The organism is Curtobacterium sp. RM9 (assembly GCF_054956955.1).
In genome coordinates, this window is record NZ_CM143271.1 from 1246820 (window position 1) to 1302987 (window position 56168).

Annotated in this window: 52 protein-coding genes and 1 pseudogene (2 of these 53 running past the window's edge); 19 read left to right on the forward strand and 34 right to left on the reverse strand. The window is 72.0% G+C overall.

Annotation, left to right across the window (positions count from 1 at the left end; genetic code table 11):
* On the reverse strand, positions 1-1510 hold the start of the coding sequence (locus ACY3FI_RS05880) for a DEAD/DEAH box helicase (RefSeq protein WP_462549847.1). Its footprint begins 1802 nt before the window's first position; the window shows 1510 of its 3312 coding nt (coding positions 1-1510); its start codon is at positions 1508-1510; its stop codon lies beyond the left edge, outside the window.
* A complete protein-coding gene (locus ACY3FI_RS05885) occupies positions 1503-2315 on the reverse strand; it encodes a DNA methyltransferase family protein (RefSeq protein WP_462549848.1) in 813 nt (270 codons plus the stop codon). Before ACY3FI_RS05885 ends, ACY3FI_RS05880 begins: the two co-directional genes overlap by 8 nt.
* An 821-nt stretch (positions 2316-3136) precedes the next feature.
* Between ACY3FI_RS05885 and ACY3FI_RS05890 the strand changes: the two genes are divergently transcribed.
* Complete coding sequence (locus tag ACY3FI_RS05890) at positions 3137-6637, forward strand: TM0106 family RecB-like putative nuclease (protein WP_462549849.1); 3501 nt, start codon at positions 3137-3139, stop codon at positions 6635-6637.
* A 22-nt stretch (positions 6638-6659) separates the two neighbouring features.
* On the opposite strand, the gene ACY3FI_RS05895 is transcribed toward ACY3FI_RS05890, so the two are convergent.
* Entirely contained in the window at positions 6660-7394 is a 735-nt protein-coding gene (locus ACY3FI_RS05895) for a hypothetical protein (RefSeq protein WP_462549850.1), read from the reverse strand.
* 284 nt (positions 7395-7678) lie between these two features.
* On the opposite strand from ACY3FI_RS05895, the gene ACY3FI_RS05900 reads away from it, so the two are divergent.
* Positions 7679-8053: a PH domain-containing protein gene (locus tag ACY3FI_RS05900; RefSeq protein WP_462549851.1), complete on the forward strand. Its 375-nt coding sequence runs from the start codon at positions 7679-7681 to the stop codon at positions 8051-8053.
* 38 nt (positions 8054-8091) lie between these two features.
* Here the strand turns inward: ACY3FI_RS05900 and ACY3FI_RS05905 are convergent, their stop codons facing one another.
* The 3 genes from ACY3FI_RS05905 to ACY3FI_RS05915 all read right to left on the reverse strand — a co-directional run bounded on the left by ACY3FI_RS05905 (position 8092) and on the right by ACY3FI_RS05915 (position 10095).
* A complete protein-coding gene (locus ACY3FI_RS05905; RefSeq protein ID WP_462549852.1) occupies positions 8092-8514 on the reverse strand; it encodes an SseB family protein in 423 nt (140 codons plus the stop codon).
* Between the two features lie 46 nt (positions 8515-8560).
* Positions 8561-9211 (reverse strand): GOLPH3/VPS74 family protein, encoded by a 651-nt coding sequence (locus ACY3FI_RS05910; RefSeq protein ID WP_462549853.1) that lies wholly within the window; start codon positions 9209-9211, stop codon positions 8561-8563.
* 62 nt (positions 9212-9273) lie between these two features.
* Positions 9274-10095: an HNH endonuclease family protein gene (locus tag ACY3FI_RS05915; RefSeq protein WP_462549854.1), complete on the reverse strand. Its 822-nt coding sequence runs from the start codon at positions 10093-10095 to the stop codon at positions 9274-9276.
* A gap of 125 nt (positions 10096-10220) precedes the next feature.
* On the opposite strand from ACY3FI_RS05915, the gene ACY3FI_RS05920 reads away from it, so the two are divergent.
* Positions 10221-11000 (forward strand): aldo/keto reductase, encoded by a 780-nt coding sequence (locus ACY3FI_RS05920; RefSeq protein WP_462549855.1) that lies wholly within the window; start codon positions 10221-10223, stop codon positions 10998-11000.
* Between the two features lie 42 nt (positions 11001-11042).
* Here ACY3FI_RS05920 and ACY3FI_RS05925 read toward each other — a convergent pair whose 3' ends face one another.
* Entirely contained in the window at positions 11043-14501 is a 3459-nt protein-coding gene (locus ACY3FI_RS05925) for a DEAD/DEAH box helicase (RefSeq protein WP_462549856.1), read from the reverse strand.
* A 112-nt stretch (positions 14502-14613) separates the two neighbouring features.
* Here ACY3FI_RS05925 and ACY3FI_RS05930 point away from each other — a divergent pair, with 112 nt between their 5' ends.
* Positions 14614-15063 (forward strand): BLUF domain-containing protein, encoded by a 450-nt coding sequence (locus ACY3FI_RS05930; RefSeq protein WP_462549857.1) that lies wholly within the window; start codon positions 14614-14616, stop codon positions 15061-15063.
* Between the two features lie 15 nt (positions 15064-15078).
* Here the strand turns inward: ACY3FI_RS05930 and ACY3FI_RS05935 are convergent, their stop codons facing one another.
* Positions 15079-15351 carry a hypothetical protein gene (locus ACY3FI_RS05935; RefSeq protein ID WP_462549858.1) on the reverse strand — a complete coding sequence of 91 codons (273 nt, stop codon included), beginning with the start codon at positions 15349-15351 and terminating at the stop codon, positions 15079-15081.
* 54 nt (positions 15352-15405) lie between these two features.
* Entirely contained in the window at positions 15406-16815 is a 1410-nt protein-coding gene (locus ACY3FI_RS05940) for an amino acid permease (RefSeq protein ID WP_462549859.1), read from the reverse strand.
* A gap of 164 nt (positions 16816-16979) precedes the next feature.
* On the opposite strand from ACY3FI_RS05940, the pseudogene ACY3FI_RS05945 reads away from it, so the two are divergent.
* Positions 16980-17351 (forward strand): annotated as a pseudogene (locus ACY3FI_RS05945) (DUF427 domain-containing protein); the annotation flags it as partial.
* A 126-nt stretch (positions 17352-17477) separates the two neighbouring features.
* Here the strand turns inward: ACY3FI_RS05945 and ACY3FI_RS05950 are convergent.
* Positions 17478-17810, reverse strand: a complete 333-nt coding sequence (locus ACY3FI_RS05950; protein ID WP_462550402.1) for a hypothetical protein — start codon at positions 17808-17810, stop codon at positions 17478-17480.
* An 81-nt stretch (positions 17811-17891) separates the two neighbouring features.
* Here ACY3FI_RS05950 and ACY3FI_RS05955 point away from each other — a divergent pair, with 81 nt between their 5' ends.
* Together ACY3FI_RS05955 and ACY3FI_RS05960 are read left to right on the forward strand one after the other, a co-directional pair.
* Complete coding sequence (locus ACY3FI_RS05955; RefSeq protein WP_462550316.1) at positions 17892-18272, forward strand: DoxX family protein; 381 nt, start codon at positions 17892-17894, stop codon at positions 18270-18272.
* A gap of 121 nt (positions 18273-18393) precedes the next feature.
* Complete coding sequence (locus ACY3FI_RS05960; protein ID WP_462549860.1) at positions 18394-18858, forward strand: hypothetical protein; 465 nt, start codon at positions 18394-18396, stop codon at positions 18856-18858.
* A 4-nt stretch (positions 18859-18862) separates the two neighbouring features.
* On the opposite strand, the gene ACY3FI_RS05965 is transcribed toward ACY3FI_RS05960, so the two are convergent.
* Both ACY3FI_RS05965 and ACY3FI_RS05970 read right to left on the reverse strand, forming a co-directional pair.
* Entirely contained in the window at positions 18863-19480 is a 618-nt protein-coding gene (locus tag ACY3FI_RS05965) for a hypothetical protein (protein ID WP_462549861.1), read from the reverse strand.
* A 105-nt stretch (positions 19481-19585) separates the two neighbouring features.
* Positions 19586-21049 (reverse strand): APC family permease, encoded by a 1464-nt coding sequence (locus ACY3FI_RS05970; protein ID WP_462549862.1) that lies wholly within the window; start codon positions 21047-21049, stop codon positions 19586-19588.
* A gap of 124 nt (positions 21050-21173) precedes the next feature.
* On the opposite strand from ACY3FI_RS05970, the gene ACY3FI_RS05975 reads away from it, so the two are divergent.
* Complete coding sequence (locus tag ACY3FI_RS05975) at positions 21174-21602, forward strand: DUF6892 domain-containing protein (protein WP_462549863.1); 429 nt, start codon at positions 21174-21176, stop codon at positions 21600-21602.
* 43 nt (positions 21603-21645) lie between these two features.
* On the opposite strand, the gene ACY3FI_RS05980 is transcribed toward ACY3FI_RS05975, so the two are convergent.
* From ACY3FI_RS05980 to ACY3FI_RS05990, 3 genes are read right to left on the reverse strand one after another with little or no spacing between them, the layout of a single operon-like run.
* Positions 21646-22299 carry a uracil-DNA glycosylase gene (locus tag ACY3FI_RS05980; RefSeq protein WP_462549864.1) on the reverse strand — a complete coding sequence of 218 codons (654 nt, stop codon included), beginning with the start codon at positions 22297-22299 and terminating at the stop codon, positions 21646-21648.
* Between the two features lie 2 nt (positions 22300-22301).
* On the reverse strand, positions 22302-23504 hold the full coding sequence (locus ACY3FI_RS05985; RefSeq protein ID WP_462549865.1) for a glycosyltransferase: 1203 nt from the start codon (positions 23502-23504) through the stop codon (positions 22302-22304).
* A 9-nt stretch (positions 23505-23513) separates the two neighbouring features.
* Positions 23514-24350 carry a DUF429 domain-containing protein gene (locus ACY3FI_RS05990; RefSeq protein ID WP_462549866.1) on the reverse strand — a complete coding sequence of 279 codons (837 nt, stop codon included), beginning with the start codon at positions 24348-24350 and terminating at the stop codon, positions 23514-23516.
* A gap of 32 nt (positions 24351-24382) precedes the next feature.
* On the opposite strand from ACY3FI_RS05990, the gene ligD reads away from it, so the two are divergent.
* Positions 24383-25408, forward strand: coding sequence for a non-homologous end-joining DNA ligase (gene ligD / locus ACY3FI_RS05995; RefSeq protein ID WP_462549867.1), 1026 nt, complete (start codon positions 24383-24385; stop codon positions 25406-25408).
* Positions 25409-25431: 23 nt separating this feature from the next.
* Here the strand turns inward: ligD and ACY3FI_RS06000 are convergent, their stop codons facing one another.
* On the reverse strand, positions 25432-25641 hold the full coding sequence (locus tag ACY3FI_RS06000; protein WP_462549868.1) for a hypothetical protein: 210 nt from the start codon (positions 25639-25641) through the stop codon (positions 25432-25434).
* A 60-nt stretch (positions 25642-25701) separates the two neighbouring features.
* On the reverse strand, positions 25702-26745 hold the full coding sequence (locus ACY3FI_RS06005; RefSeq protein ID WP_462549869.1) for an ATP-dependent DNA ligase: 1044 nt from the start codon (positions 26743-26745) through the stop codon (positions 25702-25704).
* 92 nt (positions 26746-26837) lie between these two features.
* Here ACY3FI_RS06005 and ACY3FI_RS06010 point away from each other — a divergent pair, with 92 nt between their 5' ends.
* On the forward strand, positions 26838-27881 hold the full coding sequence (locus ACY3FI_RS06010; RefSeq protein WP_462549870.1) for an MBL fold metallo-hydrolase: 1044 nt from the start codon (positions 26838-26840) through the stop codon (positions 27879-27881).
* 53 nt (positions 27882-27934) lie between these two features.
* On the opposite strand, the gene ACY3FI_RS06015 is transcribed toward ACY3FI_RS06010, so the two are convergent.
* The 5 genes from ACY3FI_RS06015 to ACY3FI_RS06035 all read right to left on the reverse strand — a co-directional run bounded on the left by ACY3FI_RS06015 (position 27935) and on the right by ACY3FI_RS06035 (position 34827).
* The gene (locus ACY3FI_RS06015) at positions 27935-28567 is read right to left on the reverse strand and encodes an FMN-dependent NADH-azoreductase (protein ID WP_462549871.1); all 633 of its coding nucleotides are present in this window, start codon (positions 28565-28567) and stop codon (positions 27935-27937) included.
* Positions 28568-28704: 137 nt separating this feature from the next.
* Complete coding sequence (locus ACY3FI_RS06020) at positions 28705-30450, reverse strand: hypothetical protein (RefSeq protein ID WP_462549872.1); 1746 nt, start codon at positions 30448-30450, stop codon at positions 28705-28707.
* Positions 30451-30682: 232 nt separating this feature from the next.
* Positions 30683-31621 (reverse strand): hypothetical protein, encoded by a 939-nt coding sequence (locus ACY3FI_RS06025; RefSeq protein ID WP_462549873.1) that lies wholly within the window; start codon positions 31619-31621, stop codon positions 30683-30685.
* Between the two features lie 232 nt (positions 31622-31853).
* Positions 31854-33824 carry a hypothetical protein gene (locus ACY3FI_RS06030; protein ID WP_462549874.1) on the reverse strand — a complete coding sequence of 657 codons (1971 nt, stop codon included), beginning with the start codon at positions 33822-33824 and terminating at the stop codon, positions 31854-31856.
* 103 nt (positions 33825-33927) lie between these two features.
* Positions 33928-34827 (reverse strand): LysR family transcriptional regulator, encoded by a 900-nt coding sequence (locus ACY3FI_RS06035; protein ID WP_462549875.1) that lies wholly within the window; start codon positions 34825-34827, stop codon positions 33928-33930.
* Between the two features lie 82 nt (positions 34828-34909).
* Between ACY3FI_RS06035 and ACY3FI_RS06040 the strand changes: the two genes are divergently transcribed.
* The 3 genes from ACY3FI_RS06040 (at position 34910) to ACY3FI_RS06045 (ending at position 39564) form a co-directional block, all read left to right on the forward strand.
* Positions 34910-38377: a proline dehydrogenase family protein gene (locus ACY3FI_RS06040; protein ID WP_462549876.1), complete on the forward strand. Its 3468-nt coding sequence runs from the start codon at positions 34910-34912 to the stop codon at positions 38375-38377.
* A 494-nt stretch (positions 38378-38871) separates the two neighbouring features.
* Positions 38872-39027 (forward strand): DUF8730 family Cys-rich protein, encoded by a 156-nt coding sequence (locus tag ACY3FI_RS17010; protein ID WP_502306214.1) that lies wholly within the window; start codon positions 38872-38874, stop codon positions 39025-39027.
* Positions 39028-39129: 102 nt separating this feature from the next.
* On the forward strand, positions 39130-39564 hold the full coding sequence (locus tag ACY3FI_RS06045) for a VOC family protein (protein WP_462549877.1): 435 nt from the start codon (positions 39130-39132) through the stop codon (positions 39562-39564).
* 6 nt (positions 39565-39570) lie between these two features.
* Here ACY3FI_RS06045 and ACY3FI_RS06050 read toward each other — a convergent pair whose 3' ends face one another.
* Together ACY3FI_RS06050 and ACY3FI_RS06055 are read right to left on the reverse strand one after the other, a co-directional pair.
* Positions 39571-40002, reverse strand: a complete 432-nt coding sequence (locus ACY3FI_RS06050; protein ID WP_462549878.1) for an acyl-CoA thioesterase — start codon at positions 40000-40002, stop codon at positions 39571-39573.
* Positions 40003-40018: 16 nt separating this feature from the next.
* Positions 40019-40507, reverse strand: a complete 489-nt coding sequence (locus ACY3FI_RS06055; protein WP_462549879.1) for a QsdR family transcriptional regulator — start codon at positions 40505-40507, stop codon at positions 40019-40021.
* 121 nt (positions 40508-40628) lie between these two features.
* On the opposite strand from ACY3FI_RS06055, the gene ACY3FI_RS06060 reads away from it, so the two are divergent.
* Positions 40629-41822 (forward strand): acyl-CoA dehydrogenase family protein, encoded by a 1194-nt coding sequence (locus tag ACY3FI_RS06060; protein ID WP_462549880.1) that lies wholly within the window; start codon positions 40629-40631, stop codon positions 41820-41822.
* Between the two features lie 44 nt (positions 41823-41866).
* Here the strand turns inward: ACY3FI_RS06060 and ACY3FI_RS06065 are convergent, their stop codons facing one another.
* From ACY3FI_RS06065 to ACY3FI_RS06090, 6 genes are all read right to left on the reverse strand, one after another.
* Positions 41867-42739 carry a patatin-like phospholipase family protein gene (locus ACY3FI_RS06065; protein ID WP_462549881.1) on the reverse strand — a complete coding sequence of 291 codons (873 nt, stop codon included), beginning with the start codon at positions 42737-42739 and terminating at the stop codon, positions 41867-41869.
* 80 nt (positions 42740-42819) lie between these two features.
* The gene (locus tag ACY3FI_RS06070; protein ID WP_289458698.1) at positions 42820-44088 is read right to left on the reverse strand and encodes a sugar ABC transporter permease; all 1269 of its coding nucleotides are present in this window, start codon (positions 44086-44088) and stop codon (positions 42820-42822) included.
* Entirely contained in the window at positions 44085-44849 is a 765-nt protein-coding gene (locus tag ACY3FI_RS06075; protein ID WP_462550318.1) for an ATP-binding cassette domain-containing protein, read from the reverse strand. Before ACY3FI_RS06075 ends, ACY3FI_RS06070 begins: the two co-directional genes overlap by 4 nt.
* A gap of 179 nt (positions 44850-45028) precedes the next feature.
* Complete coding sequence (locus ACY3FI_RS06080) at positions 45029-46144, reverse strand: sugar ABC transporter substrate-binding protein (RefSeq protein ID WP_462549883.1); 1116 nt, start codon at positions 46142-46144, stop codon at positions 45029-45031.
* A 149-nt stretch (positions 46145-46293) separates the two neighbouring features.
* Positions 46294-47466 (reverse strand): ROK family transcriptional regulator, encoded by a 1173-nt coding sequence (locus tag ACY3FI_RS06085; RefSeq protein WP_462549884.1) that lies wholly within the window; start codon positions 47464-47466, stop codon positions 46294-46296.
* 157 nt (positions 47467-47623) lie between these two features.
* Positions 47624-48379, reverse strand: a complete 756-nt coding sequence (locus ACY3FI_RS06090) for a trypsin-like serine protease (RefSeq protein ID WP_462549886.1) — start codon at positions 48377-48379, stop codon at positions 47624-47626.
* A 213-nt stretch (positions 48380-48592) separates the two neighbouring features.
* Between ACY3FI_RS06090 and ACY3FI_RS06095 the strand changes: the two genes are divergently transcribed.
* On the forward strand, positions 48593-49450 hold the full coding sequence (locus tag ACY3FI_RS06095) for a GAF domain-containing protein (protein ID WP_462549887.1): 858 nt from the start codon (positions 48593-48595) through the stop codon (positions 49448-49450).
* Positions 49447-49641, forward strand: a complete 195-nt coding sequence (locus tag ACY3FI_RS06100) for a hypothetical protein (RefSeq protein ID WP_462549888.1) — start codon at positions 49447-49449, stop codon at positions 49639-49641. Before ACY3FI_RS06095 ends, ACY3FI_RS06100 begins: the two co-directional genes overlap by 4 nt.
* Positions 49642-49824: 183 nt before the next feature.
* Here ACY3FI_RS06100 and ACY3FI_RS06105 read toward each other — a convergent pair whose 3' ends face one another.
* Both ACY3FI_RS06105 and ACY3FI_RS06110 read right to left on the reverse strand, forming a co-directional pair.
* Complete coding sequence (locus tag ACY3FI_RS06105; protein ID WP_462549889.1) at positions 49825-50853, reverse strand: NADPH:quinone reductase; 1029 nt, start codon at positions 50851-50853, stop codon at positions 49825-49827.
* Positions 50854-50899: 46 nt separating this feature from the next.
* A complete protein-coding gene (locus ACY3FI_RS06110; RefSeq protein ID WP_462549891.1) occupies positions 50900-51262 on the reverse strand; it encodes a winged helix-turn-helix transcriptional regulator in 363 nt (120 codons plus the stop codon).
* Positions 51263-51366: 104 nt separating this feature from the next.
* On the opposite strand from ACY3FI_RS06110, the gene ACY3FI_RS06115 reads away from it, so the two are divergent.
* On the forward strand, positions 51367-52014 hold the full coding sequence (locus tag ACY3FI_RS06115) for an NAD(P)-dependent oxidoreductase (protein WP_462549892.1): 648 nt from the start codon (positions 51367-51369) through the stop codon (positions 52012-52014).
* A gap of 92 nt (positions 52015-52106) precedes the next feature.
* Here the strand turns inward: ACY3FI_RS06115 and ACY3FI_RS06120 are convergent, their stop codons facing one another.
* Entirely contained in the window at positions 52107-53432 is a 1326-nt protein-coding gene (locus tag ACY3FI_RS06120) for an MFS transporter (protein ID WP_462549893.1), read from the reverse strand.
* A 173-nt stretch (positions 53433-53605) separates the two neighbouring features.
* On the opposite strand from ACY3FI_RS06120, the gene ACY3FI_RS06125 reads away from it, so the two are divergent.
* On the forward strand, positions 53606-54463 hold the full coding sequence (locus ACY3FI_RS06125) for a LysR substrate-binding domain-containing protein (protein ID WP_462549894.1): 858 nt from the start codon (positions 53606-53608) through the stop codon (positions 54461-54463).
* A 61-nt stretch (positions 54464-54524) separates the two neighbouring features.
* Here the strand turns inward: ACY3FI_RS06125 and ACY3FI_RS06130 are convergent, their stop codons facing one another.
* Complete coding sequence (locus tag ACY3FI_RS06130; protein WP_462549895.1) at positions 54525-55763, reverse strand: hypothetical protein; 1239 nt, start codon at positions 55761-55763, stop codon at positions 54525-54527.
* A 96-nt stretch (positions 55764-55859) separates the two neighbouring features.
* Here ACY3FI_RS06130 and ACY3FI_RS06135 point away from each other — a divergent pair, with 96 nt between their 5' ends.
* Positions 55860-56168, forward strand: the 5' end (the start) of a protein-coding gene (locus ACY3FI_RS06135) for an aldo/keto reductase (RefSeq protein ID WP_462549896.1). The gene runs 660 nt beyond the window's last position; only the first 309 of its 969 coding nucleotides appear in the window; the start codon lies at positions 55860-55862; its stop codon lies beyond the right edge, outside the window.

The window sequence follows — 56168 nt, forward strand, 5'->3', positions numbered from 1 at the left end:
CTTTTTCGGCTTCGGAGATGGCCTCGCGGACCCTCGTCAACGATGCCCTGGTGGCTGCCAAGTCGCTGTCATCCTCAGCGCCGCGCCCATCGCCGGCGGCCAGGACGACCTCGTAGTCCTTGAACACCGGGTGCTTCTTCAGCAGACGCTGCAGCGCCTTCGCCGACGCCACTCGGTCGAGCAGCCAGAACGAGTGCCGGATTTCGTCACGCAGCTGGGGCGTTGAGAACGGGTACTTTTCATTTGCAGACAGCCGGTTGAGGAACACTTGCACGTCGGCCTCGTGCTCGAAGAATCCGTTGTCCTTCGTGCGGAAGAACTCGCCCAGGTCGAAGGCGTAGTCAATGTTCGCCTCATCCTCGGCGATCGCAACGCCCTCAGCGAGCCGTTCGCTAATCATCCGCGAGACCTGATAGGTGAGCATGTTGAGCGTAGGCAGCGCCTCGTAGGGATTCTCTTGGTTTGGGTCGTCCCATTTGGCGCGTGCAGTCTGCTCGTCCTCGTAGGTCCAGTTGAAGATCTGGTCCTCCTCGAACCTTCCCGAGGCCAGAGCCTTGAACGGCGTGCCCGACAGGTGCAGCGTCCACTTACGCGTGACCTGGTCGAAGGCAACGTCTGTCTTCGTTGTGTCAACGCCTTCATGAGCCTCATCTATAACGAGCAGGTCCCAATCGAACTGCGCAATGTGCTTGAGCTTGTCAAAGCTCCCGCCGAAGTACTTCGAGCCCTTCAGGTCCTGCAGCGACAGAAACTCAACGATGCGGGGGTCCTGGTCGAGGTGCTCGCGTGCGTGGGAGCGCCATTGCTCCCGCGTCATCGTCGGACGGCCGTTGAGCGACGGGGACTCCGACACGAAGCGATAGGTCGTCTGGTGACCGACGAAGCGCAGGAAATCGTCGAGCCATGAGTTTGCAACAGCCGGGCGATTCGTCACGATAAGCACCCGGCGCGCGTCGAGCTCACGCATGAGGTCGTACGTCGTGAGGGTCTTGCCAAAGCGTGGTTTGGCGTTCCAAAGCACCTCGGCCTTCCCGGCGCCGAACGCCTCAAGCGCTTTAGCGACAGCGTCTTTCTGCTCGGGACGGAGCTCGTAGTCCTGCGCCACAACGCCCCGAACATCCATCTCGAAGTTGCCCGAAGCGAAGTCGAGGAAGTATTCGCGCGAGCTCCTCGGAGCATCGCTGAAATGGTGCCACTCGGTGCGCTTCGGTCGGCCTTCGGTCGCCGGAACGCCGTCGCGCTCGACGCCTTGCTGCTTGAGGAACGCGTGGAAGTCGTGATCGGTGAACCTCCCGCCGTCGGGCGTCATGTAGGTCGCCTTGAATACCCACTCGATCTTCTTGCTGATCGACAGCTGCGAGGCCTGCTGCGCGATACGCGCCTGAGCGCCGCCCTCTTGCTGCGTGTAGCCGATCTTCTCCCAGCCGTTGTACTTGGGTAGGTCATTCGTGCTCCACGAGTAAACCTGCGGCGTGATCTCCCGGAACGTACTAATCGGCGGGTTAGGCATCAGAATTCGCTTTCTTGTGAACGTGGCGTACCGGGCACGGCTCGTAGGAGGCATACACCCTGAAGTCGAAAGTACCTTCCTCGCGAAGCGAATTGAAGGAGAACGGCTCTCTCTTCACCATCGAGGGGTCGTCCGCCTGGCGAGTCCACCATGAGAACTCAATCTCGTCGCCGGTTGGCGTACGACCCGTCAGGGTGTTGCCACGCAGGATGTTTGTTTCGACGAGGAAGGCGGCAGCGCGGTAGAGGTCAGTGCGCGGCGAGCAGAGAGTGCCGCTCGAGGCGTGGAACATCACGAACTCGGCCAGCAGCGCGGCCTGCGCATCCCGGTGGTTGTCTTCGAGTAGCTCGATCGCGTAGATCGACGCGAGCGCGAATAGCGATTCCCTTTGCCAGGCCGACACGTCAAGATGCTCTTCGATCGCGGCGAGCTTGCGCTGCAGGATCGCGACGATGAAGTTGCCGTCGCCGGCGGCTGGCTCGAGGAAGGTGCTGTCGACGAAGGCCTCGCCGCGCTCGAGATCGTCGCTGACGAGATCGAGCATTTGGTTGACCATGGAGCGGGGCGTGAACACCTCGCCGTACCTCTTAACGCGGTGCCGCGACTTCACGAGGAGGCGATCAACGTAGGGCTTGCTCATGGCGATCTTCCGTTGGTAGCAAACGACCGACGAGGGAGTGTCGTCGTCCGAGGACAGAATATCGCGCGCAGGTGCCGTGGTCGTGCCAAAGCAGCTGTCAGTGCTGCGCAGCTCGTATGTCGACGTCGCCACCTGCGGAGCTGTCGCCGATGCGGCCGGGGACATGGAACCTTCTAACCAGGAGTGTCGGAAGTCGCGCTTGCATGCGCGAACTGGTGGCGAACATCGCTAGCTTCATCAGAGCAAGGATCTAGGGGCGCTGGCGGGACGGCGCTGCTTACGCGCGATCCGATGTTGCTCAGCGTCGGAAATCATCCGCCCGAAACTGGGCTGAACCCGGATACGTTAGCGTCTCGAACGGCCGTCCGACCTAGACGTACATTGGGACGTGCACAAGACCGGCCTCGATGATGCGATGCCCGTCGACCGGAGTCAACCTGGTCGTCTGGAAGTCGGTGGCTTCGTTCCCGTTGTGCATTGCGTTCCCCGTCCCGCCCGGCGCCGGCGTTCCCCAGGCGCTCCGCCGTCCATCTTCGTGACGCGACGGGCGCAGCTCGACCACCAGTTCGGGGGGGGGGCACCTGTTCCGCTCGACCGCCTCGAAAAAGCGCGGGATGCCGCTACAGCAGGAACGTTGGCTCGGCGCCAGATCACAGGTGGATGCGAACCTTTCTCCGCGGGCCCCTGGACTCATCCTCGCGCCGCAGAATCTTCTCAACCGGGAATCCTAAGTGCGAGCGGACGCATCCTGAGCGGGGGGCGTTGACCCGGACCCGCGCGAAGACAGCGAACCAGCAGTCATTGCGGCCGAGGTGTGGCAGTTGCGAACTCGCCAACCCAGCGTGGAGCAGCCGGATCTGCGCTCGCTCGCGGGCTTCCCGGCGCACGTGTCGCCTGGCGGCCGCGTGGGGCCCGCTTCGTCCTGACTAAAGGTGTCGGCGCCGCGCCCTAAGCTCGCTAGCGCACCAGACGAGACGGGGGAGCGCATGCAGATCGGCGTCGACGGCCAGATCGTGCTCAGCCCCAGCGACCTCAGCACGTGGGCGACCTGCGAGTGGGCGTTCCTCCGCCGCCTCGACGCCAAGCTCGGCCGCGGCGGCCCCCTTCCCGACGAGCACGACGACATGCTCGAGCGCACCGCACGCCTGGGGGACCAGCACGAGCTCGACTACCTCGACATCCTCAAACAGACCCGCGACGTCGTCGAGTTCGACCGCCCCGCACCGCCGGACTACGCCCGAGCAGCCGCCGAGGCACGAACAGCCTTCGAGACCGGCGCCGACGTCCTCTACCAACCGACCTTCCACGAGCCCCCGACGCCCGAGCATCCGGGCTTCATCGGCTTCGCGGACTTCATCATCCGCAACGACCGCGGCGAGTACGAGGTCTACGACACCAAGCTCGCACGGCACGCCAAGATCAGCGCCCTCCTCCAGCTCGCCGCCTACGCCGACCGGATGCAGGCGCACGGCATCCCCACCGGCGAGCAGGTCCACCTCGTCCTCGGCGACCGCACGACCACCACGCACGACCTCGCCGACATCGCTCCGGTGTACCGCACGCAGCGCGCCGAACTCGAGCGGGTCATCGCCGAGCGCCTCGCTGACACCGACGAACTGCACTGGGGCGACCCCCGCTACTCCAGCTGCGGCCGCTGCGCCATCTGCCAGACCCAGGTGCAGCAGCACCGCGACCTGGTCCTCGTCGCCGGCATGCGCCTCGACCAGCGCACGAAGCTGATCCGGCAGGGAGTGCGGACGATCGACGACCTCGCGGACCGCACCGCGGCCGTGCCAGGCCTGTCGCGGAACACGCAAGAGAGGCTGGTCCGTCAGGCGCGCCTCCAGACCGAGACGGAAGCCGAACAGGCCAGGCAAAAAGGACGCGCAACCAAGCCACGCTTCGAGGTCCTCGACCCCCGCGCCCTCGACGCGATCCCCGCACCCGACGCCGGCGACGTCTTCTTCGACTTCGAGGGCGACCCCCTGCACACCGAGGACGGCATCCACTGGGGTCTCGACTACCTCTTCGGCCTGGTCGACGACCGCGCCGACTTCACTGCGTTCTGGGCGCACACGATCCGCGACGAGCGGCAGGCGCTGGTGGACTTCCTCGCGTTCATCCAGGAGCGGCGCGAGCAGCACCCGGGCATGCACATCTACCACTACGCGGCGTACGAGCGGACGCACCTGCTGTCCCTCGCGGCTCGGCACGGCGTGGGGGAGGACGCGGTCGACGACCTGCTCCGCGCGGGCGTCCTCGTCGACCTCTACCCGATCGTCCGCAAGGCCCTGGTCGTCGGCAGCCACAGCTACTCGATCAAGAAGCTCGAGCCGCTGTACATGGGCGAGGATCTGCGCCTGAGCGACGTGACGAACGCTGCCGACAGCATCACCGCGTACGTCGAGGCGATCGAGGAGCTCCGGAACGGCGACCCCGCGACCGGCCAGCGGATGCTCGACGAGGTCGCCGACTACAACGCCTACGACTGCCGCTCGACGCTGCGGCTGCGCGACTGGCTGCTGTCACTGCGCGACGAAGCCAGCGCGGACGCGGACCCGGCGGCGGCCAGCGAGCAGGCGGAGCTCCTCCCGCCGATCCCCGTCGAGCGCGAACCGAACCCGGTGTACGTCGCGCTGGCCGCGCACCTCGACGGCGTCGACGCGCTCGACCGCACGCCGGATCAGACCGCGCTGGCCCTCGCCGCCGCCGCGATCGACTACCACCGCCGCGAGGCGAAGACCTTCTGGCAGGACCACTTCGACCGCCTCCGCAACCCGGTCGACGACTGGGCGGACACCCGCGACGTCCTCGTGGTCGAGCGTGCGTCCGTCGAGCGCGACTGGGACACGCTGCCGCGTGCCCGCTCGCAGTCGCGCGAGATCCGGTTGTCGGGGACGCTCGCGCCCGGCTCGAAGCTCCGCACTGGAGGCGCGCCCCACCTCGTCTACGACGACCCGCTCCCGCCATCGGTCACCGCTCCGGCCCCGGGTTCGAAGGGCGCGTCGGCTCGCGCGGTCGTGCTCGACGCTTTCGACACCGGCGACGGCTACGAGGTGCTCATCAAGGAGAGCCTGCCGGTCGGCGGCGGCGAGCCGCACGCCGACTTGCCGGTGGCGCTCGCGCCGGCGGCGCCGCCGCGTGCGAAGCCGCAGCCCGAGGCGATCGCGTGGTGGGGGCAGGAGGTCCTCGACGCGCTACCGGAGATGCTCCCGGACCCGGCCCTCGACCTGCTGCGGCGGGTCCCGCCGCGCGGGCCGATCGTGCCGGTGCAGCAGGACGACACCGTGTCGGCGGTGGTGGCGACCCTGCTCGGACTCGACCGTTCGTACCTGGCGATCCAGGGGCCTCCCGGCACCGGCAAGACGTACGTCGGGTCGAACGTGGTGGCGCGCCTGGTCCGCGAGTACGGGTGGCGGGTCGGAGTCGTGGGGCAGTCGCACGCGACAAGCGAGAACTTCCTGTCCTCGGTGGTGAAGGCGGGCGTCCCTGCCGACCGCGTGGTGAAGGTGCCGAAGTCCGGCGCGACGGAGGACGAGCTCGAGGCCGCCGACTGGACGCCGGTGAAGAACAACGCCGCGGTCGCCGCGTTCCTGGCGTCGTGCGCCGAGACCGGCACCGGGGGAGTCGTCGGCGGGACGGCGTGGACGTTCGCGAACGAGACGACGATCGAGCGGCGGTCCCTGGACCTACTCGTGGTCGACGAGGCCGGGCAGTTCTCGCTGGCGCCGACGATCGCGTCGTCGGTAGCGGCCACGCGGCTGTTGCTGCTCGGCGACCCGCAGCAGCTCCCGCAGGTGTCGCAGGGGTCGCACCCGGAGCCGGTGGACGTCTCCGCGCTCGGGTGGCTGACGGACGGGGAGCACGTGCTGCCGGCCGAGTACGGGTACTTCCTCGCGCGGACACGGCGGATGGAGCCTGCGCTGACCACCTCGGTGTCGACGCTCTCCTACGACGGGCAGCTGACGTCGATGGTGTCCGGCCGGCACCTCGGCGGCATCGAGGCCGGCGTGCACGCGGTGCCCGTGGCGCACGCGGGCAACACGACGTCCTCGGTGGAAGAGGCTGCTCGTGTGGTCGCGCTCGCGCAGGACGTCGTCGGTCGGCGGTGGGTAGACGGGGACCTCGAACGGACGCTGACCGACGAGGACGTCATCGTCGTCGCGCCCTACAACGCGCAGGGGGCGGTGATCCGCGAGGCGCTCGACCGTGCCGGACTCCGCGGGACGCAGGTCGGCACGGTCGACCTGTTCCAAGGGCGCGAGGCCGTCGTGTCGATCGTCTCGCTCGCGGCGTCGAGCGCTGCCGACATCCCGCGCGGGCTCGACTTCCTGCTCATGCCGAACCGGTTGAACGTGGCGCTGTCGCGGGCGAAGTGGGCGGCGTACCTCGTGTACTCGCCGGCGCTCACCACGGGGCTGCCGCCGTCGATCGCGGGGTTGTCGTTGTTGTCGCGGTTCATCGAGCTGGTGGAGCCCACGGACTGACCCCCGGCGAGCCGATCGTCGGTCAGCCGGCCTCGACCCTTCCGACCGTCGAGCTGTACGTCGCGACGGCGCCGAAGCGTGCGCCGATTAGGGTCACTGACCACGACGTGCGGTCGGGAGCGACGGAGTACAGCAGGCGGGTGCCGTCAGGGACCGCCGCGAGGCCCGTCCCGTCCGCGAGCAGGACCCGCGTCGGAGCCGAGCCGCCGACGCCCAAGGACATCGGGTACGTCCCGACAGTGAACTGCTGGCGCATGACGAACGCCAGTGTGCCGGCGCTCTGGACGAGGGCCGAGCGTTCGGCGTCGACGCTGGCCGGGACATCGGCGGCCACGGGTTCGGGTGCCGTCGCCGCAGCCGCGTCCTGCGCTGGCGCCGACCCGGGTGCGGCCGCCACTGGTGCTGCGGCCGTCGATGCTTCGGGCGATGCCTGACGAGTGGTGCTGTCCGGCAGGCTCAGGGCTGGCCTGTCGAACGGCAGCGACAGCGGCGGGAGCTGCACGCGGGCCGGGATCAGGGCCACTGCGACCACCGCGTAGACCATCAGCGCGGTGCCCACGCTGCCGAGGATGGCGGCGCCCCGACCGAGCGCTCGGACGGTGGGCGAGCCCCACCGCGCAGCACGGACGGCGCGCACGCCGAGCACCAGGGCGGTGATCCCGATCGTGGTGACGACGAAGCCGGTCTGGACGCCTGCGTGCTGCGGCTCCAGCAGTGCGATCCCGACGCTCGCAGCACCGAGAGCCAGCGCGAGCACGGCGCTGGCCCACGGGCGAGACCGGGTCCGACCGCGACTCCGGGGTGCAGCAGCGACGAGGGTGGTGGGGTCCCAGAGTGCTGGACCCCGCCGGGGCACAGCTGGCCTCGACGTGTCCTCCCCAGGGCTCCAGTCGCGTGGTCCCGGTCCTCCCAGTGGCATCGTCGCCCTCCCGTGGTCGTCGCCGACCACGATTCTGGCGGCCGTCGCTGACGTGAGCGATCCCCAGAACTGGGTCCTCGTCTTGGTCGTGTTCAGCCCGATCCGACCGCTACGCTCGCGCCGTGATCGACTTCGCCAACGGCACCCTGTTCAAGCTCGCCCACTGCGACCCGGCCGAGGTCGCGCCGCAGATCTCTGCTTTGCTCCTCGACGGTGAGCAGATCCTCGTCGCAGCCAAGACCATCCGCGACTTCGTCGTGTTCACGGACAAGCGCATCATCGCCGTCAACGTGCAGGGCATCACAGGGAAGAAGCGCGACTTCAGCTCGCTGCCCTACGGGAAGATCCAGGCGTGGTCCGTCGAGACCGCAGGCACATTCGACCTCGACGCTGAGCTCGAGCTGTGGTTCAGCGGCCTCGGCAAGGTGCGCTTCGAGTTCAAGGGGCAGTTCGACATCACCTACCTGGGGAAGCTCATCGCGCACCACGTGCTCTGACGGCGAAGCGGGGGCGGGCGGCGGCGGCCAGCGGGCGTTCAGCCCTCGTCGTCCTCCACGGGCACACCAGAACGCATCGCCGCCCGCATCCCCGCCAACACGTCCGCGTGCAGGAAGTTCGCCGCCTCAGCGCTCGTCGGGTCCACCACGATCCCGAACTCCTCCGGCAGCGCCCCGACCAGCTCCGCCATGGGCACCGGCCGCGCCTGCGCATCGGGCATGCCCGACGCGAGCTCAGCAGGGTCGGTGAACACCGGCACGAACGGCAGGTCGCGGATCATCACGTGCGCCACGCTCCCGCCCTCCGGCGTTCCTTCACGCTTCCACGGCACCCAGGCCGCGCTGCCGAGGAACCCCTCGGCCGACGAGGCCATCCGGCGGCGGAGTGCACCGGCTGCGTCGGGGGCTGGTCTGCCGGCGGCGGGCCCGAAGGCCGACCCGGTGCTGTCGTCGGTGCTCATGCGGTCCCCTCGGAGAAACGGTCGGACCACGATCGTCGCACGACCGTCACGTCGTCGACGCGATCGCGCCCGTCGCCGCGCCGGTCGCCGCGCCGCCCTGCCGCGTCTGCAACACGGAGCGCACCGCCGGACCGACCCAGTCGCCCCCGGTGATCTGCGCGACGACGTGCCGGTCGAACCGGCCGAAGAGCGGTCGCAGGGTGCCGGTGCCCTGCAGGAGCCCGATGAGCGCCGCGGTGAACGGCGTCGCGGCCGAGCGCCTCTCGAGGACGTCGAGCACGGCGCCACGCAGCAGCTTCCGCGAGGCACCGTCCCGTTCCGGGTACGCCGTCGCGGGGAAGATTCCGAGCACCCGCCGCTCCCGCCGGTCGAGGACACCCTGCTGCACGAGGCCGGCGAGGATCTCGTCCCGGAGGGGCCCGCGTCCGAGTCGTAAGACCCAGGTGGTCACGTACCGGTGCTTCGGCGACGTCGTGATCTCCTCGAACACCCGGTTCAGCGTCGGCACGGTCGTGAGCGGCGCCTTGATCGGGACCACGCGGTGCCGGTCGTGCTCGACGAGGCCGCGCAGCGCGAGGTCGGCGATGACGGCGCCGCCAAGTCCGACCGTGAGCGTCTGGGCGACCGATCCGAGCTTGCCGTCCGGGTGCAGGAGCAGCACCGTGAGCGCTTCCGGGAGGGTGAGGTGCGCGATCATGACCGCATGCTCCCCCACAGCGCGGAACAGCGGCGCGAGAGGCGGGTGAGGTCAGTACCCGCTCAGCATCGCTCCAGCACCCGCGCCATCGCGTCGCGCTCGGCCGGCGCCACCCACAGCCGGTACGTCGTCTTCACCGCCACTTGGTGCTCGACGTAGGTGCAGCGGAACGCGGTGTTCGCGGGCAGCCAGGTGGCCGCGTCGCCGCTCCGCTTCTGCGCGTTGGACCGCCCGTCGACGGCGAACAGGTTCGCCGGGTCGTTCGCCAGCGCCTCGCGTTCGTCCTGCGTGAGCTGCTGCGCGCCGGTCCGCCAGGCGTTCTCGAGGGCGACGACGTGGTCGATCTGCACGAGCGTCGAGGTGGTGTTGCCGCGCACGAAGTCGATGGTCGCGCCGGTGTACGGCGACACGAGCGTACCTCGGAGGACCTTGCACGGACCCTGCCGCTGGATCGCGGTGAGGTCACGCGCGAGGACGTCGTTGCGGGTGTCGCACCCGTTGTGGTCGACGTCGAGCCACGCGGTGCCGAAGTCGCCGACGCGGTCGTACCCGGTCGCGGGCGCCTTGCCCTTGACGGGCAGCGCCGCGAGCTGCGCCCGCGCGGTGGCTACGGCCGTGTCTGGACCGATCGGTACGGCCGGACTGGAGGCGCGGCCCGGTTCCGCCGCGTCGGTCGCCGACCCGGTCGCCGGACTGGAGGCGCGGCTCGGCTCGGTCGGGTCCGTCGCAGTTCCGGACGGGCCGGCCGTCGACCCCGCCGACGCAGCGTCGGCATCCGCGCCGGAGAGCCCCGACTCGTACAGGGCGTACCCGCCGATGAGGAGCGCCAGGGTGACGACGAGGGACGTGAGCGTGGTGCGGGTGCGGCGTCGACGGGACGTCATGCGTGCGGAACTCCTGGTGGTGCGTGCTGCGGTGATGCGTCTGCGTGCAGCGGTGGTGCGGACCCGGACGGGCCGGAGACGATCATCCCGTGAGGCACCGACGAACCCGGGCGTAGACACGGGGCATGACCGATCATGCGAACCCCTCCGTGTCCGTCACCGGCGGGTCGATGCCGCTCCTCGGCTTCGGCACCTGGCAGATCCCCGACGCCGATGCCCCCGCCGCCGTGGGCAGCGCCCTCGAGGCCGGCTACCGCCACATCGACACCGCGACGGGCTACTCGAACCAGCGCGGCGTCGGGAAGGCCATCGCCGACTCCGGGCTCGACCGCGCCGACCTGTTCGTCACCACGAAGCTGCCGCCGGACAACGCCGGCCGTGTGCGCGAGACGATCGAGGAGAGCCTCGACCAGCTCGGCCTCGACCACCTCGACCTCTGGCTCGTGCACTGGCCGCCGAACGGTGAGGCCCGCCCCGACGTCTGGGAGCAGGTCGTTCAGGCGCAGTCCGACGGGTTGACGAAGGCCGTCGGCGTGAGCAACTACTCGCTCGACCAGATCGACGAGCTCGTCAAGGCGACCGGAACCACTCCGGCCGTGAACCAGATCAAGTGGAGCCCCGTGGAGTACGACCGGGCGATCGCGCAGGGGCTGTCCGAACGCGGGGTGGTCCTCGAGGGCTACAGCCCGTTCAAGGCGAGCAACCTGCAGGACCCGACGCTCGTCGAGATCGCCGACGCCCACGACGCCGACACCGCGCAGGTGATCGTCGCGTGGCACGTGGCGCACGAGTTCGTGGTGATCCCGAAGTCGTCCAATCCGGACCGCATCCGGTCGAACGCCGAGGGCGCGCACCTCGAACTCACCGACGACGAGGTCGCGAAGATCGACGCCCTCGGTCACTGACCGATCGGCAGCGGGGAACCACCGACCGACCGGCCGGCGACGTCACTCCAGCAGGGAGCGGATGTCGTCGGCCGTCAGGTCGTCGGCGAACAGCGCGTCGTCGTCGATCATCGTCGCGAACAGCTCGGCCTTCCGCGCCGCGAGCGCGAGGACCTTCTCCTCGATGGTGTCCTCGGCGATGAACCGCTGCACGGTGACCGACCGGGTCTGTCCGATGCGGTGCGTCCGGTCGACGGCCTGCGCCTCGGCGGCGGGGTTCCACCACGGGTCGAGCACGAACACCGTGTCCGCTTCGGTCAGGGTGAGTCCGAACCCGCCGGCCTTCAGCGAGATGAGGAACGCGGGGGCGGTGCCCTCCCGGAAGCGTTTGATGACGTCGGGCCTGCGCCGGGTGGACCCGTCGAGGTACTCGTAGCCGACCCCGCGGGCGTCGAGCGCGTCGGAGACCATGCGGAGGAACGAGGTGAACTGGCTGAACACCAGGGCACGGCGGCCCTCGGCGGCGAGCTGTTCGAGTTCGTCGAGCAGCAGGTCGAGCTTCGCGGACGGCACGGCGCCGCCCGTCGACGAAACGGGCGGCACGGCACCGCCCACCGACGCCCCGTCCGACTCACCGGACGCGCCCATGCCCACCAACGCCGGCGACAGCGCGAGCATCCGCAGCAGCGTGAGCGACCGGAACACGATCATCCGGTTCCGCGCCAGGTCGTCGATCAGGTCGAGCACCTTGAGACGCTCCCGGTTCAGCGTCCGCTCGTAGATCGTCCGGTGCGCCGGGTCGAGCGTCACCCGCACGACCTGCTCCTGCTTCGGCGGCAGGTCGGCGGCGACGCTCTCCTTCGTCCGCCGCAGCATGAGCGGCCGGATCCGCCGTCGCAGCCGCTCGGTGAGTTCCTGCCGTGCGGCGCCGCGGAGGTCCGGCGACCCGAGGGGCTTCACGTAGTCGTCGCCGAACCGCGACCACGAGGAGAGGAGCCCCGGCGCGACGATGTGGAACAGCGCCCAGAGGTCGGTGAGTCCGTTCTCGAGCGGCGTCCCCGTCAAGGCGAACTTCACCGGTGCCCGGAGTTCCGCGGCGACGCGGTGCGTCTGCGACTGCGGGTTCTTCACGAACTGCGCCTCGTCGAGCACGAGCACCGACCACGGCAGGTCGAGGTACGCCCGTTCGTCGAGCCGGAGCAGCGCGTACGACGTCACGACGACGTCCGACGACGCGGCCGCCCGAGCCACCCGATCCGGGTCCTTCAACGAGGTCGCGGTCACGGGCGTCACGCGCAGCGACGGGGTGAAGCGTTCGGCCTCGAGCGCCCAGTTGCCGACGACGGAGGTCGGTGCGACGACGAGCACCGGCGGGGCGTCGGGTGCAGCCCGGCGTGCGGCGGCGATCGTCGCGAGGACCTGCAGCGTCTTGCCGAGCCCCATGTCGTCGGCGAGCACCCCGCCGATCCCGTGGCCGAGCAGGAACGACAGCCACGCGTAGCCCGCGTGCTGGTACGGCCGGAGGTCGGCGTGCACGGTGTCCGGCACGGGGGTGTCCCCGGGCGGCGTTGCTCCGAGCAGCCCCGCCGCGATCGCCTGCCACCGCTCGTCGTGCGACGTCTCGTCGGCGAGCTGGTCGAACTCCGACCACAGCCCGGCCTGGAACGGCGTCACCGTCAGCGGCTGGTCCGGCTCCCACTCGTCGAGCTCGCGGGCCTCCTCGATGAGCTCCTTGAGCCGGTCGAACACGGGATCGGCGAGCGAGAGGTACGACCCGTCGATGAGCTTCATCCGCCGGTCACGCTTGGCGAGGGCACGCAGCAGCGGGGTGAACGGCAGCTCACGGCCGTTGACGCTGACGATGATCCCGAGGTCGAACCAGTCGTGCTTCTCGGACGGCATCGTCGTGACGCGGATGTGCGGTCGCCCGGTCAGGCGCTCGTGCTCGGTCCGCTCGCCCTGCACCACGGTCCGCACCCCGAGCGCGGGCAGCTCGGGCAGGAGTTCGGTCGCGAAGACAGCGGCGTCCGCCCCGTCGAGGGTGCCGTCCTCGAACCAGGCGAGGTCGCCGCCGGGTCCGCCGCCGGTTCCGTCGTCTCCGCCTGGAGGCGCGGTGCCGGTCGCGTCGGTGGCCTGCGCTGACGGAGTGGTCCCCGCCACTGCCGCGCTCGCCTCCTGCGACCCGCTCGCCTCCGGCGCGGGGTCGTCCGCCGCCCGGAGCCCGGACAGGTCAGGGAGCGGGCCGTGCAGCGCGACCGGGTCCTTCCGCCCGTCGACGTGCCAGCGCCACTGCAGGTGCACGCGGTCGTCCGGGCGGGGAGCCCGGGCCGGCTCGAACGTCGCGGTGAGGACGAGCTCCGGCGGGGTCCGCTCGGGCAGCTCGACCGACCCGTCGGAGCTGACGAGCCCGAGCGACCCGCGGAGCTTCGGTGACCAGTCCGCGAGGAACTCGTCGACCTCCGCCGCAGGCACCGTGATGTGCGCGTGCTCGGTGAGCATCCGGCGCTGGTCGGCGGGCACGGGTGTCGCCGTCGGGGCGATCGTGACGCTGAACTCGGGGCTCTCGCGGAACGCGTACACGCCGTGGTCGCCGACGAGCCGCGCCGCGCCCTCGGCGATCGGCCGGCCGTCGACGACGACGCTCGCGCCGAGGACGAGCGCGCCGTCGTGACGGACGGCGTCGAGGAGCACCCGCGCTTCGGCCCCGAGAGTCGCACCGCCCTCGCGCTTGCCGGTCACGAACGCGATGCCGAGCCCGGGTGCCTGGCGCAGCAGCGGCCAGAGCAGGGGACTGCCGAAGTCGTCGAGGTGGATCCAGTCGCTCTCGCCCGGGAGCCCGGCGAGCTGCCCCGCGCGGTGCAGCGCCTGGAACTGCAGGAACCAGGCGTGCTGCTCGGGGGAGAGGCCGAGCCGGTTCATCGAGTACGGCAGCGTGCCCCAGGTGAGCTGCCCGCGCACCCAGTTGCCCGCGCCGCTCCGGGTCACCGGGCGGACGCCGAGCCGCACGCTCCGCGAGGCGGCGGGCAGCGCCCGACCTGCCGCTCGCGCGCGCGACGCGAGCCGGGCCGGCACCGCGTCCCGCAACTCGAACTGCAGGCCCATCGGGGTGCCCGAGGAGCCGACCGCCTGCTCGTCGTCGCCGGCGAGGCGGGCGAGGTCGTGCCTCCAGTCCGAGCGTGGCGGGGGAGGGGTCTCGGTGCGGGGACCGGCCGCGGCGGACAGGGCCCGCGCGTTGATGGTGAGGAGCGCGGCGGCGACGTGCTTGCACTCGCCGCCGAGCGGGCAGGAGCAGGTGCTGCGGACCGGGCGGACGAACTCGCCGCGCGCTGCCGTCGTCTCGACGCGGAGTTCGTACGGTTCCTCCGCCGACCCGGAGACGGTCGCGGTGACCGTGCCGTCGTCGTCGTGCCAGGTGGCGTCGTCGACCAGGCCGGCGCGCACGAGGTCGCGTGCGCGGCCGAAGGTCTGCGGCCCGACGAAGCGGATGACGTCGACGGCGTCGATCATCGGGGCGGCGGGCACGGGTCAATCGTGCCAGGCCGGACCGACAGCCGCGGTCGCGACCCGTTCTGGGGGAGTCGCTTGCAGGTGTCGAGGTGCAGGATCGATGTCGGTCGCCGAGGAGGAGTCAGGAATGCTGCAGTCACTGGTGTACATGAGCTCGGCGAACGAGCGCTTCGACGAGGACGACCTCGCCGCGGTGCTCGACCACGCCCGCGAGCGCAACACCGCCGACGGGCTCACCGGCATGCTCGTGTTCCGCAACGGGCGCTTCATGCAGCTGCTCGAGGGGCCGTACGACGCGGTGCTGTCGACGTACCAGCGGATCCTCGCGGACGACCGGCACGGCGACGTGCAGCTCCTCGCGGAGGAGTCGATCCACACCCGTCGGTTCCCGGAGTGGACGATGGCCTACGACCGCGGGCTCGACGAAACCGAACCGCCCGCGGGGTTCAGCGCGTTCCTGGAGAGCGGGGACAAGAGCGCGGACGCGAGCCTGTCGCGGGAGTTGCTGCGGTGGTTCCGGAACCACCCGCTGGCGGACCCTTCGGCGGCGCGGGGGAAGCACCGGCGCGAGGACTGAAGCCCGCCGCGCCGGTCAGCGCGCGAGGAGCTTGCGGAGCAGTTCACGGTTCTTCTCGTGTTCGCGGACGTTGGCGCTGACGACCAGCCAGAGCAGCAGGAACAGCACCGTCGCGGCCAGGCAGGCGGCGGCGACACCGAAGAGGATCGCAGAGCGGGCGACCAGCTCGAGGTCGCTGGCGTCAGCACCTTGGCCCTGCAGCCACACGCCGCCGCCGAACAGCGCCGCTGTCGAGACGAGCAGGATGATCCAGATGCCGAGCAGGGCGGTGCGCCAACCGTTGTTCACGCTGCGACCCTACTGAGTGCCTGTCATTTCTCGGGCTCGGCGCTCCGGTCGACCTCACCGCTCCTTGGGGGCGAGCTTGCTGTGCTTGCGCGAGTAGCCGAAGTACACGCCGAGGCCGATCGCGAACCAGACCGCGAAGCGCACCCACGTCTCCCACTGCAGGAACGTCACGAGCCACAGCGACGCGATGACGCCGATGGCCGGGATGACGGGCATGAAGGGGAGCTTGAACTGTCGGTCGAGATCCGGCTGCCGGTAGCGGAGGACGATCACCGCGGTGCAGACCACCACGAACGCGAGCAGGATGCCGATGTTCGTCAGCTCGGCGACGACGCCGATCGGCAGCACGCCCGCGAGGACCGCCGACGCGATGCCGAGGATCCAGGTCACGCGCGTGGGCACGTGGCGCTTCGGGTCGGTCTTCGCGAACCACTTCGGCATCAGGCCGTCGCGGCTCATCGAGAACCAGACGCGGCTCGCACCGAGCATGAACGTGACGAGCACGGTCACGATGCCGACGATGGCGCCGATCGCGATGACGTTCGCGATCCCGCCGAGCCCCACCGACGCGAACGCGGACGAGAAGCCGGAGGCCGGGTCGATGTCGGTGTACTTCTGCATGCCGGTCAGGACCAACGTCGCGAGCACGTAGAGCACCATCGAGATACCGAGCGACAGCAGGATCGCCTTCGGCATGTGCTTGCGGGCGTCGGTGGACTCCTCGGCCGCGGTGGACATGGCGTCGTAGCCGAACACGGCGAAGAACACCGTCGCGGCGCCGGTCATCACGCCGCCGAACCCGAACGGGAAGTACGGCGAGTAGTTGGCGCTGTTGATGTGGAAGACGCCGAGCACGACGATGAGCACGACGAGTGCGACCTTGATGCCGACGGCGACGAACTCGAAGCGGGCGGCGCTGCGGATGCCACGCGTGAGGACGAACGCGGTGAGCAGACAGAGGACGATCGCGAACACGTCGATCACGTGCCCGTCGCCGGTACCGGGGGCGCCGAGCATCCAGGCGGGCAGGTCGACGCCGAACTGGCCGACGAGGAACCCGACGTAGCCCGAGATGCCGATCGCGACCACCGCCACGATCGCGGTGTACTCGAGCAGCAGGTCCCAGCCGATGAACCAGCCGACGACCTCGCCGAGCACCGCGTACCCGTACGTGTAGGCGCTGCCGGCCTTCGGGATGAGGCCGGCGAACTCCGCGTAGCTCAGGGCTGCGGCGGCGCTCGCGACCCCGGCGACCAGGAAGCTGATGAGGACCGCGGGGCCGGCGACGCCGTTGGCGACCGTGCCGGCGAGGGTGAAGATGCCGGCGCCGATGATGCCGCCGATGCCGATGGCCGTGAGCTGCCACAGACCGAGGTGCCGTTTCAGGCCGCTCTCGGTACCGGGCTCGTCGTCGATCGTGTCGATCGGCTTCCGTCGGAAGAGGCTCTGTGTCGTCGTCGTCACCCGCCCACTCTGCACCTCCGTGCGGCGTCCTGTCAGCCCTGGTGCACGCACGCGCAGACGGGGCGGACCCGCGCCCGGCGGTGGAGCGGCACCGCGGCGGGCCGTCGGCGGCGGGGCGGACGGGCACCGAGCCTCCAGGCAGGCGGACGGCGTAGACGGGACCCATGCGACGACCGAACCGGATCGAACCCGGCCCTGGACAGGAGTCCGTCTGGGACTATCCCCGACCGCCCGCCGTCGAGTCCGTCTCCGAGCGGGTGGTGGTGCGTCTCGGCGGCCGGGTCGTGGCGGACACCACCGACGCCGTCCGCGTGCTGGAGACCTCGCACCCGCCGGTGTACTACCTGCCGATGGCGGGGATGGACCTCCGGCCGGCGCAGGGATCGAGCATGTGCGAGTTCAAGGGGCTCGCGCGGTACTTCGACGTCGTCGGCGGGGACGTGGTCGCGCCACGCGCCGCGTGGAACTACCCGACGCCGGAGCCCGGGTACGAGCTGCTGCGGGACCGCGTGGCGATCTACCCCTCGATGATGGACTCGTGCGAGGTCGGCGGCGAGGTCGTACAGGCGCAGGAGGGGGACTTCTACGGCGGCTGGATCACGTCGGACGTCGTCGGTCCGTTCAAGGGCGGCGCCGGCACCCTCGGTGGTGAGCGCTGCAGCTCATCGGTTCGCGTAGGGGGACCAGAACGGCGGCGGGAACGCCCCGCCGGTCACGAGGACGAGCAGCTGCCACACCGTCATCACGATCCCGAGCGTCCCGAGCACGATGCCGATCCACGCCCAGACCTTGACGGCCCGTCGTCGTCTCGCGATCCGGATCGCCCGCCACCCGCTGAGCACGGCGATCAGCCCGAACGCCACGCCGAGCAGCACGTGTCGCCCCATCGACGCGGCCGGCACGATGATGCCCATCCAGAACGCCACCGGTCCGATGAGGACGGCGACGGTGGCAGGGGCGGCGGGCGGCTCGTGGTCCCGAGTCTTGCTCACCATGACCTGAATCTAGCGGAGCGCGAACCGGGGTGGTGCACCCTCGGCGTCACAGCCGCGTCGCCGGGCGGGCACGATGGAGGCATGCGTTCCCTCCTCCGCCTCCTGCTCGGTGCCGCCCTCGTGTTCGCCGGGGCGAGCCACCTCACCTTCGCCCGCGACGAGTTCCGCGCCCAGGTGCCGGACTTCGTCCCCCTCGACGAGGACACGACCGTGCTGGCCTCCGGCGTCGCCGAGATCGGACTCGGCAGCGCGCTGCTCCTGGCACCGCGCCGTGCCCGCCGGACGGTCGGCGTCGTGGCTGCGCTGTTCTTCGTCGCGGTGTTCCCGGGGAACCTCTCGCAGTGGGTCAACCGTCGCAGTGCGTTCGGCCTCGACAGCGACGAGAAGCGCTTCGGTCGTCTCTTCGGGCAGCCGCTCCTCATCGCCGCGTCGCTGTGGTCGACGCGCGGGCAGCGGGGCTGACGGACGGGTACGCGGCTGGTGTCGCGGCGGCTTGCCCTGCACAGGGCGTTCCACGGCCGTAGCTGTCCCCAGGTCGCGGTCGCTCGCTCCGGCCGGGGAGGTGTGACGCGACGCTGGGGGCATGCCTGACAACGACATGCTCCAGCGTCTCACCTGCACCGCCGTCCGCACCGATGACGACGTCGTCGACCTCGTCTCCGCCCTGATCGAACGACCGGTCACCAGGCAGTGCTGGGTGCTCTTCCTCGACGACCGGGCGGGGCCGATCCCGTTCGTCATGCCGATCGCCGACCTGCCATGGCAGCCCGACGAGCACGTCGACGACTTCGCGGCCCTCGTGGCGGACGTCCGTCCGCAGGTCGGCGCGACCGAGGTCGTGCTCGCGTGGGAGCGGCCGGGCCAGACCCGGCTGTTCCCGGTCGACTGGGAGTGGGTCGACGCGTGCGACTGCGCCTTCTCGGAGCACGGGGTCCGGCTCCGCGGGCAGGTGGTCGTGCACGCGGGCGGGGCGGCGATGGTGCACCTCGACGACGACGAGGGTGACGACGACGAGGGTGACGACGACTCGCTCCCCGCGGCGTCGTGAGCGGTCAGCTCTGCGGCGCCGCGTCCGGGACGGTCTCGCCCGTGAGCCCTTCGACGACGGCCTTCGCCTCCGGCCAGAACTTCGCGTAGTGGTCGGGGTCGGCGTTGATCTGCACGGCGTGCGCCATCTGCGTCGGTGTCATGGTCTTCCAGCCTGGCACCTTGACGAGCTTCGTGTAGAACATCGTCGCCGCGGTGTACGGGTCCATCCGCTGCGCGTAGGTGCCCCACGCGCCGTTGTCGCGCTGCTGGAACAGCCCGCGGCTGTCCGGCCCGGCGGCGTCCCCGTGGTCGAGGTTCACCAGACTCGACTCTCCGATCGCGGTCATCACGCCGACGGCCTGCGTGTGCGGGCCGATGCCGAGGGCCTTCGCGGCCTGGATCACGGCAGCGGCATTGACGAGCCGGTCCTGGCAGAACCCGGCGACCGGGCCCGACGGCACGACGATGCCACCAACGCTCCTCGCCGCGACGGTCGGGCATGCGGGCGGTGCGGCGACGGACTGCTTCGCGGCGCCGCTCAACGAGTTCACCGCGATGACGATCACCACGACGACGCCGATGCCGATCGCGACGACACCGGCACCGAACACCGACGCGAGGGTGATGCCGACGCGGCGCATGGCGGGTCCTCTCGGGCGGGGCGGGTCAGGCGGAGCACGACGAGGGTACGTGCACCGGCTGGGAACCGCACCCCGCCCGATCGGGGGGAGCGCTGCCGCGTGGGGTCAGTCGTCCCGGCGCTCGTGCTGCTCTTCGCGGGGACGCTGGACGGCGGTGGGCTCCGTGACCAGACCGGTCGGCGCCTTCTCGGTCTGCTTCCGGCCGTGCGTGAACCACGTCACGATCCAGAGCAGCACGCCGAGCGCCAGCAGTGCCCCGGCGATCTGGTACTGCTGCGGGTCGCGCCCGGACGAGAACGGCAGCACGAGCCAGAGGCACGTCACGACGCCGATCACGGGGATGACCACGCCCGCGCGGAAGTGCCGGTGGCCGACCCGGTCGCGTCGGAGGACGAGCACCGAGGCGTTCACGACCGCGAACACGGACAGGAGCAGCAACGACGTGGTGCCGCCGAGGACCACGACGATGGGGGAGTCCGGGTCGAGCGACACCCAGCCGATCAGCGCGAGGGAGATGAGCGTCGTGAAGACGATCGCGGTGGACGGGGTGCGGCGCGTCGGCGACACCCGCGACAGGAAGCCCGGCAGGACGCCCTGCTTGCTCATGCCGTACAGCAACCGCGACGCCATCATCATGTTGATCAGCGCGGTGTTGGCGACGGCGAACATCGAGATGAACGGCAGCAGGTCGGCGATCGGGAAGTCCGGCGCGGCCGTCTGCACCACCGTCACGAGCGGCGTCTCGTTGCCGGCGAGCTCGCCGATCGGCACGACCGCCACGGCGCAGATCGACACGAGCACGTAGATGACCGCCGTGATGCCGAGCCCGGTCAGCATCACCTTCGGGAAGATGCGCGAGGGGTTCTTCGTCTCCTCGGCCATGTTCACCGAGTCCTCGAACCCGACCATCGCGAAGAACGCCAGCGAGGTCGCGGTGGACACGGACAGCAGCAGGGACTTGTCCTCGGGGGTGTCGAACAGCACCACGCGCGAGAAGTCCGCGTTGCCGCCGGCGATCGCCCAGAAGCCGATGAGGATCACCATCACCAGACCGGACAGCTCGACGAGCGTCAGCACGACGTTGGTCTTGACGCTCTCGCTCACACCGCGGAAGTTGACCGCCATCACGGCGAGCATGAAGCCCATCGCGATGAGCATCACGACGCCGTTCGGCAGCTCGAGCCCGAAGCCGGCGCCGAGGTTCGCCGCGAACGCGCGAGAGGCCGTCGACGCCGAGGTGATCCCCGAGCACATCACGATGAACGTGACGATGAAGGTGACGAAGTGGATGCCGAACGCCTTGTGCACGTAGAGCGCGGCACCGGCCGTCTGCGGGTACTTCGTCACGAGTTCCAGGTACGAGAACGCCGTCAGCAGGGCGACGGCGAACGCGATGAGGAACGGGAGCCAGGCGGCACCGCCGACCTCGGCGGCGACCTGTCCGGTCAGGGCGTAGACGCCGGTGCCGAGGATGTCGCCGACGATGAAGAGCAGCAGCAGCTTGGGTCCGAGGACCCGGCGGAGCTCGGTCTGCTCCTGCGGAGGGCGCTCGGTGTTCGTGGTGGCCATGCGCCAGCCTCTTCCGGGGGACACGACGCTGTCCACTTTCACAGGAAGCTCTCCGGAGACCGCAACGCGCCCGTGTCCTGCTCGTCACGAGCGTGTCCGGGTACCGCCCGCTACGCTCCGAGCCATGTACGACGAGTCCACCACCACCGAAGAGCCCGTCGAGTTCGCCGACTTCAACGCGAAGCTGCTCGTGCTCGACGTCCTCTGCTACGACCTCGACGTCCTCGAGCCGTACGACGCCGACGACGAGGACGAGACCGGCGAGGACGTCGACGCCGAGGGGCAGGACGACCGCGCCCGCGAGTACTACGACGACCTCGACCTCCTGCCGTCGCAGCTCGCCCTCGTGACCGAGCTGACCGTGGACACCGACCTCGAGGTGCTGCAGGACGTGCACCCCGGGTGGGAGGGATCGGACGACCGGTACGACCCGCAGAACTGGGACGACGTGCTCGACCTCCCGGCGCTCCGCATCGTGTACGCCGCGGCCCCGTTGCCGGCGCACGTGGTCGAACGGCTCAGCGCGAAGGGCGTCGAGGTGCACTCCGCCTGACGCGGGCCGGGGCACCCCGCACGGCCCGGTGCGGCCCCGCGCGTCAGCGCCCGTTCAGCGCGCGCATCTCCTCGGTGAACTTGCGTGCGCCGCCCTGCGCGGGGTGGCGCACGGCGACGGCCCCGATGCCGGCGAGCGCGAGCGCCCCCTGCGCCTTCCGCCCCACCGCGACGACGCGCACGCCGGCAGCACCGCCGAGCGCCTCCAGCAACGCGAGCGCGACCGGCGCCCCGGCCCGCACCTCGGCGGGCCGCGGTGTCCGGTTCGTCAGCCGGTCACCCGCGACGAACGGGTGGTGCGGGAAGATCGCCCACGTCAGCGGCAGCGGCCCGACCCACTCCGCCAGGGCGGCCTGCACGACCCGCGACGACGCCTCCCACGGCGCGGTCGGTTCCGGCGGCTCGAGCACGTCGAACCCGAGTGACCCGAGCTCCCGCATGCTCGTGAACGGGACGCCCGTGTTCGTCATGCCGCGCCAGCCCGGGGCCTCCGCGACGAGCAGCGTGTCCGCCGTCGGTCCGACGTGGTCGAGGTACCGCGCCATGTTCGTCCGTCGCAGCGCGCCCTCGGCGCTCGACCCGTCGAAGAGCGCCTCGGCGTCCGCCGCCACGGGCACGGCGTCGAGCGCCTCCCAGAACCGCGTGAAGCGCGCGGACGCCGCGGCACCGGGCGACGCAGCGAGCGGACCGGCAGCCACCGTCAGCCCCGCCCGAGCACCCGGCGGTACACGTCCTCCAGCCCGCCGGCCGACCGCTCCCAGCTCAGCCGCTCGGCATGCTCCCGGCCCGCAGCAGCGAGCCCGGCGGCGTACGACTCGTCGGTCAGGATCCGCTCGATCTCCGCCGCCCAGACGCCCGGGTCGCGGGACTCCAGCACCACGCCGGTCTCGCCGTCGACCACTGCCTCGCGCAGCCCACCGGCCGCGGCAGCCACGACGGGCACCCCGGACGCCGAGCCCTCCAGCGCGACGAGGCCGTACGTCTCGGAGTGCGACGGCACGAGCACGGCTGCCGCGCCGCGGAACAGGAACGCCAGGTCGGCACGCGACTGCGGGCCGATGAAGGTGACGCGGTCGGCGACGCCCCGCGACTCGGCGAGCCGTCGCAGCTCGGCCACGTAGTCGCCCGCCTCGCTCGAGGCGTCGCCCGCGATGACGAGGGTGGGGCGCGCCTCCAGGTCGATGCCCGCGATCGCCTCGATCGCCAGGTCGAGTCCCTTCAACGGCTGCACCCGCGCGGCGGCGACGACGTAGGGGGTGGCGGCACGACGCGCGCCGACGGCGGCCGGGCGGAAGACGGACCCGTCGACGCCGGGCGGGACGATCCAGATACGGGCGGCCGCGCCGCCGAGGCGGGTGCGGACGGTGTCGGCCTCGGCCTCGGAGACGACCACGACGGCGTCGGAGTCGTGTGCCAGCATCCGCTCGCCGGTCATCCGACCCTCGGACTCGGGGCGCTCGCCCTCGGACAGCGGCGTGGCCGAGTCGGCGGCGATCGAGTGGAAGGACTGCACGTGGGGGATGCCGCGCTCGCGGGCGACGGGCAGCGCTGCCGCGCCGGAGAACCAATGGTGCGAGTGCAGGACGTCGTAGGGGCCGAGTCGTTCGAGCTCATGGCGGAACGGTTCGATGAAGGCGTCGTGCTCGCCCTTCGGCACCGGCTCCGCGGGCCCGGCGGAGAGGAACCGCAGGCAGACCCCGGGCAGGAGCGACACCGAGTCCGGCTGCGTCGGAGCGGAGCGCCGGGTGACGATGTCGACGACGTGCCCACGGTCGGCGAGTGCCTCGGCCTGGTGCCGGACGACGACGTTCATGCCGCCGACCTCGCCGGAGCCGGGCTCGTCGCCGGGGGAGGTGTGCAGCGACACCAGCCCGATGCGCAGGGGTTCGGTGGTGGTGCTCACCGGGCAAGCCTACTCAGCGGGTCGCCGCTGGGACGGGCGCGCGGGCGCCACGATCACCGGCCGGCGGCCCGCCTCGTCCGGCGGATCGGACGGGAGGCACGGATCGCCGCCCAGGATCTGCACGCGTCCGTCGCCGTGTCGCTCCCAGTACGCGGCCGTCCAGGCGCAGAGCGCCCCGTCGAGCAGGTCCTCCCGGTGCTTGTGCGTCGGCCCGTGCAGCCCGGAGGGCTCGGCGAGCCCGGCGGTCAGCGGGTGCGAGTCGAGCAGCAGCGGCGGGTCGAGCGGCGTCGTCCGGAGCCGGTGCACGAGCCGGTCGAAGGCCACGGCGCGGGCTGCCCGGGCCGTCGCCGCCGGCACCTTGAGATCGAGGCGCTTGTACCGCGGCCGTTCGTCGTCGTACCCGAGCTCCTCGACGCCGACGAGGGTCGTGTACGGGTAGCACTCGAACGCGGCCGGTTCGGTCCGCTCCCGCATCGCCGCGGTCGACGACACGTACCCGACGCCGAGGGCCGCCAGCCGGTCCAGCAGTCGGGCGCCGGCGCTCGCCGCGGACGCGAGGTTGGTCGGGTTCGCCGCGACCTTCCACCGGCCGTAGCGCTGCCCGACCTGCCGTTCCGCCTCGCGGATGCCCGTCGGGTTCGTGACGACGAGGGAGGCGTCCACGGCGATCAGGGTCCGCGGTCCGAGGTGCTCGGCGATCCAGGTCGTCACGGCGTCGACGCCGCGGGCCCAGCCGGCGTCGGTGATCGTGCCGTCGTCGGACATCGCGACGAGGCCGGTCTCGTTCGCGGGCTTCCGGTCGCTGCCGAGTCCCCACGCCAGGTCCACCCCGAGGTACGCCGTCACCCGTCCATCGTGCACCGTGTACGTTCCCCTGCATGGCGAGCGAGGCGACGACGCTGACGGTGCCCGGTCCGGACGGCGATCGGCAGGTACGGATCAGCAGCCCCTCACGCGTGCTCTTCCCCGAGGTCGGCATCACGAAGCTCGACCTGGCGCAGTACCTCGTCGCGGTCGGGGACGCCTTCGTCCGGGCGAACGGCGACCGACCGATCTCGCTGCAGCGCTTCGGGTCCGGCATCGACGGGGACTCGTTCTTCTCGAAGAACCCGCCGAAGGGTGCCCCCGACTACGTCCGCGACGTGGTGGTGACGTACCCGAGTGCCCGATCGCACCCGCAGCTGGTGATCGACGAGCCGGCCGTCGCGGTGTGGGCCGCGCAGATGAACACCGTCGTCTTCCACCCGTGGGCGAGCCGCGCGGAGGACTCCGACCACCCGGACCAGCTCCGCATCGACCTCGACCCGCAGCCCGGCACCGACTTCCACGACACCGTGCCGATCGCGCACGAACTCCGCGGGGTGTTGGCCGAGGCGGGGCTGACGGCGTGGATCAAGACGAGCGGCAACCGCGGCCTGCACGTGTTCGCGCCCATCCGTCCGGAGCACGAGTTCCTCGACGTGCGGCACGCGGTGATCGCTGCCGCACGGGAGCTCGAGCGGCGGATGCCGGAGCGGGTGACCACGGCGTGGTGGAAGGAGGAGCGCGGCGAGCGCGTCTTCGTGGACTTCAACCAGGCGAACCGCGACCGGACGATGGCGGGTGCCTACAGCCCGCGAGCGCTCGCCCACGCGAGCGTGTCGACGCCGATCACGTGGGACGAGCTGGACGGGGCCGACCCGCGGTCCTTCACGGTGCTGACGGTGCCCGAACGGCTGGCGGCCATCGGCGACCCGTGGGAGTCGATGCACGACGAGCCCGGATCGATCGCGACGCTGCTCGAGTGGTGGCAGCGGGACCTCGACCAGGGGCTGGGGGAGCTGCCGTTCCCGCCGGACTTCCCCAAGATGCCGGGGGAGCCGCCGCGCGTGCAGCCGTCCCGGGCGAAGAAGCCGAGCGCCTGAGGCGACTCAGCCCCTGCAGCGCGTCAGGCGGCGGTGGCGTCCTCGACGCGCCGCGTCGGCTCGGCGACCCGGGTGGTGTGGGTCGGCAGCGAGACGCTGGCGGTGTGCAGGCGCGTCAGGCGGGACCACGTGCCTCGGTGTGCGTCGCTGATGCCGTCGATGATCATGTCCCGCTCCGATCCGGTCAGGGCGGCCGTGTGGCCGCTCGTGTGCTGCTGCTGCAACACTGCCACGGAGTAACTAGTTTGCCTAACTACGTGGATCACGCGAGCGGCAAATGGACAGTCCGCGCCCTACGCGAGCACGTCCTGCAGGTCGTAGGCGGCCGGGACCTCCAGCTGGTCGAACCCGCACGACCGGGCGTCGCGGTCCGGGCGCCAGCGCTCGAACTGCACGGTGTGCCGGAACCGGTCGCCCTCCATCTGGTCGTACCGCACCTCGAGCACACGGTCCGGCGACAGCCGCACGAACGACGTGTCCCGGCCCGACGAGAACCGCGACCGTTCCCCGTCACCGGTGACGGGCCTCCCGTCCGCGTCGCGGAGGACCACCGGGTCGAGCTCCTCGACCAACTCGACCCGCCGCTTGTCGGAGAAGGCGGAGACGCCGCCGATCTGGCGGATCTCGCCGTCGTCGTCGAACAGGCCGACGAGGAGCGATCCCACGCCGGTCCCGCTCTTGTGCACGCGGTACCCGATCGCGACGACGTCGGCGGTCCGGTGGTGCTTCACCTTGAGCATCGAGCGCTTGTTCGGTTCGTAGGGCTTCGCGCGGGGCTTCGCGACGACGCCGTCGAGGCCCGCTCCCTCGAAGGTCGTCAGCCACTCGCGGGCGAGGTCGACGTCGAGCGTCGTCCGGGTGACGAACAGCGGATCGGCGAGGTCCGCCGCGAGCGACTCCAGGCGGGAGCGGCGCTCGTCGAACGGCAGGTCGAGGAGTTCCTGCCCGTCGACGGCGAGCAGGTCGAACGCGACGAACTGCGCGGGCGTCTCGACGCTGAGCTTCGCGATCCGCGACGCCGCCGGGTGGATGCGCTGCGACAGCGCCTCCCAGTCCAGCCGCTCCGCGCCCGGCTCGCCGGAGCGGAGCACGACCTCGCCGTCGAGGACCACCGGGTGGTCGCGCGCGCCGAACTGCGCCCGGAACGCCTCGACGAGTTCGGGGAAGTAGCGGGTCAGCGGCTTGGCGCCGCGGCTGCCGATCTCGACGTCGTCACCGTCGATCGTCACGATGCCGCGGAAGCCGTCCCACTTCGGCTCGTAGCGCAGGCCGCCGCGGACGCTGTCCGGCTCGGGGACGGCGGGCACGGCCTTGGCGAGCATGGGTGCGATGTCCATGTGGTCCTGTCTACTCGCGGCGGTCGCGGCGTCCGGTCGGCCTGGAGGCGCGGCTCGTCCGGTCCGACCGGTCGCGTCACTAGGGTGGTCGCGTGACGACCGCGCCCCCGCCGGCAGCACCGGCACCGGACCCGATCAGCCCCGTGCAGGCCGCCGCGCTCCGCGCCGGCGTCCTGCCGCCGCCGGAGCAGGTCCGCCCCGGCGTGTGGACGTTCGCGGTGCCGTTCCGCTCCGGCGTGGTCGACGCGACGCTGGTGTACGTGGTCGCGGGGTCCGACGGGGCGTTGACCCTGATCGACCCGGGGTGGTCCGCCGACGACGACCTCGGCGCGCTGCGGGCCGGCCTCGACGCGGTCGGGCTGTCCCTCGACGCCGTCGGCCTGGTCGTCGTCACGCACCTGCACGCCGATCACCTCGGCGCGGCTGCCGCGGTCCGTCGGGCGACCGGCGCCCGGGTCGCGATGCACCGGCTCGAGGTCGAGGCACTCCGCCACGAGCGCGCGGACGCCGTCGCCCTCGACGCCGACATCGCGACGTGGGGGCTGCCCGATCAGCTGCGCGCCGGCGTCGTCGCGCAGTGGGGGAGCGGCCGTCGGATCGGGCTCGGCCGGACCGCCGAGCCCTGGGCCGACCTACTGCTCGAGGACGGTGACGTGCTGCCGGTCGCCGGCCGGACGATCCGCACGCTGTGGACCCCGGGGCACACGGCGGGCCACTGCTGCTTCGTGGACGAGGCCGACGGGTTGCTCTTCACGGGCGACCACGTCCTGCCGCGGATCAACTCCGGCATCGGCCTCGGCGGACGGACGCCGGCGAACCCCCTCGGCGAGTACCTCGCGTCGCTCGGGCGGCTCGACGGGTACCCGGACCTGGAGGTGTGTCCGGGGCACGAGTACCGCTTCCGCGACGTCGTGACCCGGGCACGGACCCTCGCGCGGCACCGGGAGGAGCGCTCGCGGCACGTCGCCGCCGCGCTCGACGCCCTGTCGTCACCGACCCTGTACGAGGTGGCGTCGCGGGTGCCGTTCAGCGGCGGGATCGGGTCGATGACCGGGTTCCTGCTCGCGAGCGCGCTGACGCAGACCGCACTCCACGCCGACCTGCTCGGCCGCGCGGGAGAGATCCGGCCCGCCTGACCGCGGGTCGACCGTGGCGGGTACTCCCGATTCCAGGCGACCGCGGTCCGTCGTCAGACGACCGTGGCGGCGAGGCGCTCCAATGTCGTGCGGGCGTCGGCGAACTCGGCGGCCGCGTGGTCGGCGAGCGGGGCGAGGTCCGGGATCCGGTCGGCGAGCGTCGCGCTCACCGTCACCGGGTAGAGCTTCATGCCGAGCGCCGTGCCGAGGACCAGGTGCAGCACGGGCGACCCGTGGTCCCAGCCCTCGGTCGGGGTGCCCGCGTCGTACGTCGCGCCGCGGCTCACCACGGCCACGACGGGCCGGCCGGCGAGGGGCTGTACGTCGCCCGCGAGGACCCCGGGCACGTGCACACGGTCGATCCACGCCTTGAGCGTCGACGGCACCGTGTAGTTGTACAGCGGCGCCCCGACCACGACGGCGTCGGCCGCGAGCAGCTCGTCGATGACGTCCTGCCGGAGCGCCTCCGCCGCGGGGTCGACCGACTCCTCCGCCGTGCGGTCCGCCGCAGCCCAGTGCAGCGCCGAGGTCTCGAGGTGCGGGAGCTGGTCGACGTGCAGGTCCCGCCGCACGACGGTGTACTCCGGGCCGCGAGCGCGCCAGGCGTCCGCGAAGGCGGCGGTCAGCGCCCGGGAGCGGGAGTGCGCGAGGTCGGCGGACGAGTCGATGTGCAGGAGGGAGGGCATGGCGACCACGCTACCGACCGGCGGCCGACGGATGACGAAGACGGCCCCGTCCTGCCGCGAGGGGCGGGACGGGGCCGAGGAGGGCCTCCCGTCCGACGCGCGGGCACGCGACGGACGGGAGACGTGTGGGGGACGGATCAGCGCTGCGCGCGACGGCGGCGGTACGCGCCCGCGCCGATGATGCCGGCGCCGGCGGCGACGAGGCCGAGCGCCCAGGGCAGGGCGCCGGTGGCGTCCGAGCCGGTGTAGGCGAGCTCACCGCGACCGCCGACCGGGGTGACGACCGCGACGGTCGACGCGACCGGCTGGACCTCGACGGCGAACGACGTGCTCGCCAGGGCGCCGCCGGAGACCGTCAGCGTGTGCGTCGAGGCGTGCGGGAAGGTGACGCCGACGACGCCCTGGGCACCGTCCTCGGTGTACGGCGCGACGACGTCGCTCGCGACGTTCGAGGTGACGGTCGGGACGAAGGTCGAGTTGCCGTCCTCGTCGGTCGAGTCGATCAGGTTGCCGAAGCGGTCGACCTGCTCGCCACCGACCAGGAGCGTGCCGCCCTGCTTGACCGTCGGACGGCCGCCGGGCACGAAGTCGACCGAGTCCGGGAAGCCGTCGGAGTCGAAGGTGATCTCGATGGTCGACACGCTGCCGTCGGGTGCGATCACCCACTCGGTGACGTCCTTCGCGTCCTCGCTCGCGTCGGCCGCGTCGAGCGTGTAGGCGAGGATGCCAGCAGCAGCCGCGGGGTCGACGGTCAGCTCGACGTACTGCGTCGTCGACACGGTGCCGCTGGTCGCGGTCACGGCGAAGTCGTAGTAGCTGGCGAGCTCGGTCGAGCCGCTGAGCTCACCGGTGGCGGCGTCGAAGGTGATGCCGTCGGGGAGCTGGTCGGCCGGGGTGAACTCGCCGTCGGTCTCGTCCTGGACACCGGCGGCCGCGATCGACGAGGCCTGCGAGCGGGAGGAGACGATGCTGTCGCTCTCCTCGTCCTCGTCCGCGTAGAACCAGTCGAGCTTGTACGTCGGCGCGGGCGAGCCCTGGGCGCGGAACGTGTACGAGAACGTGTCGCCGGCGGTGGTGTCGAGGAAGAGCGGGTCGTCGGCGTCGGCGCCCTCGGTGGTGGGCTTGCCGTCTGCGCCGAGGAAGGCGGGGTCCTGCGTGATGACGGCGGACTCGGTCGTCGCCGTGCCCTTGTCGCCGTCGACGCGGTCACCGGTGACGGTGAGGGTCACGGTCTTGCCGGCCTGCGCGGCGTCCACGACGTAGAACTGCTTGTTCGACAGGACGGCACCGGTGGTCGTGTCGGTCCAGACCCAGCGGAAGTCACCGTCGGCCTTGAAGCCCGTCGAGTCGCCCGTGAGCTGCGAGCCCACCTTGGTCGTACCGGAGATGGTCGCGGTCGGCGCGGCTGCGGCGGGGTCGGCGGCCTTCGGGGTGACCGTGGTCGGGGCCGGCGTGGTGGTGGTGCCCGTGCCGGTGCTGCCCGGCGTGGTGGTGCCCGAGCTCGCGCCGGCCCCGCCGGTGCTGTCCGGCGTGGTGCCGTCGGTACCCGTGCCGGAGCCGGAGCCGGAGCCGGTGCCGGCGTCCGTACCGGTGCCCGGAGCGGTGGGGTCCGTGCCGGCGTCGGTGCCGGTGGTCGTGCCCGAGCCGGACGTGGCCCCGGCGTTCGGGTCGGTCGTGCCGGTGCTCGTGCCCGAGCCGGACGTCGAGCCCGCGTTCGGGTCGGTCGTGCCGGTGCCGGCAGCGGGTGTCTGCGTGGTCGTGTCGCCGGTGTCGGCGTGGGCGGCGGTCGCGGTGACGATGCCGAGGCCGGTCGTCAGGACGACGAGGGCGGCGGTCGTGCCGACGGCGCAGGCGCGTCGGACGGTGGAAGTGCTGCGGCGCACGTGTTCCCCCAGGGTTCGAGTCCGGTCGGGTGCCGGACCAAAGAATCTGCCGAGAATCCCCGGCATGCTCGGATCGTACTGATAGACGCGCGCGATCCGGGGTTCGGAAACCGAAATGTGACCATCGTTGGGGGTCGGCGTGCGGAACGCCGCCGACCGGGACCCTCGAGGGGGCCGGTCGACGGCGCTCGCACTCCCGGTGCTGGCCCGGTGCTCCCGGAGCGGACTCGGCTCAGCGCACCGTCACGGTGAACGCGGTGCGGCCGCCCTCCTGCGCGACCGTCAGGCGGTGCGACGCCGCCGACGAGATCGCGACGACCGTGGAGTCCTGCGCCCCGGCGACGATCCGGTCGGCACGGACCGAATCCGTCACCGTCGCGGCAGCACCGCCGGCGTCCGGCGCGCGGAGCACGTTGCCCGCGGCGTCGACCCCGACGCCGCTGACGCTGAGCCGCTCACCCGCGGTGACAGCGACGGAGGTGACGGTCCGGGCGGGTGCCGTCAGCGACGCGCGTTCCTGCACGACACCGTCCGGCAGGACCTCCCACGTCGGCGAGGTCGTGCCGACGGGCGTCACGAACGTCCGGACGCCGACGGGCGCACCGGGCAGCACCGTGAGGCGGACGTACGCGCGCGCCTCGGAGCCGCCGGACAGCGCGACGACGGAGAAGTCCCACGTCCCGGCCTCGGTGCCGGTCCCGCTGAGCACGCCGCTGTCGCTCGTCACGACGAAGTGGTCGGACGCCCGCGGCGAGTCGTTCGTCAGACCGGGCCCCTCGTCCATCGCGAAGGCCACCGTGCCCGTGGCGTCCGTGCGGAACCGGTGCGCGAAGGCCACTCCCGACCGTGCGGTCAGCAGGATCGGCCGCGTCGCCGACGACGGCTCCGTGAAGGCGAGCGGCGCCGTGTGCGCAGGCGTCGGGTGCGCCGTCGCCGTGCGACCGGTCGGCTGGCGGGTCGCCGTCACGGTGCGGGCCGTCGACGTCGGCGACGTCGTGACCGGCGTCGTCGCCGGGGCGACCGCCGCGTGCCGCTCGGCGACCGCGTGCGGGTCGGAGGCGTGGGCGGAGGCGGCGACCGCCCCGACGCCGATCGAGGCTGCCGCGACGGTGGCGACGGCGACACCGATGACGACGGCGCGGTGGCGCGCCGGAGAGTTGTTCGTACGCATGGATCCCCCAGTGGATTCTGGTCGTGGGGGCGGCGTTCCGTCCCCGTCACAGATGACCGTAGGACCGCGGACGCCCCGTGCACCGGTGGGCCGGTTGCGGTTCGGTCACGGCGCGATGCGAGTCTCCACAGGCTCCTGACCTGGGGTTTCTCACAGCAGTGGTGGTGACGGCCGTCGGACGGGAGGCGCGGTGCCGGCTGGCACCGTGCCTCCCGTCCGACGCGTGGTCGCGTCAGGCGCGACGGCGGCGGATCCGGTGGACCAGCAGGCCGCCACCGGCGGCCAGGAGGCCGAGTGCCCAGGCGAGCGGGCCGGTCTCGTCGGCGCCCGTGTAGGCGAGGTGGCCGGAGCCCGTGGTCGTCGTCGAGCCCGCCGTCGTGGCGGTCGGGGCGACGTCGAACGGGATCGTCAGCGACTCGCCCTGGTACGCGACGGTGACCACGTGCGGGGAGGCGTGCGGGAAGGTGATCCACGTCGCCGCGGCCTCGGGGTCGTACGTGATCCGGTCGCTCGCGACGTCGCTCGTGATCGACAGGTCGTCGTGCGTCCCGACGGCGTTGCCGAAGGCGTCGACCGGGACCGCGCGGAGCATCCAGGTCGAGCCCTGCCGGACGCTGATCGAGTCGACCCGTTCCTCCTGCCCGTCCTCCCAGTGCGTGATCGCGCCGTCGACGATGCCCCAGCTCTCGCCGCCCGCAACGGTCTCCACGTCCGAGAGGACGGCCGCCTGGAAGCCGGCCATCGCGGCGGCGGCCGTGTCGATCCGGGCCGGGATCACCGTCTCCTGTCCGCCACTCGTCGCGACCACCTGGAAGTCGAACCAGTCCGCGCGGGTGGAGCTGCCGGTCAGGACACCGGTCACCGGGTCGATGGCGATCGTCATGTCGTTCCAGTCGAGGTCCTCGGCGTCGATCGCGCCGCCGTCTTCGTCGCGCAGCGTGTAGCGGACGCCAGCGGGGTCGGGAGCGCCGACCGTGGCGAAGGTGTGGCTGAACCCCTCGCCGGCGGTCGCGTCGACCGTCAGGGGACGGTCGACGCTCGACTGCTCCGTGAACCCGAACGGCTCGTCGGTGACGACGATGGTGACCGAGGTCGAGACACCGCCCTCGGAGACCGTGACGGTCCTCGTGCCGGCACCGGTGAAGACCACCCGGTTCGAGGCGCCCGCCGGGTCCCACGTCGCGGTGTCGGCGGCGTTCGTGCTCGTCACGGTGGAGCGCGGGTACTCGTCGCCGGTCGGCGGCGTGGTCTGGTTGCTGGGGGTCGTCGGGTTGCCCCAGGCGTCGACCGCGAGGCCCGCGAACGTGTACGTCGCGCCGGCCACCGCCGGGATCGACGGGACGAGGTGTGAGTCGCCGGCGTCGTACTGGCGGACGGTGCCGTCGGTGTTCACCTGCCAGCTCGACACGGCTGCGTCGGAGCCGACACTGTAGGTGACGCCCACCGGTGCGCCGGGTTCGACGACGAGCTGCACGTACTGGACGGCCTGCTGCTGGCCGTCCGTCGCGGTCACCGTCAGGCGGATGGACGAGGCGAGGGTGCTCAGCGGGGTTCCGCTCAGGACGCCGGTGCGCTCGTCCCACTCCCACTCCGAGAACTTGTCGCTCGGGGTGAAGCGGTAGGTGAGGGGAGCGTCGCCGCCCTCGGCGGTGAAGGTGTGGGAGAACGGCTTGCCGGCGGTCGCGGTGAGGACGATCGGGGCGTCGGCGGAGGACGGGGTGGACCACGCGACGCCGGTGGCCGCGGTCGGCTGCGCGTCGGTGCCCGGGGCGGTGGTGTCGGTGGTCGCGGTGCCGGCGCCGGTGCTGCCGGTGTCCGTGCTGCCGGTGCCGGGGGCGGTGCCGGTGCTCGTGTTGCCGGTGTTGCCCGTGCTGCCGGGGCCGGGGGTGGTGCCGGTGCTGGGGCCCGTCGCGGTGTCGGCGTCCGTGGCGCCTCCGGCGGACCCGCTGCCGTCGGCGCTCGTGTCGGCGGCCCCGGCCGTGGACCCCGTGGTGGGAGCGGTCGTGGTGTCCGTCGCGCTCGTGCCGCTCGTCGCGCCGGGGTTGCTCGTGCCGCTCGTCGTGGTGCTCGTCGCGCCGGCGTCCGTCGTCGCGGCGGAGGCGGCGGTGGCACCGATGCCGAACGCCGACGAGGCCGCGACGATCGCGACGACCGCCCCCACGGCGGCGTGACGGCGGAGCGAGTACGTGCAGGACTGCTTCATGGGATCCCCCTCGGATCGTCGGGCACCCGATGTGCCCTCACCCCGGAGTTGTCCCGAGCGGACCCGGTCCTGACGGTCGTCGGGTCACGGATCGGTCACGGTGTCAGGCGACCGCCGCAGCGGCGCGCTCGAGTGCCGCGCGGAGCGTCCGCACCGCGGGGGAGGACGCGGCCGCCGTCCGGACCACGGTGAAGATCGTGCGGCGTGGCCGACCCGGCAGGTCCACCAGCCGGCAGGTCGTGGTCCGGCCCGTCCACATCAGGTCGGGCATGAGGCTGACGGCGTTCCCGGACTCGACGAGCCGGATCTGCGTCTGCAGGTCGGCGGTCTCGTACCGGACGTCGGGCTCGAAGCCCCACTGCCGGCACATCTGCTCGGCGAAGTGCCGCGAGGCGGTGCCACGCGGCTCCATCACCCACGGCAGCGCCTCGGCGTCCGCGATCGACGACACCGGTGCCAGGGCGGTCTCGACCGGGGGCAGCGCGAGCCGGACCTCGTCCGCGGTGAGGTCGGCGCGTTCGAGACCGGAGAGGTGCGGTGCGGCGTGCGCCGGGTACTGCTCGGCGATGACCATGTCGAACTCGCGGGCCCAGGTCTCGTGCAGGGCGGTCTCGGGCTCGCGCTGGACCATCTCGATCCGGACGTCCGGGTGCGTCACCGCCATCTCGTGCAGTGCGTTCGGCATGAGCGCGAGCGCCGCCGACTGGAACACCGCCACCCGGACGCGTCCCTGCACGGTCGGGAGGGTCGACTTCACCTGGGCCTGGGCGGTGTCGAGCACGTCGAGGACGTGCCCGGCCGCCTGCACGAGCACCTCGGCCTGCGGGGTGAGTTGCAGCCGCCGTCCGGCACGGCGGAGGAGCGGCACACCGGCCTCCCGCTCGAGCACCGCGAGCTGCTGCGAGACAGCCGACGGCGTGAAGTTCATCGCCTCGGCGACGGCGGCCACGGTGCCCCGGATCGACAGCTCGCGGAGCAGGACCAGGCGGCGGACGTCGAGCATGCAGAAACGATAGTGGAACTGAACGGAATGCATCAGGAAGAGTCGCTTCCGCTACACGTTCCGCAGGATCCACACTGAGGCCATGACCGACCTGCACGAGCACCCTGTCACCGACGCCACGGCGCCCCGTCCGGACGACCTCGCGGACCAGTCCGTCGCGCTCGTGCGCCAGTGGCTGGCCGAGGCGGAGACCTACCCGGTGGACGGCTCCGCGAAGCAGCTCGCCGGGGTCCTCGCCGACCCGAAGGGCCTCGCCTTCGCGGTCGGGTTCGTCGACGGTGTCGTCCGTCCGGAGGACCTCGGGGTCGCCGCTCGCACCCTCCGGCAGATCGCCCCCGACGCCCCCGGGTTCCTGCCCGCCGCGCTGCGCGGCCTCGTGCGCCTCGGCGGTGGCATGGCCCCGGTCCTGCCGAAGGTCGTCGTGCCCGTCGCGCGACGGGTGCTGCGCGACATGGTCGGCCACCTCATCGTCGACGCGACCGACGCCAAGCTCGGCCCGGCGATCGCGAAGATCAAGCGCGACGGCGTCCGCCTCAACGTGAACCTGCTCGGCGAGGCCGTGCTCGGCGAGCGCGAGGCCTCCCGTCGCCTCGACGGCACGCACGCCCTGCTCGCGCGCGACGACGTGGACTACGTGTCGATCAAGGTCTCGTCGACCGTCCACCCGCACTCGCCGTGGGCGTTCGACCACGCGGTCACCGACATCATCGACAAGCTCCGTCCGCTCTTCCGTCGCGCCGCCGCGGCCAGCCCGTCGAAGTTCATCAACCTCGACATGGAGGAGTACAAGGACCTCGACCTGACCATCGCGGTCTTCACGAAGCTCCTCGACGAGCCCGAGTTCCTCCAGCTCGAGGCCGGCATCGTGCTCCAGGCGTACCTGCCCGACGCGCTCGCCGCGATGGAGCAGCTGCAGGAGTGGTCCGCCGCTCGACGTGCCCGCGGCGGCGCCGGCATCAAGGTGCGCCTGGTCAAGGGCGCGAACCTGCCGATGGAGCAGGTCGAGGCCTCGCTGCACGGCTGGCCGCTCGCCACCTGGCACACCAAGCAGGACTCCGACACGAACTACAAGCGCGTCCTCGACTGGGCGCTCACTCCGGAGCGGGTCGAGAACGTCCGGATCGGTGTCGCCGGGCACAACCTCTTCGACGTCGCGCACGCCTGGTTGCTTGCCGGGCAGCGCGGGGTCCGAGACGGCATCGAGTTCGAGATGCTCCTCGGCATGGCGCAGGGGCAGGCCGAGGCCGTGCGTCGCACCGTGGGTTCCCTGCTGCTCTACACGCCGGTCGTCCACCCCGGCGAGTTCGACGTCGCGATCGCCTACCTGATCCGCCGACTCGAAGAGGGCGCGTCGCAGGAGAACTTCATGTCGGCGGTCTTCTCGCTGGCGTCCTCGCCCGAGCTCTTCGCCCGCGAGGAATCGCGCTTCCGCGACTCGCTCGCCCCGCTGGCGCTGCCCGGCGGCCTCGACGCGCCGGCCTCGCACCGCGTCGCCGACCGCTACGCGGCCGTCGAGCGTCCGCGCGTCGGGCACTTCGAGAACACACCGGACAGCGACCCGTCGGTCGAGGCCGTCCGCGCCTGGGGCGCCGCCATCACGGCGCGGGTCGCGTCCTCCACGCTCGGCACCGCCGCCGTCCAGGAGGCGCGGCTCACCTCCGCCACGCAGCTCGACACCGTCCTCGGTCGCGTCCGGACCGCTGGTGCCGAGTGGGGGCAGTGGAGCGGTGCCGCCCGCGGCGCGGTGCTGCACGCCGTCGGCGACGCGCTCGAGGCGAACCGTGCAGCCCTGATCGAGGTCATGGCGTCCGAGACCGGCAAGACCATCGACCAGGCCGACCCCGAGGTGTCCGAGGCGATCGACTTCGCGCACTTCTACGGCGAGCTCGCCGCCTCGCTCGACACCGTCGACGGTGCGTCCTTCACGCCCGCGGCGCTGACCCTCGTCGCTCCGCCGTGGAACTTCCCGGTCGCGATCCCGGCCGGCTCGACCCTCGCCGCGCTCGCCGCCGGGTCCGCCGTGGTGCTCAAGCCCGCGCCGCCCGCCGAGCGCTCCGGTGCCGTCCTCGCGTCGGTGATCGAGACCGCCCTCGACGCGCACGGCGCCCCGGCGGACGTCCTCGCCTTCGTGCAGGTGCCCGAGGACGAGCTCGGGCAGCAGCTCGTCGCGTCGCCGCTCGTCGACCGCGTGATCCTCACCGGCGCGTACGAGACCGCCGAGCTCTTCCGCTCGTTCCGGCCCGACCTGCCGCTGCTCGCCGAGACCTCGGGCAAGAACGCGATCATCGTCACGCCCTCGGCCGACCTCGACCTCGCCGTGAAGGACGTCGTGGCCTCCGCGTTCGGGCACGCCGGGCAGAAGTGCTCCGCCGCGTCGCTCGTGGTCCTCGTCGGCTCGGTCGCGACGTCGCGGCGCTTCCGCTCGCAGCTCGTCGACGCGGTGTCCTCGCTCACGGTCGGGTACCCGAGCGATCCGACGACGCAGATGGGCCCGGTCATCGAGCCCGCCGCCGGCAAGCTCCTCGACGGCCTCACGACGCTCGGCGCGGGGGAGTCGTGGGCCGTCCAGCCCCGCAAGCTCGACGAGTCCGGCAAGCTCTGGAGCCCGGGCATCCGTGACGGTGTCCGACGCGGCTCGGCGTTCCACCGCACCGAGTACTTCGGTCCGATCCTCGGCATCATGACCGCGCGCACCCTCGACGAGGCGATCGACATCGTGAACGAGGTGGACTACGGCCTCACCTCCGGCCTGCACTCCCTCGCCGCGAGTGAGATCGGCACGTGGCTCGACCGCATCGAGGCGGGCAACCTCTACGTGAACCGGGGCATCACGGGGGCGATCGTCCGTCGGCAGCCGTTCGGCGGCTGGAAGAAGTCGGCGGTCGGTGCGGGCACGAAGGCCGGCGGGCTGAACTACCTGCTCGGCCTCGGCTCGTGGTCGCCCGCGACGGCCTCGGCCGACCTGCCGGTGTCCGCGCCGGTCAGCTCCTTCGTCCGCGCGACGGGCGTCACGTCCGAGTCGCTCGACCGGGCGCTCGCGTCCGACGAGCAGGCCTGGCGCACGCTCTACGGCACGGCGACCGACGTGTCCGCGCTGTCGGCCGAGCGGAACATCGCGCGGTACCTGCCGTTCCCGAGCGTCCACGTCCGCCTGTCGGACACCGACGCCGTCGACGACCTCGTGCGCGTCGTCGCAGCGGCCGTCCGTACCGGCACCACGGTCGACGTGTCGTCGCCCGTCGCGCTGCCGGACGCGGTCGGCGCCGCGATCCGTGCGCTGCCGGTCGTCCGGTCCGTCGCGCAGTCCCAGTCCGACGAGTCCTTCGCGGCCCGGGTCGCCGCCGGGCCCTCCACCCGGGTCCGACTGATCGGCGGGGACGCCTCGGCGCTGTACTCCGCGATCGGCGGACGCCCCGACGTCGCCGTCTACTCGGAGCCGGTGACCGAGGCCGGCCGACTCGAACTGCTGCCGTTCCTCCGCGAGCAGGCCGTGTCGATCACGGCGCACCGCTTCGGGACGCCGAACCACCTCACCGACGGCCTGATCTAGGCCGACGCGCGGCTGCAGCCGGTCCCGCCGCGGGTTGTCGGGAACCTGGGGGTGACCCACCTGAATACCTTGGGCAAGTGGATCGAGGCACGAGTCCGGATCAGCCGGCGGAGCGACGAGTCAGCGCTGCGGACCGCGTCGGTGCTGCCCTGCTTCTCCCGGCGCAGGGAGGGTGGCTCGCGCTCGCCCTGGCGTACGGCGGCATCTGGTGGGCAGTTTGGGCGGTCCTTCTCGCCGCCCTTGTGGCCGTTGTCATCCAGACGGTGACGACGGCGAGGCACAGAGGTCGGTCACCTCGACCGCTTCTCCTGACGACTGTCCTGGCCCTGGTGCTCGGATGGGTCATTGCCGCTGTCGTCATCCGGAGCGCGCTATGACTGCTTCGGGACGCCGAACGACCTCACCGACGCGTTGATCTGGCCCGACTGGCCGATTCACGACGTGTGTCGGGGATCGGCCGGTCAGACGGCCAACGGACCCGGTAGGAGAGGTGCATGTGTGAGTCGGCGCAGTGCCTCGTGTGCGGCAAGTCCACCTGGACCGGGTGCGGAGACCACGTCCGTCAGGTCCTCCGAGGGGTGCGCCGACGCGACCGCTGTCAGGGTCACGGGCTGCCGCAGCAGCTACTCGAGGAGAACGGCATCAGCTGACCGACGTGGCAGTGACGTCGGCTGGAGACTCGTTGGGGACGCGCTGGCCGGTAGCCGCACGGCCTCCGCTGCCGTCCAGTCGCACGGCGTTGGGTCGGTGGCATGACCGACCAGATCGCCCAGCCCCTCGGCCTCGCCCACGTGCGGGTCACCGTCACCGACGTCCACCGCAGCAAGGCCTTCTACGAGATGCTCCTCGGCACCGCGCCGGCGATGGACTTCAGCGAGCACGCCGACGAGCCCGGCATCGACCAGGACCGTGAGCGGCTGTACGGCGGCTGCATCTTCCCGGTCGGCGAGCAGCTCTTCGGCCTCCGTCCGGTCGCCCCGAGCGGGCAGCGCTTCGATCCCGACACGGTCGGCCTCGACCACGTCAGCTTCCTCGTGGGATCGGTCGCCGAGTTGCACGCAGCGGCATCACGGCTCGACGCTGCCGGGGTCGAGCACGGCGACGTCACCGACATCGGCGAGATGGTGATCCTGTCCGTGCAGGACCCGGACGACATCAACCTCGAGCTCGCCGCAGTGAAGGGCTGAACCGGGTCAGGCCGGATCGACCGCCATCGTCGACGCGACGAGTGCGCGCAGGGTGTCCGGCAGGGGGACCGGACGCCGTGCGCCCTCACGGTCGATGATCACGTGCACGAACTCACCCGTCGCGAGCAGCGCACCGTCGGACTGCCGGAACAGGCCGAACTCCCACGACAGGCTCGTGTTCCCGAGGCGCTTCGACCGCATGCCGACCTGGATCACGTCGGGCCACACCGCCGACTCGACGAAGTGGCAGCTCGACGACACCAGCACCGCGATCCACTCCGACGCGAACGGGTCGAGCCCCGCCTGCTCCCGGAACCAGTAGGTCGAGGCGTTGTCCATCGCGCTGTAGTAGATCGTGTTGTTGACGTGGCCGAACATGTCGTTGTCGTTCCACCGGGTGGGGTAGTCACGGTGGAACGGGAAGTCGGCGAGGTGCATGGGTCTCCTTGTGGGATCAGCGGTCCGGTGCCGCGGTGGTGGGGCGGAGCACGTACTCGAACGTGGCTCGTGCCCGGTCGGGTGCGGGGGTCTCGCCCGAGATCAGGTCGGCGTACGTGAAGGACTCCGAGATGCGGACGAGCAGTCGGGCCAGCTCCTCACCGGAGAGCGGTGCCGGGTCCACCGTCTCGGCGACGAGCTCGGTGACGCGGGCCACGAACCGGCTCTGCACGTCGCTCTCCGAGGTGGTGAGCAGGCGGAGCGCACGGGCGGGTTCGCGGGTGAGGAAGACCCGGAAGTAGGGCGCCTCGATCAGGTCCGCCGTGAAGCGGTCGAGCACGTCGACCAGGCGCGCGGCCCCGGAGGGGGCGGCCGCGGCGGCAGCCGCGTCGAGGGTGGGGACGGCGAGCGACCAGAGGATCTCGGACAGCAGTCGGTCGCGGTTGCCCACCCACCGGAACAGCGACGTGCGGTCCACGCCGAGCGACGACGCCAAGGCGCCCATGTCGATGCGTGAGCCGGCGATGAAGGTGTGCCGCGCCTCCCGGAAGGCGCGCAGCGCAGAGTCCGATGTGTAGATGCGTGCCTCCCTTGCAACGTTTTCGAGATTGATGCATCGTAATCACATGGCAACGACGTCTCCTGCACCCACCCTCCTCGAATCGGACTTCTACGGCTTCCAGTCGCAGCTGACCGACCAGGAGCGGGCCTCGCTCGGGCGGCTCCGGGAGTACCTCAAGCGCGAGGTCGCGCCCATCGCCGACGAGTTCTGGGCGCGTGCCGAGTTCCCACGGCAGGTCGTCGCGCCGCTGAGCGAGCTCGGCATGTACGGGCCGGGCATCCCGCTCGTGCGGCAGTTCGAGAACTCGGCCGTGTACCGCGGGTGGGCGGCGCTCGAGCTCGGGCGCGTCGACGCCAGCGTGGCGACGTTCATCGGGGTGCAGTCCGGTCTCGCGATGAACTCGATCTTCGTCGCGGGCAGCGACGAGCAGCAGCAGGAGTGGCTCCCGCGGATGGCGAGCGGCGAGCTGATCGGCGCGTTCGGTCTCACCGAGCCGCTGTCCGGCAGTGACTCGGCCCGCGGGCTCCGCACCACCGCTCGGCGTGAGGGCGACGAGTGGGTGCTCGACGGTGCGAAGCGCTGGATCGGCAACGCCACCTTCGCGGACGTCGTCGTCATCTGGGCGAAGGACGTCGCGGACGAGCAGGTGAAGGGCTTCCTCGTCACCACCGACACCCCGGGCTTCACCGCCACGAAGATCGAGGACAAGATCGCGCTCCGCGGCGTGCAGAACGCCGACATCGTCCTCGACGGTGTCCGCGTCCCGGAGGCGCGTCGGCTCCAGCGTGCCGACTCGTTCCGCGCGACCGCCGAGGTGCTCCGTCTCACCCGGACCGAGGTCGCGTGGCAGGCGATCGGCATCGCGGTGGGTGCGTACGAGGCGGCGCTCGACTACGCCCGCACCCGCATCCAGTTCGGCAAGCCGATCGCGGCGCACCAGATGGTGCAGGACCTCCTCGTGAGGTCGCTCGCCAACATCACCGCCTCGATCGCGCTGTGCACGCAGGCGTCGGCGATGCAGGACGCCGGCACGGGGCGCGACGAGCACTCCGCGATGGCGAAGGCGTTCGCGACCGCTCGGATGCGTGAGACCGTGGGCTGGTGCCGCGAGGTGCAGGGCGGCAACGGGATCGTGCTCGAGAAGGGTGTGGCGCGGTTCTTCGCGGACGCCGAGGCGATCTACTCGTACGAGGGCACGCGCGAGGTGAACACGCTCATCGTCGGGCGGGCGATCACGGGTCAGGCCGCGTTCGTCTAGCGACCGCGCACGTCTGCGTGACGGCGTCTGCCGGGCTCGTGCGCCTACGCCCAGAACGCGGCGACGGCCTCGGCGACCGCGGCACCCTGCCGCCGACCGGCATCGGCGGACGGAGCCTGCGTCGACAACGACAGCGAGTTCGCGCCGAAGGCCTGCTGCGAGGCGCTGTCCGCGACGACGACCTCGACCGAGCTCCCGCCCGCGCGCAGCCCCTCGACCGCGATGTCGAGCCACGGCCCGAGCGGCGACGGCCCCTCGGGACCGCACGCCACGACGAGCACCCGCTCGTACCCGGCGGCGACGTCGGCGTTCGTGGCGGAGCGCAGCCCGCCGTCGTAGTGCGGGCGTCCTTCGATGCCGACCGGCGACCACACCAGCGGCACCGAGCAGCTCGCCGCGGTGGCCCGGGCCAGCGGGACGCCGTCCGCCGCGGTGAGGACCCGGAACGTGCCGTCGGTCGCGTCGATCGTGGTGAGCGCGAGCGGCTTCGCGGGCCACTCGGTGGACGGCAGCGTCTCGCCGAACGTCGCGACGCGCTCGTCGTCGGTCTGGCCGCCGGTGACCTGCTGCGCGAGCAGGCCGAGGCGGGCGCGGGCGTCCTGCTCCGAGGTCGCGCCCTCGAGGACGGCGCCGATGCGCTGCTGGAAGTCGTCGCCGCCGATCGGGACGGGCTCCTCGTAGGTGGTCGGCACGGGAGCGTGCTGCTGGTCGTACGCCTGCTGCAGCGCGTGCGCCCGGACGAACGAGCCGACGACGCTGCCGGCGCTCGTGCCGACCACGAGGTCCGCGGCGTCGAGATCGGCCCCCGCGTCCTGCAGCGCCGTCAGGACGCCGAGTTCCCAGGCGATGCCGGCGACTCCACCGCCCCCGAGGACGAGTGCTCTGGTTCCGGGCGCGGGCGTCGAGACGTCGGTCATTCCTCCTGCTTACCAGGCGACGGACGGGAGGCGCGTGGCGGGCCCGCCACGCGCCTCCCGTCCGTCGGCGGGTCAGCCGTTCAGGCCGCGCCGTGGCTGGCGCGGCTGCGCCGCGACAACGAGTCGATGATGACCGCGAGCAGCAGGACCGCGCCGGTGATCATGTAGCGGATCGACGAGTCGAGGCTGAGCAGGGTCAGGCCGTTCGAGATCGACTGGATGACGATGATGCCGAGCAGCGCCGACCACGCGCTGCCCCGGCCGCCGAACAGGCTCGTCCCGCCGATCACCGCGGCGGCGATCGCGTTGAGGTTCGTGTCGCCGGCACCCGAGGAGAGGCTGGCGGAGTTCAGCCGCGCAGCCGCCAGGATGCCGCCGACGGTGGCGAACAACGAGGTCAGCACGAACACCGAGATGTAGATGCGGTTCACCCGGATGCCGGAGCGTCGGGCGGCTTCGACGTTGCCACCGACCGCGTAGACCGACCGGCCCCAGCGGGTGCGCTTGAGCAGGAAGTTCATCAGCACGACGAGGACGACGAAGAACACGAACGACGTGCCGGTGCCGAAGTCGCGGGACAGGTACCAGACCATCACCGCGAGCCCGACGAACAACAGGACCGACTTCGTGATCGTCAGGGACATCGCGCCCGTGGAGAGCCCGGCCTTCCGGCGGCGGGCGGCACGGCGGACCTCGGTGACGAACAGTCCGCCGGCGGCGATCGCGGCGAGCAGGTACGCGAGCCACGGCGGCAGGTACGACGCCGAGGCGAACTGCACGATCGGGTCGGTGTACGGCAGGTTGATCGACCCGTTCGGCCCGAGGATGAGCAGCTGCAGGCCGAGGAAGCCGAGCAGGCCCGCGAGGGTGATCACGAAGCTCGGGACCCCGAACCGGGTGAAGAGCAGTCCGTAGAGCAGACCGGCGGCCGCACCGACCGCGAGGGCGACGACGAGGACGAGCCAGAGCGGCCAGCCGAGGGTCGTGAGCCCCTGCCCGAGGATCGCCGCGGCCAGGCCGCTGACGCTGCCGACGGAGAGGTCGATCTCGCCGAGGAGCAGGACCAGGACGATGCCGATCGCGATGGTGCCGACCGCGGCGCACTGCAGCGCGAGGTTGACGAGGTTGCCGGGCGACAGGAAGTCGGGGGAGAGGGCCTGGAACACCGCCCAGATGACGATGAGGCCGACGACCACCGGCAGCGAGCCGATGTCGCCGCCGCGGACCCGGCGGACGAATGCCTTCGCGGCGCCGCCCAGACCCTGGTCGCGGAGGAGCCGCTCGTCCTGCAGGTCCGCCGCCGACGCCGTCGGGGTGGCCGCGGTGAGGGTCTCGTCGGTCTTGCTCATGCTGTCGTCTCCTGCTCGGTCCGGGCGGCCGCACGGCGTGTGACGGCGTTGTCGGTGGCGCCGGTGATCGCGGCGATGATCTCCTCGTAGGAGACGTCGTCGATGCGGAAGGTGCCGTTGTTCCGGCCGAGTCGCAGCACCGCGACCCGGTCGGCCACGGCCTGCACGTCCGCGAGGTTGTGGCTGATGAGGATCACCCCGAGGCCACGCTCACGGAGGCGCTCGACGAGGTTCAGGACCTCGGCGGTCTGCGCGACGCCGAGCGCGGCGGTCGGCTCGTCGAGGATCACGACCCGCGGGTCCCCGATCAGCGAGCGGGCGATCGCGACGGTCTGGCGCTGGCCGCCGGACAGCGACGCGATCGGGATCCGGACCGAGGGGATGCGGGCGGCGAGCTGCTGCAGGAGCTCCCACGAGCGGCGTTCCATCTCCTCCTCGTCGAGGAACGGGTGCACGATCTCACGGCCGAGGAACAGGTTCGACACGACGTCGAGGTTGTCGGCGAGGGCGAGATCCTGGAAGACGGTCGCGATGCCGAGGTCCTGCGCGGCGGCGGGGTTCGGGACGGTGACCTCGTCGCCGCCGAAGGTGATGGTGCCGCCGTCGGGCGTGTAGACCCCGGCGAGGATCTTCACGAACGTCGACTTGCCGGCGCCGTTGTCGCCGACGATCGCGACCACCTCGCCCGGGTACACGTCGAAGTCGATGTCGCTCAGGGCCTGGACGGCGCCGAACCGCTTCGTGATGCCGCGGAGGGACATCACCGGCTCGGCGGAGGGGTGTGGTGCGGGGGCCTCGTTGCTCACGGGGGCGTCCTCTCCGAGGTGGGGCCCGCCCGGTCCGAGGAGGGACCGGGCGGGCGGTGGGGTCGTGACGGGTCCGGAGCGCCCCGGACCCGTCGGTGCGGGTCCGGCGGCGGTGCCCCGGAGCCGCGGTGGGACTACTGGATGCCGGCGGCGGTGCAGGCCGAGGCGTACTGCGACGTGCAGATCTGGTCGACCTTGTACAGGCCGTCCTTCACCACGGTGTCCTGCACGTTCTTCGTCGTGACCGCGACGGGCTCGAGCAGGCTCGACTGGACGGTGGCGCCGCCCGCGGTCTTCACGGTCGTCTCGCCCTTCGGGTCCTCGCCCTTGGCGAACTGGATCGCGAGGTCTGCGGCCTTGGACGCCTCGGGCTTGAACGCCTTGTAGACCGTCATGTACTGCTCACCCGCGAGGATGCGCTGGATGCCGGCGAGGCTGGCGTCCTGACCGGTGACCGGCGGCAGCGTCTTGGCACCCGCCGCCTTGAGCGCCGCGATGACACCGCCACCGGTGTCGTCGTTGGCCGCGTAGACGCCGGTGATCTTGTCCGTGCCGAGCTTGCTGATCTGCCCGGCGGCCCAGTCCTGTGCCTTGGCGGGGTCCCAACCGGGGGTGTCGTACTCGGCGAGCACCTTGTAGCCGCTGCTGTCGATGACCGAGTGCGCGCCCTTCTTGAACTGCGAGGCGTTGTTGTCGGTCGGGGAGCCGTTGACCATGATGATCCCCGAGCCGGAAGGCACGCCCTTCTGCTTGAGCGCGTCGACGAGTGCCTGGCCCTGGAGTTCGCCCACCTTCTCGTTGTCGAACGAGATGTAGTAGCTCAGGTCGGGGCTGTTGATGAGGCGGTCGTAGGAGATGACCGGCACCTTCTTGGCCTTGGCCTGCTGCACGATCGAGGCGGCTGCCTCGCCGTCGAACGGGTCGAGCACGAGGACCTTGACGCCCTGGGTGAGCATCGACTGGGCCTGCTGGAGCTGCTTCGACGCGTCGCCGTCGGCGTTCGCGTAGACGACCGAGCAGTCCGGGCACTGCTTCTTGACCTCGGCGGTGAAGAGCGGGCGGTCGGCGCTGGCGTAGCGGGCGGTGACGGAGTCGGGCAGGAGCAGGCCGATCTTGGCCTTCGAGGCGTCCCCGCCGCCTCCTCCGGATCCGTTGTTCGCGTCCGCTCCGTTGGAGCAGCCGGCGAGTGTGGTGATCGCGAGCAGCAGGGCGCCGACGCCCAGCATGGCGCGTGTGGTGGATTTCTTCATTGAAACGTCCTCCAACGGGTGGACCGCCCACGGTGGCGGTGTGCTGAGTGTGGCAGCGGAGGACCTTGGCTGCAAGACTTGAACACAAGCGGTGCGCGGCCGACGTCGGAATCGTTATCTACGTCGCGTTGTCCGACCAGCGTGCCGCGTCAGCGGCCCTGGGTCACGTCCACCGACTCGATCGCCAGCGCGAGTGCACCGGTGACGGCGGCCCGCTCCCCGAGCTGGCCCTGCACCACGTCCGGTGTGCCGTCCACGTCGACGATGAGTGATGACTCCAGGGCGTGCCGCATCGGCCCGAGCAGCAGTTCGCCCGCACGCGCGAACTCGCCGGTGACGACGACGCGCTCGGGGTCGAGCAGGTTGCACAGGCCGACCGCCGCGCTGCCGATCGTGCGTCCGGCGTCGGCGATCGCCCGGATGCAGGCGTCGTCGCCCGCCATCGCCCGGAGCACCAGGTCCGCGAGCTTCAGCGTGCCGACCTCGTCGCGGATGCCGGCCAGCACAGCGGGGCCGCCCGCGACCGCCTCGAGGCAACCGCGGTTCCCGCACCGGCACACGGGACCGTGCGGCGCGACCGGGGTGTGCCCGAACTCGCCGGCGACGCCGTGGTGCCCCCGGAACAGCCGGCCGTCGAGCACGAGCCCGGCGCCGATGCCGTTCCCGACGTCGAGCGTCACGACCGTGCTGCGCCCGCGGGCCGCGCCGCTGCGGTGTTCGGCGAGGGCCGCCAGGTTCGCCGAGTTGTCCACCTGCACGGGCTTGTCGAGTCGCCGCGAGAGCGAGGCCCCGAGCGGCACGCCGTCCCAGCCGCGCAGGATCCCGCCCCGGGCGGTCATGCCGGTCCGCCGGTCGATCGGTGCCGCCACGGCCAACCCGACGGCCAGCACCTCGGACATCGACGACTCGATCGACTCGACCATGTCCATCACGAGCAGCGCGGTCTTGTCGAGCTCGGCATCGGCGCGGTGGTCACGGGCCAGGGGCATGTGCCGCTCGGCGAGCACGGTCGCGTTCAGGTCGGAGAGCGCGACGCGGAGGTGCCGGGGCGAGACGTGCACGCCGGCGACCAGACCGAGGCCGTGCGGCAGCGTCACGCGCAGGGCCCGCCGGCCGCTGGACGTGCTCGGCGTGGCGTGCAGGGCGCCGGTGGCGACGAGTTCCTTGACGATGTTCGACACCGTCGCCGGGGACAGGCCGGTCACGCCGGCGAGCTCGACCTGGGTCAGTCCGCCGTGCCGCTTGACGGCGGCGACGACCCGGCCCCGGTTGGCTTCACGCAGTGAAGTCTGGTTCCCGGGACTGCGGCGCGGCTCTGACACGGGGACAGCGTAACCGGCGGCGCACGGACGGCCGCGGTGACCGCAGACGGACGGGAGGCGCGTGGCGGCAGTGCCGCGCGCCTCCCGTCGGGTGGGTGGTGCGGTCAGGAGGCGCGTGGCGGCGGTGCCGCGCGCCTCCCGCCCGGTGGGTGGTGCGTCAGATGCCGGCGGTGCTCCGGATCCAGCTCGCGCTCTGCGCGAGCACGGCGTAGTTCGAGCCGGCGTGCGTGTCGGCTCCCGGGTCGGCGGAGTCGCCGGTCGAGCAGACGGCGACGACCTTGCCGCCGACGACGAGCGCACCGCCGGAGTCGCCGTGGTTCGCGGCGCCGGAGACGCCCGTGACGTGCTGCGCGGTCCCGCCGTAGGCGTCGACCGAGCGGCCGGTGAGGTTCACCGTCGCCTGGTACAGGCCGGTGGTCGGGACGCTGTTCGCCCGGTTGCCGTACCCCATGATCGTGCCCGTGCCGCTCGTCCGCGTGCTGAACGCGAGGTCGACGGGCGCGTACGACGACAGCGTCTTCGGTGTGCGGAGGTGCACGAGTGCGATGTCGCCCTTCGGCGCGGAGTAGAGCGTGTCGACGGCGGTCGCCGTACCCCGGTTCGTGGTGCTGTTCGAGTGGTAGACGTTCATCGCGGTGGTGCCGTCGACGCAGTGCTCGGCGGTGAGCACCCACGAGGCGTTGAGCTGTTCGCCCGTGCACCCGTACGTGCCGGTGCCGCCCTGCTGGAAGAGGAGCTGCACCTCCCAGGGGGTGCTCGGTGCCTGCTCGCCGCCGATGACCTGGGGCGAGGCGACGGTGCCTGCCCGGACGGTGGTGGCGTGCGCGGCCGTGGCGCCGAAGGTGCCGGCGAGGACGGTGAGGGCTGCCGTCGCGACGAGGGCGACGGTCCTGCGGTTCGTTCGCTGCTGCATGGGTCGATGCTCCGCGTGCCTCGGACGGGGGACAAGTCGGCGTTGCGGAGGACAACATCGTCACCCGGGGGCCGGCGTCCCGGGTGGCTCGGGGCCGGGGGTCGGGGCCGGGGCCGGGCCGGGGTCGGCGCCGACGTGGTCGGGCTGCGGGCACGCGCCGCCCGCGGCCTCGGTGGCGTCGGGGGCGTCGGTGGTCCGCCGTAGCGTCAGGGCATGGAGACGGGGAAGCCACGGGGACGCGGACGGTACGGCGACGTCGGCCTGCCGATCGTGGCGGCGGCGCTGCCCACCGCGGCGTTCCAGGCGCCGAACCTCGTGGGCGTGCCGCTTGCCCGGGCCGCCGTGGTCGTCGCCGCCCTCGCGGTGTTCGTCGGCGTCGTCACGTGGCAGGTCCTCCGCGCCCGCCGGAGCAGCCGCGCCCGAGCCCGTGCCGAGGACACCGGCGCCGCCGCCCTCGCCGCGTACGAGGTGGCCGTGCAGTACGGCTTCGGGCAGATCGCGACCCGGCTGACCCGCTTCGCATCGCTCCGCGTCCCCGAGCGTCGCGCCGAGATGGGGGCGTTCGCCGACCGCGCCGCAGCCGCACTGGCGTACTACCTCCTGCCGCACGTGCCCGACGTCCGGGCGAACGTCTACCTGCTCGCACCCGGACTCGACGCCCTCGAGCCGATCGGCCACGGCGGAGCGGGCGACACCGCCGGGGTGTTCCGCTCCGGGACCCCGTACGGCGATCGCAACCTCGAATGGGTGCTGCAGGGCGGACCGCCCCGGGTCGTCGGTGATCGCGAGGCCGATGTCGACGCCGAGGACGACGAGCCCGACTTCGATCCCCGGTACCGCTCGTACGTCGCCGTGGTGGTCCGTGGCGAGGGGGAGTCCTACGGCATGCTCACGGTGGACTGCCCGAGTCCGGACGTGTTCACCGACCTCGACGTGCGGAACGTGGGCGTCGTCGCGCAGTACGTCGCCGTGGCGTGCGCACTGGCGTTCCCGGTCCGCCGCGAGCACGCCGTCGCCGGGGCGCCGGTCGGACCGGGCGACGGGGTCGACGACGGCGGGTGGTTCGCGTGACCGCCGTCGCGCCGGGGTCCGGCCCCGTCCGGTTCGGCCGGGCCCCCGTGCGTCGTGCGGGCTGGGGCGGCGAGACGACGGACGCCGACTACGAGGACCCGGCCGTCGTCGCCGCGAACCTGCAGCGCTCGTTCGAGGCCGCGCGGGTGCGGGTGACGGCGCGCGTCGCCGGGCGCTTCCGGGGTCGGTGACGCGCCGCTGGCTGGCGTCCGCGGGCCGCCGCCTCGGTCGCACCCTGCCGCCGACATCGCACCCCGCCACGGTGGGGTGCGACGTCCGGCACGGGGTGCGATCGCGCGGGTGCCGGCGTGCGCCGCCGCGCGCCTCCGGCGGCGGTGAGGCGCCGCTCCGCCCCGCGCCCGCCGCGCCCCGCGCTACTCCGACTGCACGTCGATGAGCACCTTGCCGACGGCGTCGCCCTCGACCGCGTCGTGCGCGGCCGCGGTCTCCTCGAGCCGGAAGCGCGTGAGCGGCAGCCCGGCCTCCTCGCCGACGGGCAGCACGCCGTCGCGCAGCGCGGCCGTGACGTCCTCGGCCGCCGCGGCGAGGGCCCGGTCGCCGATCGTGTACAGCAGCAGGAACTGGTAGCGGGCGTTCGTGCCCATGTTCGGGCGGATCGGGATCACCGCGTCGTCGCCGCCGTTGTTCGCGTAGATCGACACGACCCCGTGGTTCGCCAGCACGTCCGCGACGAGGCCGGCGTTCTGCGGGATCGAGACCTCGACGACGATGTCGACGCCGTCCGGGGCGATCTCACGGATGCGCGCGACGGCGTCCTCGGAGCGGTAGTTCACCGTGTGGTGTGCGCCGGCCGCGGTGGCGAGGGCGGCCTTCTCGTCGGAGCTGATCGTGCTGATCACCGTCGCTCCGGCCCAGCGGGCGAGCTGGATCGCGGCGTGTCCGACGGCGCCGGCGCCGCCTGCGACGAGGACCGTCCGACCGTCCAGCGCGCCCGGGGCCAGCCGCGCCGGGCCGTCCTCGTGCGTGGTGAGGGCGCGGTGCGCGGTCATCGCTGGGACGCCGAGCGAGGCGCCGACGTCGAAGCTCGTGTCCTCGGGCAGCGGGACGACGCGCGTCGCCGGCACGACGGTGTACTCCTGCGCGGTGCCGGTGGGGCGGCTCGCGGCGGCCATGAACAGCCACACCCGGTCGCCCTCGGTCAGGCCCTCGACGTCCTCGCCGACGGCGTCGACCACGCCGGCGCCGTCCTGGTTCGGGGAGATCTCCGGGAAGGGCAGGCCGTCGCCGTAGGTGCCGCCGGCGCGGGCCTTCCAGTCGGTGGGGTTCACGCCCGAGACGACGACACGGACCCGGACCTCGCCGGGACCGGGCTGCGGGAGGTCACGCTCGACGAGGTCGAGGACGTTGCTGGCACCGGGCTTCGTGTAGACGATCGATCGCATGGCACCAGGCAACCAAGGACCGGTCGACGGTGTTCCCGGCTGCGGGTCAGCGCGCGTCGTACGCCGCGCGTGAGACGGTGACGTCGTCCATGTGTGCGGTCGCCCAGTCCTCCAGCGGCTCGAGCACGGTGCGGAGCGACCGACCCCGTTCGGTGAGCTCGTACTCGACCCGCGGCGGGATCTCCGGGAAGACGGTCCGCGTCACGAGTCCGTCGCGCTCGAGCGCTCGGAGGGTCTGCGTGAGCATCTTCTGCGAGACGCCCTGCACGCGGGTGGCGATCGTCGAGTACCGCGCCGGACCGGTCGCGAGCACCCCGATCGTGAGGACGCTCCACCGGTCGCCGATCCGGTCGAGCAGCTGCCGCGAGGGGCAGTCGGCGGCGTAGGGGCTGTACTCGAGCGCTGACATCGTTCCTCCGTCACGCACCGTGAGGTGCCTACTTCCTGAAAGAGAGTAACGCGGGTACGGTCGAGGACGCCAGACCACGGCAGCACCACCACGGAAGGAACTCCATGACCAGCATCGTCGTCTTCGGTGGCACCGGCTACGCCGGATCCGCCATCACCCGCGAGGCCCTGTCCCGCGGCATCGCCGTCACCGCCGTCGCCCGCGACACCTCGAAGCTCGACGCAGCCGACGGCCTCACCCTCGCGCAGGGCGACGCCTTCGACGCGGACTTCGTGGCCGAGGTCACGAAGGGCACCGACGTCGTCGTCGTGGCGCTGCACGCGGTGCAGGCCGACGGCAGCGAGCTGAAGGACCGCTTCCAGCACTTCGTCGACGCCGCCGCTGCCGCCGGTGCGCGCCTCGGCATCGTCGGCGGTGCCGGCTCCCTGCTCGTCGCCGAGGGTGGTCCGGCGCTGTTCGACACTCCGGAGTTCCCGGACGCCTTCAAGGGCGAGGCCAAGAGCCACGCCCAGGTCCTCGAGGCACTCAAGGCCTCCAGCACCGACGTCGACTGGTTCTACGTGAGCCCCGCGGCGGCCTTCGGCAGCTACAACCCCGGCGAGCGGAAGGGCACCTACCGGGTGACCGACGACGTGCTCCTCACCGACGCCGAGGGCAACTCCGACATCTCCGGCGAGGACTTCGCGATCGCCTTCGTCGACGAGATCGCCTCGCCGGCGCACCACCGCGCGCGCTTCGGCGTCGCGTACTGACGCGACCATCCACGGCAGAACCAGGTTCCGGACACGACACCAGGGAGGAGCACGGTGCTGTGTCCGGAACCTGGTTCCGTGGAGCAGCGCCGCTAGCGGTGCCCGACGATCGCGGGCATCGGCACGTGGTGCCGCATCCGCACCGCGAGGTGCAGCCCGCCGCGCCGCGCGAGCACGAGCCCGACGACGGCCGCCGCGGCAGCGGGCACCCCACCGGCGACGACCATCCCGACGTGGGCGCCGAAGTGGTCCACGACCTGGCCCATCAGCGGGCCGCCGATCGCCTGGCCGCCGAGCAGCACGAGCACGTACAACGACATCACCCGGCCGCGGATCGCGACGTTCGATGACAGCTGCACGAGCGAGTTCGACGCCGTCATGAAGAGCAGCTGTGACATCCCCACGGCGACGAGCGCCACGGTGAACGGCGCGATGACCTGGATCGAGCCGGTCACCACGAGCAGCACGCCGGTCCAGAAGACCCCGCCGACGATGGTGCGGAGCCGGACCACGGCGCGCCGCGTCGACAGCAGCGCCCCGGTGAGCGCTCCGATCGCGACGGCTGAGTTGAACAGGCCGTACCCGCCCGCGCCGACGTCGTACACCTCGGACGCGAAGGCGGACAGCAGCACGGGCATGGTCAGCGCGAACACCGAGAAGAAGACCATGAGGACGACGGGCACGAGGATCGTCGGCTTCCGGACGGCGTAGCGCAGCCCCTCCACGAGCTGCCCCTTCGCGCGCGGAGCCGGCGGCGTCCGGTGCAGCTCGGACGCCTTCAGGAACCCGAGTGTCACGACGACCGCCACGCAGGCGACCGCGTTCACGCCGAAGGACCACCCGGCACCCACCGCGACGAGCAGGGCGCCGGAGAGCGCCGGGCCGATCATGCCGCCGAGCTGGAACACGCTCGAGTTCACGCTGATCGCGTTCCGCAGGTGCTCGTGGCCGACGATCTCGGTGACGAACACCTGACGTGCCGGGTTGTCGATCACCGTGACCATGCCGACGAGGAACGCGATCGCCCAGATGTGCCATGCCTCGACCACGCCGGTCAGGGTCAGCACCGCGAGCAGCAGGGACAGCACGGCGAACGCGCCCTGGGTGAGCATCATCAGCGCCCGCTTGGAGAACCGGTCGACGAGCACCCCGCCCCAGAGGCCGAACAGCAGCATCGGGGCGAACTGGCAGGCGACGGTGATGCCGACCTGCGCGACCGATCCGGTGAGCTGCAGGACGAGCCAGTCCTGCGCGATGCGCTGCATCCACCCGGCGGTCATCGCGACGAGGTTGGTGGCCGTGAAGAGCCGGAAGTTCGGGACGGAGAGGGCGATGAGCGTGTGCCGCCACGGCGGGCGCTGGGCTTGGATCGGGAGCGGTTCGGTGGGCGGGGGGAGGGTCGTCGATGACGCACTCACGGTCGTGGGGCTCCGGATCGTCGGGGGCGGATTCGGTACCCGTCTGAAACTACGTGGTGCCAGGTCATTCGACACCCCTATGGTGGCTATCACTCCATTGCGATGTCGAATGGCGCGGCCGGTCCGCGGACGGCAGCGCACGCGCAGCGGCCGCGCCGCAGAAGGGACACGCCGTGCTCGACCCGGTCCTGCTCCGCACGTTCCTCGCCGTCGCCGAGACCGGCAGCTTCACGCTCGCCGGACAGCGGTTGGGCATCAGCCAGCCGACGGTCTCCCAGCACGTGCGGCGCCTGGAGACCGCGGTGGCCCGCACCCTCGTCGCGCGCGACACCCGGGGCGTGGCGCTCACCGACAACGGCGACGCCATGGCCGGCTTCGCGCGGACGATCCTCGCGGCGCACGCCACGGCCGACGCCTACTTCTCCGGAGCGGCCACGCGGGGTCGCCTCCGGTTCGGTGCCGCCGACGACCTGGCGATCACGCAGCTCCCGCGGATCCTGCGGGACTTCCGCCGGCTGCACCCGCAGGTGAACCTCGAGCTGACGGTGAACCAGTCCGCGCCGCTGCTCCGCCGGGTGCACGCCGGCCAGCTCGACCTCGTGTTCATCAAGCAGACCGCCGGGGCGTCCGCCGAGGGCACCCGGGTGGCGACGGACCAGATGGTCTGGATGGCGCAGGACGGCATCGCCCTCGAGGCCGGTGAGCCGGTGCCGCTGATCGCCTACCAGGCGCCGAGCATCAGCCGCCAGATGGCGATCGACGCGCTCGAGGCCGCCGGTCGCACCTGGCGGATCACGTGCAACACCCGCGACGTGAACGGGGTCCTCGCGGCGGTCCGGGCGGGCATCGGCGTCGCCGTGTTCCCACACTCGCTCATCCCGGCGGACCTCGTGAAGGTCTCACAGCGGTTGTCGCTGCCGGACCTGCCCGCCGTCGACTACGTGCTCATCGCCAACCCCACGGTGCAGCGCGAGCCGATCGACGCGCTGACGAACGCGATCCTGTCGCGCGGGGTCGTGCGCGCCGTCTGAGCCGACCTCGAGGCGGTCGAAGCAGCGGGCAGGACCGCGAGCGACGGTGCCCGACGCGCGGCTACGGCGCGATCGTCGGCGTGGTACCGGTGCCGGTGAGGTCCGGCAGGGTGACGCCGGCGAGCGGCAGGAGTGCGGCGGCGACGGCCCAGAGCAGCACGAGCGTGCCGATCCCGCCGAGCACCGCACCGAGCAGCGCGACCGGGCGCTGCCAGGTCGCCGCACGGTTCCGGAGGGTCGCGACGGACAACACGAGCGCGAGCACCCCGAGGGCGATCCCGACGGCGTGCACCGTCCCGGGTGCGGTGAACCACCATGCGGCGAGACCGGTCGTCGCGAGGCCGGCGACGGCTCCGAGGGTCGCGGCCGGCGTGACGCCGAGCGCGGGACGGCGCGCGTCGCCCGCCGCCGTCTCGGTGTCGGTCGGTCCGTCCTGGAGGCGCGGTGCGGCCTCGTCGACGTCGTCCGGTCCGGTGGTCGCGGCGGTCGGCGCCGGGGGCGCTCCTGCAGCGGTCGGCGGCGTGATGATCGCGTCGAACGAGCGGGTCGGCGGGAGCTGTTCCGCCGCAGGCGCCGGGGTCGGCGCCAGCGGTGCCTGCTGTCGGGCGAAGCGGGCGGGCGTGCGGTAGCCGATCGGTCCGGAGGGCTCGGGTGTGGTGCCCTCGACGACGACGTGCTCGAGGCCGGGCACCGAGAACCGGGGCTGCCCGACGACCGGGCGCGCGGGCGTGGCCGGAGCGGGCGGGGCGAGGTCGACGGGGGACACCGGCGCGGGCGGCAGCACGGCGCTGTCGAGCGGGACGGTGTGCACGGCGGGGGAGGTCGGCGCGGGCGGGAGCAGCGACTCGTCCGGCGGGTAGTCCGGGACGACGACGTCCTCGCGGAGGAGTTCCTCGACCGGGGGCCCGCCGGTCGCCGGAGCAGCCGATGCGTCGGCGGTGGTCGGAGGGACCGGGGACCCGAGGGCGGTCGCGTCCAGCGGAGGCACGGCGGACGCCTGCTCGGCGACGGGCACGGTGGCCGCCGGCGCGGCGGCAGGGCCGCCTGCGGGGGCGCCGGGCACGGTGGGGCCGGTCACGGCGTCTGCGCCGACGGGCGCGGCGGCCGTCGAGGCGGCGGTCAGCGGCTGTCCGGGGGTCTCCACGGGCACGGGAGCCAGCGCGCCGACGACCGGCGCCGACGTGGCGGCGGCGGGGCGCGCCTCCAAGGCGACCGGGGTCGCGTCCTCGGGAGGGGCCGTCACCCAGGCGGGGACCGCTCGACGCGGCCGGTCCTGGTCCGGCATGCGGTGCGCTGCCACTGTGCTCCCTCGGTAGGCTGATCCACCTTCAGTTGTAGTGGCGACCGCGGTCCCTGTCGTCGCCCCAGTTCCGGGGTCGTCGGTACGGTCGGGGGCATGACCGTGATCGAACACCGTCCACTGGGTCCCTCGGGACTCGTCGTCTCCACCGTCGGCATCGGCTGCAACAACTTCGGCCGACCCGGCACCGCGTCCGAGTCGCAGGATGGGACGGACGCCGTGGTCCGTGCCGCCCTCGACGCGGGCGTCACCCTCTTCGACACGGCGGACGTCTACGGCGGTCGACCGGGCCTGAGCGAGGAGATGCTCGGGAAGGCGCTCGGGCGCCGACGCGACGAGGTCGTCCTCGCCACCAAGTTCGGCCTCGACATGCAGGGTGTGAACGGGCCGGACTGGGGCGTCCGC

Coding starts and splice junctions, on each gene's coding strand:
- ACY3FI_RS05920 (WP_462549855.1), top strand. CDS start 10,221: ATGACCGATCATGCGAACCCCTCCGTGTCCGTCACCGGCGGGTCGATG.
- ACY3FI_RS06080 (WP_462549883.1), bottom strand. CDS start 46,144: ATGAAGAAATCCACCACACGCGCCATGCTGGGCGTCGGCGCCCTGCTG.
- ACY3FI_RS05950 (WP_462550402.1), bottom strand. CDS start 17,810: ATGGTGAGCAAGACTCGGGACCACGAGCCGCCCGCCGCCCCTGCCACC.
- ACY3FI_RS06055 (WP_462549879.1), bottom strand. CDS start 40,507: ATGGGCGCCTTGGCGTCGTCGCTCGGCGTGGACCGCACGTCGCTGTTC.
- ACY3FI_RS06050 (WP_462549878.1), bottom strand. CDS start 40,002: ATGCACCTCGCCGACTTCCCGTTCCACCGTGACTACCCCACCCGGTGG.
- ACY3FI_RS06065 (WP_462549881.1), bottom strand. CDS start 42,739: ATGACCGACGTCTCGACGCCCGCGCCCGGAACCAGAGCACTCGTCCTC.
- ligD (WP_462549867.1), top strand. CDS start 24,383: ATGGCGAGCGAGGCGACGACGCTGACGGTGCCCGGTCCGGACGGCGAT.
- ACY3FI_RS05905 (WP_462549852.1), bottom strand. CDS start 8,514: ATGAGCACCGACGACAGCACCGGGTCGGCCTTCGGGCCCGCCGCCGGC.
- ACY3FI_RS06090 (WP_462549886.1), bottom strand. CDS start 48,379: ATGCAGCAGCGAACGAACCGCAGGACCGTCGCCCTCGTCGCGACGGCA.
- ACY3FI_RS06105 (WP_462549889.1), bottom strand. CDS start 50,853: ATGCGATCGATCGTCTACACGAAGCCCGGTGCCAGCAACGTCCTCGAC.
- ACY3FI_RS06060 (WP_462549880.1), top strand. CDS start 40,629: ATGGCAACGACGTCTCCTGCACCCACCCTCCTCGAATCGGACTTCTAC.
- ACY3FI_RS05970 (WP_462549862.1), bottom strand. CDS start 21,049: ATGGCCACCACGAACACCGAGCGCCCTCCGCAGGAGCAGACCGAGCTC.
- ACY3FI_RS05955 (WP_462550316.1), top strand. CDS start 17,892: ATGCGTTCCCTCCTCCGCCTCCTGCTCGGTGCCGCCCTCGTGTTCGCC.
- ACY3FI_RS05890 (WP_462549849.1), top strand. CDS start 3,137: ATGCAGATCGGCGTCGACGGCCAGATCGTGCTCAGCCCCAGCGACCTC.
- ACY3FI_RS05965 (WP_462549861.1), bottom strand. CDS start 19,480: ATGCGCCGCGTCGGCATCACCCTCGCGTCGGTGTTCGGTGCCGGTGTC.
- ACY3FI_RS06040 (WP_462549876.1), top strand. CDS start 34,910: ATGACCGACCTGCACGAGCACCCTGTCACCGACGCCACGGCGCCCCGT.
- ACY3FI_RS06115 (WP_462549892.1), top strand. CDS start 51,367: ATGACCAGCATCGTCGTCTTCGGTGGCACCGGCTACGCCGGATCCGCC.
- ACY3FI_RS05960 (WP_462549860.1), top strand. CDS start 18,394: ATGCCTGACAACGACATGCTCCAGCGTCTCACCTGCACCGCCGTCCGC.
- ACY3FI_RS06075 (WP_462550318.1), bottom strand. CDS start 44,849: ATGTCCCTCCGCGGCATCACGAAGCGGTTCGGCGCCGTCCAGGCCCTG.
- ACY3FI_RS17010 (WP_502306214.1), top strand. CDS start 38,872: ATGTGTGAGTCGGCGCAGTGCCTCGTGTGCGGCAAGTCCACCTGGACC.
- ACY3FI_RS06045 (WP_462549877.1), top strand. CDS start 39,130: ATGACCGACCAGATCGCCCAGCCCCTCGGCCTCGCCCACGTGCGGGTC.
- ACY3FI_RS06035 (WP_462549875.1), bottom strand. CDS start 34,827: ATGCTCGACGTCCGCCGCCTGGTCCTGCTCCGCGAGCTGTCGATCCGG.
- ACY3FI_RS05885 (WP_462549848.1), bottom strand. CDS start 2,315: ATGTCCCCGGCCGCATCGGCGACAGCTCCGCAGGTGGCGACGTCGACA.
- ACY3FI_RS06030 (WP_462549874.1), bottom strand. CDS start 33,824: ATGAAGCAGTCCTGCACGTACTCGCTCCGCCGTCACGCCGCCGTGGGG.
- ACY3FI_RS06095 (WP_462549887.1), top strand. CDS start 48,593: ATGGAGACGGGGAAGCCACGGGGACGCGGACGGTACGGCGACGTCGGC.
- ACY3FI_RS06110 (WP_462549891.1), bottom strand. CDS start 51,262: ATGTCAGCGCTCGAGTACAGCCCCTACGCCGCCGACTGCCCCTCGCGG.
- ACY3FI_RS06070 (WP_289458698.1), bottom strand. CDS start 44,088: ATGAGCAAGACCGACGAGACCCTCACCGCGGCCACCCCGACGGCGTCG.
- ACY3FI_RS06015 (WP_462549871.1), bottom strand. CDS start 28,567: ATGCCCTCCCTCCTGCACATCGACTCGTCCGCCGACCTCGCGCACTCC.
- ACY3FI_RS06005 (WP_462549869.1), bottom strand. CDS start 26,745: ATGGACATCGCACCCATGCTCGCCAAGGCCGTGCCCGCCGTCCCCGAG.
- ACY3FI_RS05910 (WP_462549853.1), bottom strand. CDS start 9,211: ATGATCGCGCACCTCACCCTCCCGGAAGCGCTCACGGTGCTGCTCCTG.
- ACY3FI_RS06025 (WP_462549873.1), bottom strand. CDS start 31,621: ATGCGTACGAACAACTCTCCGGCGCGCCACCGCGCCGTCGTCATCGGT.
- ACY3FI_RS05915 (WP_462549854.1), bottom strand. CDS start 10,095: ATGACGTCCCGTCGACGCCGCACCCGCACCACGCTCACGTCCCTCGTC.
- ACY3FI_RS05975 (WP_462549863.1), top strand. CDS start 21,174: ATGTACGACGAGTCCACCACCACCGAAGAGCCCGTCGAGTTCGCCGAC.
- ACY3FI_RS05930 (WP_462549857.1), top strand. CDS start 14,614: ATGCTGCAGTCACTGGTGTACATGAGCTCGGCGAACGAGCGCTTCGAC.